Here is a 57225-nt window from a genome sequence, read left to right as displayed (position 1 = left end):
TCTGGGCATGTGCGCTTTGACAAGCTGCGGACACTGGAACGAGTTTTCACCAAATTGGAGTTTTACGACTATGCCGTTGATCGAAGTTCAGCGTGTGCCAGGGTTGCCGAAAGAACGTCATAACCTCCATGCTGGTAGCATGTTCTATCCCTGGCTTAAATCAGCCAACCTTCATTGTGATGTTGAAATTTTCCGTAACGGCGTGAAGCTGCAGCCAGATGATGAGTTGAATTTTCCTCTCAACGATGGCGACGTGATCAACGTGTTCGACCAGCCGAAAAGCGGCACGCTTGGAACAATCCTCAACCCTTTAGAGCACTTTAACCCGATAAAATTTACTCAAAAAATTCTTTCATCACTCATCGGACAACCAAGCACCAGCGTAGCAGCAGGAAGTAATGCGAAAACGTCACCAAACAACAGCCTGAAAGGACAAACCAACATCGCGCGCAACGGCGAGGCAAAGCCTGACAACTACGGCCAGGTACGCGCGCTCCCTGATCTGATTCAAGAGTCGTTATTCGAGTACGACAACAACATCAAGAAAGTCACAGAGTGGATGAACTTCGGGCTGGGCCGGTATGACGTCACGTCAGTAAGATACTCAGAATCGAACCTCGGCGCGCTGGCTGGCGCCTCATACCGCATCTACCAGCCAGGCGAGAACATCCCGCGGATCAATGAGGGGTTCGCTTTCGATGACATCGACGGCCAGGAGCTTCCTGGTCCGAACGAGAGCGGTGATTTTCCTGTAGAAACGGCGACGACAACCACCGATATGGTTTCTGGCGAGTTCATCGCCGGACAGGCAAAGGTGAAAATCAAGCAGAATAGCGACTTTGATTACTTCTATGACCTGCCTAAGCCTCATTCTGTATCGTTCGTAGTCAATGTCACCTACAACACGGTGTCGGGGCCAGTAACTCGTGATATCACGGTATTTGCCGATCTTGTCAGTGCGACAACAACCGACGATGGCGCCCCAGTGAATCCGCAGTATTTCTACGAGTTCACGTTTGCAAATCTGAGCGGCAACGATATCAGCCAGATCCCCGACGACGCGGTAATCAACACGTCGATATTCACGCTTAACGACAATGAACCGCTGGTAATTGGCCCATCATTCTCTCCGGTTGAAGGGACTCAGCTTTGGGTTCACCTGCAGGCGCAGTTAGGTCACGGTGACTATGCCCGAACCAATGTCACCTTCTACAAGGTCGATGATGATAACAACCAGATCCCGGGAACGTTAGAGAGTTACAACGTAGGGCTCAACAATGACGATGAAAACGCAGATACAAAATATCAGACGTTTAAATTCACACCTGCAGCCGGCAATGGTCGTTACGCGATTTCTTTCATCCGGTCGAATAACAGCAATGACCATTCAATCCTCAAGGTCGAAGCCGTTCACATCGTCAGGACGCGCACCAACGTTGTTTACCCGAATGATACGCTCGTAACCGTCACTGTCACTGCGACAGAACGCGCTACCAGTGCAAGGGAGCGAAAATATAACGCTCTAATCACCCGCCACGTCATCAGTTACAACCTGGCTACACAGACGGTCGATTACACAGAAAGGCCTTCACGTTCGTTTGCGGACGCTGTATTGCACACCTGGCTAAAGATGGGCGGTCAGCCAGAGTCGAGCATCGACATCTACGAGCTTTACTCTATCGCGGCATCGTTGCCGGATCAGCGCCTGGGGTATTTCGATTACACATTCGATGATGAAGATATCTCGCTGGGCTCTCGGATTCAGACGATCTGTGATGCGGCCACCGTGACGGCGTTCTGGGATGGCGGGGTGTTGTCTTTCACGCGTGATGAACGAAAACCGAATGCGACGACGGTATTCAACCGCGCCAACATGAAAGCGGAGGATTACAGCCTTTCCTACGACATGACTCTACCAGGTGGTTTTGATGGGGTAGAGGTCAAGTATCGAAACCCGGTCACGAATAAGCAGGCATTCATCCGCTACCGGATCGTCGGCAACTCGATTGAAGAGGGGGAACCGGTAAAGGCGAAGAAATTCGACATGCTGTTTATCCGCAATTCGTACCAGGCGCGGGATCGGGCATTGAAAGAAGTTCGCCGGCTGCTGTATTCGCGGCAAACGATGGCTATCCGCGCTCTTTCAGATGGTGAATGGGTGAACGTCGGGCAGATGGTGCAGGTAGCCGATATCTACGACGCGAACCAGCAGGATGGCTATATCGTTGCACGTAACGGCAACAACTTCGATACCAGCGAACGGCTCGAGTGGTCTGGGGATATGTTTGTGGTCGTTACTGATGCAATCGGTGCGCCTACAGCACGCGTCCAGGCATATCCTCGCACAGATACCATATTTGGCTTCACTGCAGCAGTACCAGCAATAACCCTCAACCTCTATGACGGCTACAACACACAGTCTCCGTCTCGTTACGTCATCGCCTCGCAAGTAGAGATGGATGCAACTAAATGGACGATCACTGAAAAGAAACCAAATGGCGACGGGACTACTTCGTTAACCATGTCTGAATACAACGATGAAATGTATAATTACGAGGTAACTGAATAAATGGCTACCACACCAACAAATAACCCCATTCCAAGCGAAGCTGTACAGGATTTAAAGTTTAACGCTGGGAAAATAGATCAAATCGTAAACTCAAATTCTAAAACTTATATCGATAGATTTGGAGTTGAACGATATACGTGGGCTGGTGCGCTGGCAAATATAGCGCCACTTGGTCATCCATGGACGGAAGAGGAGGCGAACGCTGCAATTGCTTCTGGTGAGATTCCAAATGGCGCATATTATTTTGTGTGGTCTTCTGATAAGAATAAAATTGCTGATGTCTGGCGCAACGTTAATGGGGTTGCGACTAAAACAGACAAAAGCTACCCATCAAGTGAATTTGTCAGAGAGCTTGAAGAAGAAATTGAGGCTACAAATAACAGGACAGTATCGATACAGGTAGGTTTTGCCAACGATTTAGACGGCAGAGCCATTATGAACGCCTTTACTGATGGAGAGGGGCGCATCAATATTTACGACAACGAAGATGGTGATGTAGGTATTGGTGATTTTAAATTCCAAAAACTCCCACCTAACCCAGATTATGATATTGCATATTTAGACGAGAATTATATACCGCTGTTTGGTGTGTCAACGCTGGGCGGATTCCGTTACGGTAATTTCGAAGTTTTGGAAATTCCGGGGCCGCCTGGCCTACTATTCTTGGATGAGGACTTTAAACCAGTAGCGTGTTTGCCTGGGTTTGAGAACGATCAAGACATCCCTGTTATAGGACAAGCAGTCAAGGAGGCGTTACCGGAGTTTCTGTGGCCAGACTATGTCGGAACAAAAGCCGGTGGACAGTCGCTTGGTTCAGGAGTGACGAAGGCAGTTGATGCAAAGGTGTATTCAACAACTCAGCCATTCGCGAATCGGACGTTTAGTGATGGGCTTTATTCTGACACAACGGGAACCGATACTATTTCTCCGCTGGTTGAGAAAATTATCGGTGTAGCCGGTGAGACCCTATGGCAGTCAGAAGGATGCCTCAGCACGCTGTCGAATGACATGATTACGCGTTTGTGTAATGAACGGGGAACCACTTACGATAAGTTGGGTATTACGTTTCTGACAAGTTCTTCGTCTGCACCAGGGTTTAATATTGCCAAGCTTCAAAAAGGGACAGATGCGTATCAGAAGGGCATAAACCATATTACAAACGGCATGCGCCTGGCTCTGAGCGAGAATAAAACTTACGCGTTTTTGTTCCGTCCGTGGTGGCAGGGGGAAACAGACATATTGCTTCAGACTCCGCGAGAGGAATTTACGAAATTAACTCGTCAATGCATCACTGACGAGAACGCAGATGCGCAGCAAATCACAGGGCAGCAGGTGGCGCCGATCACGCTGTGTCATCAGTTGGCATCTCATAATGCCTATGCACGAAAATATCCGTTCATGGCTCTTGCCCTGAGAGACTTGGCAAATGAAGGGCTAATGCACATTGCGTTTCCTGGGTATGTCTCTCGCTACTCTGATGGCGTCCATTATATGCCAACCAGCTATATGATGGGCGGTAAATATATGGAGCGACTGGCAAGCCGCATTGTTAAAGATTTGCAGGCTGGTCGGGAGGTGAAAAAACACTGGTTACGCCCTGTTTCAGAATTACGTCAGAAAAACGTATCCATAACTCGGTATGAGTGCCCGACATATCCAATCCGTTTCAAAACAGATTTTGTCATGCCGACCGATAATTTTGGTTTTGACGTGCGAAATAAATTCACCTTCGAACTCTACGACATTATTACGTCTGTTGAGATTGTCGGCATTGATCGCGTCAGAATCGTTTGCTCACGTGACCTGACTGATGCAGACATTATTACCTACGGTTGGGGACGTTTCGACCCCGCAGATCCTGAAAATCCGCAGCATCCACAGCGCAGCGGCCGCATCAATGGCCCACGTGGAAACCTGTGTGATAGCGATGGGGAACTGAATAATTCGGGCTACACCGACCAGGACGGATTTTTTATCCCAATGGATAACTATTGTGAAATTTTCTCAACGGAGTCTCTGTAATGACTACAGCTATTCGAGCTATCGGCTATAAAACGCCAAATACATCACTGCGGCCTATGTTTATTCCGGTTAACACTGCTCCGGGTGCGATGGCGCATCTGTGCCGTGATTTTGATAAAGATTACTCTGGCAACAATCACTCAGTGCAGCTTGTCGGTACACCGCAAAAAACCAAGTTCGGCTATCTCTGTGATAAATTTAACGGGTTGCTCACAACAGTGCCTGACGGAATTGATCGCACGCTGATTGTTGTATATCGCCAGCCCGTCAATGTTACGCCGCAGTCATATATCTACCCATTCGGAAATTTAAGCCAGCAGGGTACTGTAGACGGCGTTGGCATTGGTATCAGGTCTGCGCAGGTGCCAACTGGAAAGAATACTGTTTCCGCGATTGTTGGTGCGAGTGTAAAAACAGACCCATACCTGGGCTATGCGCAGGCTAATGCGCAGGAGCCGACATCAGCACTGAACTGGCAATTCCAGGCGTTGATCGTCAACGGCACGGGAAATTCGGCCGCGCTTTACATCCCGTGGCAACTGAATGAACTGGTTCCTGCCGCACTGGCGTCGGGTGCGAATCTGGCAAATCGGAGCATCAAAGAAAACGGGAACCCATCATTCTACCGCATCGGCGCATGGCGCGATAATTCCACTCCAGGCGTTACGGCTGCTCAGTCGAGGGTTGAAGTAGCTGAAGTTCTTGTATTCCCTGGTGTGCTTTCAATGACTCAGATAGACGTACAGTACGGCTATTCGAAGCAGCTCATGGCAGCGCAGGGCCAGACGCTGCTGTAATGGTATGCCGGGAGGGAACCCGGCCATTCATCAAAACTATCTTTCTTTACCGATCAATATCCTACCTATCTAACAAAAATCCGAACTTTCCCCCGTCAAAATCTTGCGCATATACTGTATAAAAACACAGTAACAAGGCAACATTATGACTTTCTTTTATCCAACACCAAACCCAACCAAGCTCAAAATCCCGCTGTTCGCCGACAAGGTGCCGGCGGGGTTTCCCAGTCCTGCAGCAGATTACGTCAGTTCGCGCATCGATCTGAACGAGTACTGCATCAGCCATCCCAATGCGACCTATTTTCTCTATGCGACAGGTGATTCCATGCTTGAGGCCGGGATCACTGAGGGCTCTATGCTTGTTGTTGACCGCAGCATCAGCCCCGCCCATGGCGATATCGTTATAGCCAGCATAGCCGGCGAGTTCACCGTTAAGCGCCTCTGTTTACATCCCCGTACGCAATTGGAACCCATGAATCCGAAATATGAGCCGATCCTGCTTCATGACGGCGGCGACGAACTGGAGGTGATGGGCGTTGTTGTGTCTTCGATAACGAGGCTCAAGTGATGTACGCGCTTGCTGATGTGAACAGCTTCTACGCGAGCTGCGAAACGTTGTGGCGACCAGATCTGCGAGGGCGTCCTGTTGTCGTTCTGTCGAATAACGACGGATGTGTCGTAGCCAGGAGCAAGGAAGCGAAGGCGTTAGGGCTAAAGATGGGAGAACCCTATTTCAAAATTAAGCGGGAATTTGAGCGCGCAGGGGGCATCGCGTTCAGCAGCAACTATGAGCTATACGCCGACATGTCTCAGCGTGTGATGGCTGTTTTAGAAGAGATGGCGCCACGCGTAGAAGTGTATTCAATTGACGAAAGTTTTCTTGATCTGACTGGAGTTCGTAACTGCATTGATCTGGATACTTTCGGCCGTCAGGTGCGGGCTAAGGTACTGCGCAACACTGGGCTAACTGTAGGCGTTGGAATTGCCCAAACCAAGACGTTAGCCAAGCTGGCAAACTTCGCGGCGAAGAAGTGGGACAAGACTGGCGGAGTAGTGGATCTGTCTAATGAAGGGCGCCAGCGCAAATTGATGGGCCTCGTGCCGGTCGATGAGGTCTGGGGTATCGGACGCCGAATATCGAAAAAGCTCAACATGATGGGAATAGAAACGGCACTACAACTGGCCGATGCAAGCACTACGATGATCCGCAAGCATTTCAGCGTTGTGATAGAGCGAACCGTCCGCGAGCTACGTGGTCAGCCTTGTCTCGAGCTGGAGGAGTTTGCACCGACAAAACAACAGATCATCTGCAGTCGCAGCTTCGGAGACCGGATAACTGAGTATGACCAGATGCACCAGGCTATTTGCATGTACGCGACGCGTGCGGCGGAGAAGCTGAGGGAGGAGCATCAGTATTGCCGGCATGTCAGCGCGTGGCTCAAAACCAGCCCATTTGCCATCAATGAGGAGTACTACGGCAACACCGCAAGCATAAAACTGAGCGTACCCACACAGGATACTCGCGACATTATCGCCGCGGCTATGCGTTGCCTTGATGCGATTTGGCAACCCGGTCATCGGTATCAGAAAGGCGGGGTGATGCTGCAGGATTTTTACAGTCAAGGCGTGGCTCAGTTAGGGCTGTTCGATGAGTACAAACCACGGCATAACAGCGAACAGCTCATGGGCGTGCTTGATCGGATAAACAATTCGGGTAGGTCGAAACTGTGGTTTGCTGGTCAAGGAGCGCATCAGGTGTGGTCAATGAAGCGTGAGCTACTGTCACCGGCATACACTACGCGGCTTAGTGATCTTCCGCGCGCTCGGGTTTATTAAACCAGTGGATTGGCGATAGGCTTAATCAGCTCAGCGCTGTCATTGCGGATATTGCCGACTGATTTTCCTACAGGATGCCAAGCGAAATCGTCGGGAGATGTGGCCGCTTCGTTCGCGAGTTCTTCTGCTCTCGCTGATGTGATGTCTGGCTTAATCCACTCGCGTGCAGCTGCTGGTGGCAGAACGACAGGCCGGCGGTCATGAATATCGAGCAAACCCGAATCGCTGGCGCAGGTCACGATGACAAAACCGTCATCATCAGGAGGATCTTTAGCATCGGGATGATGGCGGCTTATTGCGGCGAAAAATATAGGTGCTTTCGATTCGTGATAGATGAAATAGGGCTGCTTTACTTTGGCGTCGTGCTTGTCTTTCTTCCACTCGTACCAGCCATCTGCCATCACCAGCGCGCGACCGTGACTCCATAGCGGCTTGAACATTCTGCTGGTGGCGGCTGTTTCAACGCGAGCATTGATAACCGGCTGACGCTTCATTTCACGCCACCAATCAGGGCCATACCCCCAGTCAACAGGATCAAGGTGTAGCTTGTCGTCACGCTGATTCAATATCAGTACGCGAGTGCCTGGCGCCACGTTGTAACGTGCAATCGGCACGTTATCCAATGCGCCGGCAAATTCTAGCTCGGATGCGAGAACATCTAGATAATCTGCACGAGTTTGAATTTGAGCAAAACGGCCACACATACTGATATCCCTTTAGAGGACGATAGTGGAAGTATAGACGAGGGGAGGGTTTGTAAATCCTCTTGTAGATGATGGCCTTTCTCTAGTGATAGACTACTCATCCCGTTATGGCGTAACAACATAGTACATTTCAAATTGTGTACATATGAGTGTACATATCTGGCAGGGTAAAGCTGGATAGCGTCGATAACATCATGTAGTTAAACAATATTGTATTTCTTCATGTGATCTGTCGTGTGGGTCACCACTGTAGATAAGGAATTATTAATGCCTGTTATTACTCTTCCTGACGGTAGTCAGCGTCATTTCGACCACCCCGTTTCCCCGATGGATGTCGCGCGCGATATCGGCCCTGGCCTGGCGAAAGCCTGTATCGCCGGTCGCGTCAATGGCGAACTGGTTGATGCCAGCGATCTGATCGAATCGGATGCGCAGCTGGCCATCATCACCATCAAAGACGAAGACGGTCTGGAAATCATGCGCCACTCCTGCGCGCACCTGCTGGGTCATGCGATCAAGCAGCTGTGGCCGGATACCAAAATGGCGATCGGTCCTGTTATCGACAACGGTTTCTATTATGACGTGGATATCGACCGCACCCTGACGCAGGAAGACCTGGATCTGCTGGAAAAGCGGATGCACGAGTTGGCCGATAAGGATTACGACGTCATCAAGAAGAAGGTCAGCTGGCAAGAAGCCCGCGACACCTTCGCTGAGCGCGGCGAAATCTATAAAGTGGCGATCCTGGATGAGAACATCAGCCATGACGATCGTCCTGGCCTGTATCACCACGAAGAATACATCGACATGTGCCGCGGCCCGCACGTGCCGAACATGCGTTTCTGCCACCATTTCAAGCTGCAGAAAACCTCCGGCGCTTACTGGCGCGGTGACAGCAAAAACAAAATGCTGCAGCGTATCTACGGTACCGCCTGGGCAGACAAGAAGCAGCTGAACGCCTACCTGCAACGCCTGGAAGAGGCGGCCAAGCGCGATCACCGCAAGATCGGCAAACAGCTCGATCTGTATCACATGCAGGAAGAAGCGCCGGGCATGGTGTTCTGGCACAACGACGGTTGGACTATCTTCCGCGAGCTGGAAGCCTTCGTGCGCATGAAGCTCAAAGAGTACCAGTACCAGGAAGTGAAAGGTCCGTTTATGATGGACCGCGTGCTGTGGGAAAAAACCGGCCACTGGGAAAACTACAAAGACGCCATGTTCACCACCGCGTCGGAAAACCGCGAATACTGCATCAAGCCGATGAACTGCCCGGGTCACGTGCAGATCTTCAACCAGGGCCTGAAGTCGTACCGCGATTTGCCGCTGCGCATGGGCGAATTTGGCAGCTGCCACCGCAACGAGCCTTCGGGTTCCCTGCACGGCCTGATGCGCGTGCGCGGCTTCACGCAGGATGACGCCCACATCTTCTGTACCGAAGAGCAGGTGCGCGCCGAAGTGAACGAATGCATTCGCATGGTCTATGACGTGTACGGCACCTTCGGCTTCGACAAGATCGCCGTCAAGCTGTCGACTCGCCCGGAAAAACGCATCGGTACCGACGACATGTGGACTCGTGCGGAAGAAGACCTGGCCGCCGCGCTGACCGAGAACGGCATTCCGTTCGAGTACCAGCCGGGCGAGGGCGCCTTCTACGGACCGAAAATTGAATTTACCCTGCATGATTGTTTGGATCGCGCATGGCAATGTGGTACCGTGCAGCTCGATTTCTTCTTGCCGGGCCGTTTGGGCGCCTCGTATGTTGGCGAAAACAACGATCGCGTCGTGCCGGTAATGATTCACCGCGCCATTTTGGGCTCCATGGAACGCTTCATCGGTATCCTGACCGAAGAATACGCCGGGTTCTACCCGACCTGGATCGCTCCGGTGCAGGTGGTGGTGATGAATATCACCGACAGCCAGTCTGATTACGTCCAGCAATTGACCAAAAAACTGCAGGATGCAGGTATTCGCGTGAAAGCGGACTTGAGAAATGAGAAGATTGGCTTTAAAATTCGCGAACATACTTTACGTCGAGTCCCTTACATGTTGGTGTGCGGCGACAAAGAGGTCGAAGCCGGCAAAGTTGCCGTTCGTACCCGCCGTGGCAAAGACCTGGGAAGCCTGGACGTAAACGAAGTCGTAGACAAGCTGCTGAAAGAGATTCGCAGCCGTAGTCTTCATCAACTGGAGGAATAAAGTATTAAAGGCGGAAAACGAGTTCAACCGGCGCGTCCTAATCGCATTAACAGAGAAATTCGCGCGCAAGAAGTTCGCCTAACCGGCGTCGATGGCGAGCAGATTGGTATTGTCAGTCTGAATGAAGCTCTTGAAAAAGCTGAGGAAGCGGGCGTTGATTTAGTAGAAATCAGCCCAAATGCCGAACCGCCAGTTTGCCGAATCATGGATTACGGCAAATTCCTCTACGAGAAGAGCAAGTCGACGAAAGAACAGAAGAAGAAGCAAAAAGTTATTCAGGTCAAGGAAATCAAATTCCGTCCTGGCACCGATGATGGCGACTATCAGGTCAAACTACGCAACCTGATTCGCTTTCTGGAAGATGGCGATAAAGCCAAAATCACCCTGCGTTTCCGTGGGCGTGAGATGGCGCACCAGCAGATCGGTATGGAAGTGCTTAACCGCGTCCGTAAAGACCTGTGTGAAGATATGGATCTGGCAGTGGTCGAATCCTTCCCTACGAAGATCGAAGGCCGCCAGATGATTATGGTGCTCGCTCCTAAGAAGAAACAGTAAGGCTTACAAGTAATGGAACCCGCGCGGCGCTTGCGCTGTGTGGGTTTTATTCGCCCAACTGATTCGTTGTTTAACAATGCGAAGTGGATTTAATTAAAATGCCAAAGATTAAAACTGTACGTGGTGCAGCCAAGCGCTTCAAAAAAACCGGCAGCGGTGGTTTTAAGCGTAAACATGCCAACCTGCGTCATATTCTGACCAAAAAAGCAACCAAGCGTAAACGTCACCTGCGTCCGAAAGGCATGGTGTCTAAAAACGATCTGGTCCTGGTTACCGCGTGCCTGCCGTACGCATAAGCCATTTTTTTTGAATTTAGAATAAGACTTTAGGAGAGAGCATATGGCTCGCGTAAAACGTGGTGTAATTGCACGCGCACGTCACAAGAAAATCATGAAGCAGGCGAAAGGTTACTACGGTGCCCGTTCGCGCGTATATCGTGTTGCCTTCCAGGCAGTAATCAAAGCTGGTCAGTATGCTTACCGTGACCGTCGTCAACGTAAGCGTCAGTTCCGTCAGCTGTGGATTGCACGTATCAACGCAGCTGCTCGTCAGAACGGCCTGTCTTACAGCAAGTTCATCAACGGCTTGAAAAAAGCCTCGATCGAAATTGACCGTAAGATCCTGGCTGACATCGCAGTCTTCGACAAAGTGGCCTTCGGCGCACTGGTTGAGAAAGCGAAAGCAGCTCTGGCGTAAGTCAGTAGAAGAGGGAGCTTGCTCCCTCTTTTAATCTTTGTTTTCAGCGACAAATATTGACTTTCATTGGCCGCCGCTATATCACTGGTGGATAATCATCGACAAGGTACCGCAATCATGCACGCAGCTCTTTTTCGTTTCTTTTTTTACTTTAGCGCCTGATTTCAGGAGGCTTTGCGCGTAAGAAAAGAAACGAAAAGTAGCGCCTAAGCCTCCCTCGTGGAGGCTTTTTTGTTTTTGGCCATCGTCTCGCCTTGCCAGGCGTTGCGGTGAGGGCGGCAGACACTCAGTCGGCCCTGTGCCGCGCAGGTGAGTCGCTTGGCCGACAACGCATTGAAAAGTCTTTGAAGATTGCTCAAAGGCGTGTTCGAATAATAGATAACAATTACTTAGGGCCATCCCGGCCAGAGGAAGAGGAAAGCAATGCCACATCTCGCAGAGCTGGTTGCCAATGCCAAGGCAGCCGTAGAAGATGCCCAGGATGTTGCCGCGTTAGATTTGGTGCGCGTCGAATATTTTGGCAAGAAAGGTCATTTCACCTTGCAGATGCAGTCTCTGCGCGACGTACCGGCGGAAGACCGTCCGGCGGCCGGCGCGGTGATCAACCAGGCCAAGCAAGAAGTACAGGACGCCCTGAACGCGCGTAAGAACGCGCTGGAAAGCGCCGCGCTGAACGCGCGCCTGGCGGCTGAAACCATCGATGTTTCCCTGCCGGGCCGTCGCATGGAGAACGGCGGCCTGCATCCGGTGACCCGCACCATCGACCGTATCGAAACCTTCTTCGGCGAGTTGGGCTTTTCCGTTGCCACCGGCCCGGAGATTGAAGACGATTACCATAACTTCGACGCGCTGAACATTCCAGGGCACCACCCGGCGCGCGCCGATCACGATACCTTCTGGTTCGACGCCACACGCCTGCTGCGCACCCAGACTTCTGGCGTGCAGATCCGCACCATGAAGAACCAACAGCCGCCGATCCGTATCATTGCGCCGGGCCGCGTTTACCGTAACGACTACGATCAGACTCACACCCCGATGTTCCACCAGATGGAAGGGCTGATCGTCGATAAAGACATCAGCTTCACCAACCTGAAGGGCACGCTGCACGATTTCCTGAACAACTTCTTTGAAGAAGACCTGCAGGTTCGTTTCCGTCCGTCCTACTTCCCATTCACCGAGCCGTCCGCTGAAGTGGACGTGATGGGCAAGAATGGCAAGTGGCTGGAAGTGCTGGGCTGCGGCATGGTGCATCCGAACGTGCTGCGCAACGTCGGCATCGATCCGGAAGTTTACTCCGGCTTCGCCTTCGGCATGGGCATGGAGCGCCTGACGATGCTGCGTTACGGCGTCACCGACCTGCGCGCATTCTTCGAAAACGATCTGCGTTTCCTCAAACAGTTTAAGTAAGGCGGGAATATCACATGAAATTCAGTGAACTCTGGTTGCGCGAGTGGGTAAACCCGGCCATCAGCAGCGAAGCATTATCCGATCAAATCACCATGGCCGGCCTGGAAGTGGACGGCGTGGATCCGGTTGCCGGCGCGTTTAACGGCGTTGTGGTGGGTGAAGTGGTCGAGTGCGGTCAGCACCCGAACGCCGACAAACTGCGCGTCACTAAAGTTAACGTGGGCGGCGATCGCTTGCTCGACATCGTTTGCGGCGCGCCGAACTGCCGTACCGGCCTGAAAGTGGCGGTCGCCACCGTGGGCGCGGTGCTGCCGGGCGATTTCAAAATCAAAGCCGCCAAGCTGCGCGGCGAGCCTTCGGAAGGCATGCTGTGCTCGTTCTCCGAGCTGGGCATTTCCGACGATCATGACGGCATCATCGAGCTGCCGCTGGATGCGCCGATCGGCACCGACATCCGTGACTATCTGAAACTGAACGACAACACCATCGAGATCAGCGTTACCCCGAACCGCGCCGACTGCCTGGGTATCATCGGCGTCGCGCGCGACGTGGGCGTACTCAACCAGGTGGCGCTGACCGAGCCAGACATGAGCCCGGTGGCTGCTGCGATTGACGCCACGCTGCCGATCCGCGTTGACGCGCCGCAGGCGTGCCCGCGCTATCTGGGCCGTGTGGTGAAAGGCATCGACGTCAAGGCGCCAAGCCCGCTGTGGATGCGTGAAAAGCTGCGTCGCTGCGGCATCCGCTCCATCGATGCGGTGGTTGACGTCACCAACTATGTGCTGCTGGAGCTTGGCCAGCCGATGCACGCTTTCGATCTGAGCCGCATCGACGGCGGCATCGTGGTGCGCATGGCGGAAGAAGGCGAAACGCTGAGGCTGCTGGACGGCAGTGAAGCCAAACTGAACGCCGACACCTTAGTGATCGCCGATCATCAAAAAGCGTTGGCGATGGGCGGCATCTTCGGTGGTGAGCATTCCGGCGTCAACGGGGAAACTCAGGACGTGCTGCTGGAATGCGCCTTCTTCAGCCCGCTGTCGATCACCGGCCGCGCGCGTCGTCACGGCCTGCACACCGACGCTTCTCACCGCTATGAGCGCGGTGTCGATCCGGCGCTGCAGTACAAAGCGATGGAACGCGCCACGCGCCTGCTGCTCGATATTTGCGGCGGTCAGGCCGGCCCGATTATCGACGTGACCCACGAGAACGAACTGCCGAAGCGCGCCACCATCACGCTGCGCCGCGAGAAACTGGATCGCCTGATCGGCCACGTGGTGCCGAGCGAGCAGGTCAGCGACATTCTGCGCCGCCTGGGTTGCCAGGTGACCGAGCAGGGCGACAGCTGGCAAGCGGTCGCGCCAAGCTGGCGTTTCGATATGGAGATCGAAGAGGATCTGGTGGAAGAAGTGGCGCGCGTTTACGGCTACGACAACATCCCGGATGTGCCGGTGCGCGCCGATCTGGTGATGACCCAGCATCGCGAAGCCGATCTGACGCTGAAGCGCGTGAAGACCATGCTGGTCGATCACGGTTATCAGGAAGCGATCACCTACAGCTTCGTCGATCCGAAGGTGCAGGCGCTGCTGCACCCGAATGAAGAAGCGCTGATCCTGCCAAGCCCGATTTCGGTAGAAATGTCGGCGATGCGCCTGTCGCTGTGGACCGGCCTGCTGTCTTCGGTGGTGTACAACCAGAACCGCCAGCAGACGCGTCTGCGTCTGTTCGAAAGCGGCCTGCGCTTTGTGCCTGATAGTGCGGCAGATCTGGGTATCCGTCAGGATGTCATGCTGGCGGGCGTGATCGCCGGCCATACGCACGATGAACATTGGGATCTGGCGCGCAAGCCCGTCGACTTCTATGATTTAAAAGGGGATCTGGAGTCCGTCCTCGAGCTGACCGGTAAATTATCCGAAATTCAGTTCCGGGCGGAAGCCAATCCGGCCCTGCATCCAGGGCAAAGTGCGGCGATTTATTTGCACGGCGAACGCGTAGGTTTCATCGGTGTGGTTCACCCGGAACTTGAACGTAAACTGGATCTTAACGGCCGCACCGTGGTGTTTGAACTGGAGTGGAACAAGCTTGCGAGCCGCGCCGTGCCTCAGGCGCGGGAGATTTCGCGCTTCCCGGCAAACCGCCGTGATATCGCCATTGTGGTGGCTGAAAACGTCCCCGCAGAAGATATTTTGGCCGAGTGTAAGAAAGTTGGCGCAAATCAGGTAGTTGGCGTAAACTTGTTTGACGTGTACCGTGGCAAGGGCGTGGCAGAAGGTGACAAGAGCCTGGCTATCAGTCTGGTATTGCAGGATACCGCTCGTACACTGGAAGAAGAGGAGATAGCCGCTACCGTTGCAAAATGCGTAGAGGCTCTAAAACAGCGATTCCAAGCATCCTTGAGGGATTGAACCTATGGCGCTTACTAAAGCTGAAATGTCAGAACACCTGTTTGAGAAGCTTGGGCTTAGCAAACGGGACGCCAAAGACCTGGTGGAACTGTTCTTTGAAGAGGTCCGTCGGGCTCTTGAGAATGGCGAACAGGTAAAACTGTCGGGTTTTGGCAACTTTGATCTGCGTGACAAGAACCAACGTCCGGGGCGTAACCCGAAGACCGGCGAAGACATTCCGATTACGGCGCGCCGTGTGGTGACCTTCCGTCCGGGGCAGAAGCTGAAAAGCCGGGTAGAAAACGCCAGCCCGAAAGGGTGAGTGACGTGACATCAAAAAAGGCCGCTTGCGCGGCCTTTTTCTTTTCTGAGAAAAAATTCAGTTTATTCCTAATGGGCAATGCATGAATTAAAATTATTCATTAAATCGCCTCGGCGAAAATTTATTTAATCTCAATTACGGAGTATTCTTATATCTTATTTTGTGTGGTGAGCAGCCATATTTGTTGTTTCAATAACGGCCGTAATAATGGCCAGGGCCGTCGCCGCGGTGGCCACCGCCCCCGTGCGGGCCCCAGCAGCAGGCGCTCAGGGTTGAGGCCAGGGCTACAACGGTCAGCAGCATACCGATACGTTTAATCATCTTATAATCCTCCGGTGGAAATCCATTTAACTATAATTGCCGCGCCGCTTGAGAGACGTCAGTTATTCGTTAAATCTTGTCAGTGGTTATGATAATTAAAGGCGGCGGCAAACAGTGTAGGGATTGTGTAAGGCCGTCGAAAACAATCTGAAAATAGGCATCGGTGAGATAGTCGTTAAATAAGCACGCTGATATAACCACTGCAGCAAGAAAATAGAGTGAGAAGGTGAAATGAAAAAGATCCTGTTGCTGGTGTGTTTCCCGCTGTTGCTGCCGCTGGCGGCGAAGGCCGATGTCTCCGTCGATATCAACGTGCCGGGCGTTTCTCTGCATCTGGGGGATCAGGACCGTCGCGGCTATTACTGGGATGGCTACGACTGGCGTCCACCGCAGTGGTGGCATGCGCACCAGGGCCGCGGCCTGGGTGAGCGCAATGCGCGCGGTATGTACTGGGACGGCGGACGCTGGCAACCTTCGCCGCCGCGTGGCTATGAGCATCGTGAGCCGGAACGCAGCGGCAATCCATTCCACGGCGATCGCGATAGTGGCGACCACGACCGCCGTCATGACGATCGCGGTGACCATGACCGCCGCGATGATGGCCGCGGCCAACCTTATCCACCGGGCAACGCCGGCCCGCATCGTTAATCCCTGAGTTTATCGGCGGCTGGTTTTGCCATCATTGTTGCGATGACGGGCAAGGCCAGCCGCTGCTTTCCTGAGCCACTATCCACGCAAGACTTCCCCTTGCGGCGTTAACCCCCTAATATTCGACTCAAACGTCAATTATCCGGCCACGACAGCGGCCGGCAGGGAACCGCCGCGCCATGCCAACCAGCCGTACCTTCACCTTACTGTTGCAACATCAACGCTACCGCGATAAACGCCAGCTCAGTCTGTTGGCGCTGGGCGTGGCGGTGGCGTTGCTGGTCAGCCTTTGCGCCGGCGACCAATGGATATGGCCGTCAGCGTGGTTCAGCGATCGAGCGCAACTGTTTGTTTGGCAACTGCGTTTGCCGCGCGCGCTGGCGGTGATGCTGGTCGGCGCCGCCCTGGCGGTGGCGGGCGCGGTGATGCAGGCGCTGTTTGAAAATCCTCTGGCGGAGCCCGGTCTGCTGGGCGTCGCTAACGGCGCCGGCGTAGCGCTGGTGCTGACGGTGTTGTTGGGGCACGGTTTGTTGCCGGTGGCGCTGATGAGCGCCGCCGCGATAGCCGGTGCGTTGGCGATGACCTTCTTGCTGCTGGGCTTCGCTCGCCGGCGACGTCTGACCAATGCACGGCTGTTGCTGGTCGGCGTAGCGCTGGGCATCGTGTGCAGCGCGCTGATGACCTGGGCGGTCTATTTCAGCACCAGCCTCGATCTGCGGCAGCTGATGTACTGGATGATGGGCGGTTTCGGCGGCGTCGACTGGCGCCAAAAGTGGCTGGTGCTGGTGCTGCTGCCGGTGTTGCTGTGGCTGTGTGGCCAGGGCCGAGCGCTCAACCTGATGGCGCTGGGCGAGGTGCAGGCGCGCCAGCTCGGGCTGTCGCTGCATGTGTGGCGTAACCTGCTGGTGCTGGCGATCGGCTGGCTGGTTGGCGTCAGCGTGGCGCTCGCCGGGGTGATCGGCTTCGTTGGGCTGGTGATCCCGCATATTTTGCGGCTCACCGGCCTGACAGACCAGCGCTATCTGCTGTCGGCCTGCGCGCTGGCGGGGGCCGGGGTGTTGCTGGTGGCCGATGTGATCGCCCGCGTTGCGCTGCTGGCGGCCGAGCTGCCGATCGGCGTGGTGACAGCCACGCTGGGGGCGCCGCTATTTATCTGGTTACTGACCCGGACAAAAGGCGTAAGGTAGTTTTCTTCATTCACCTGCCATTAAAAAACCAAAGGATGACAACCGATGAGCAAGCCAATCGACAACCTGCCGTTACAAACCATCGAAAATCAGACGACCACGCTGGGTGCCTATCAGGGCAAGGTGCTGCTGGTGGTCAACGTGGCCTCGGAGTGCGGCCTGACCAAGCAGTACGAAGGGCTGGAAGCGCTGTACGAAACCTATCGCGAGCGGGGGCTGGAAGTGCTGGGGTTCCCGTCCAATGAATTCCTGGGCCAGGAGCCGGGCAGCAACGAAGAGATCCTGGCGTTTTGCCGCGGCACCTTCGGCGTGCAATTCCCAATGTTTGCCAAGATTGAGGTGAACGGCGAACACCGTCATCCGCTGTACCAAGCGTTGATTGCCGCACAGCCGGAGGCCGTCGCGCCGGAAGGCAGCGAGTTCCTGGCGCGGATGACCAGCAAAGGGCGTGCGCCGAAGCATCCCGGCGATATTCTGTGGAACTTTGAGAAATTCCTTATCGCGCGCGACGGCACGGTGATCCAGCGCTTCTCGCCTGACACCACACCTGAGGATCCGGCGCTGGTGGCGGCGGTGAAACAGGCGCTGGCAGGGTAATACGGATGCTGCAACTCGTTGAGGTTGGGGTGGCGGGGCGCCTGGCGCCTTTTTCGGCACAGATTGACGGCGGGTTGCAGGTTCACCTGATCGGCCCAAATGGCGCAGGGAAGAGTACCCTGCTGGCGCGGGTGGCGGGTATGCTGCCGGGGCGGGGCGAAGTCTGCCTGGACGGACGTGCGCTCTCCGATTATCCGGGGAGCGAGCTGGCGCGCCGACGCGGTTATCTCAGCCAGCAACAGCCGCCGGTGTCGCTGATGCCGGTGTTTCAGTATTTGGCGTTGCACCGGCCTGCCGGCGCGGCGCAAACCGAGGTGGAACACACCATCCTCTATCTGTGCCAGCGGTTGAAGCTGGTGGATAAACTGTCACGCATGCTGACACAGCTTTCCGGTGGAGAATGGCAACGGGTGCGGCTGGCGGCGGTATTGCTGCAGGTGTGGCCCAGCGTTAACCCGCACAGCCGATTGTTGTTGCTGGATGAACCAACCAATAGCCTGGATGTGGCGCAAAAGGTCGCGCTGGATCGCCTGCTGCGCGAATTCTGCCAAAGTGGGCGCAGCGCGCTGGTGTGCGCACACGATCTGAATCATACCCTGCAGCAGGCCGATCGGGTTTGGTTACTGCACGCTGGGCAGTTGGTCGCGCAGGGCATCACCCGTGAGGTGATGGCGCCCGCACTGTTGTCGCAGATCTATGAAGTGGATTTCCACCTGCAATGGGTGGGGAACCAGCGTTGGATCATGACCCGCACGGCTTAATTCGCCCTGGGGTATAAATATAAACGAAAACTAAACGTAGTGAATATAAATAGCCGGGTAATCATCGGCTATTATTGTGCTGCCTCTCATTTTCTCGTGAGTTTTCTTGAAAAACGCCAATGACGTGCTACGCTTGATTCGGCAAAAATAAAATACGTAAGTAATTATTAAAAAATATAAGAAATTGATTTACATAATAAAATTAAATTAATGATGACGGCGCCTTCCTATCAGTTCTCCCACTGATGACAAGTCTCGTCTTAAGGTTTAGTTAAGCTTGCGGCCTTACATTGGCAGTTAATCCACGGAAACGATTCTTCTCTGGCGTTTAATATTCGTTAAACGAAAGGGATTTACAGTGTCATCAAAAGCAGTTCGATACGTTTGGGGTTAACTATGGATCAATTTTTGCCTTTCTCTCGTCCGGCCATTGGCGACGAAGAAATCGCCGCGGTAGAGAAAGTGTTGCGTTCCGGCTGGATCACCACCGGGCCGCAAAACCAGCAACTGGAAAATGACTTCTGTTCCACTTTCGGCTGTAAGCACGCCATCGCCGTCAGTTCCGCCACCGCGGGCATGCACATCACGCTGATGGCGCTGGGCATCGGGCCCGGCGACGAAGTCATCACCCCTTCGCAAACCTGGGTTTCCACCCTCAACATGATCGAACTGCTGGGCGCTACGCCGGTAATGATCGACGTTGACCGTGAGACCTTGATGGTCAGCGCTGCCGATGTCGAGGCTGCCATCACCCCGAAAACCAAAGCGATTGTTCCAGTGCATTATGCCGGCGCCCCCCTGCAGATGGACGCTTTGCGCGCCGTGGCCGAACGCCATCGTCTGCCGTTAATCGAAGACGCCGCCCATGCGGTCGGCACGCGTTACAACGGCGAATGGGTCGGCGCGCGCGGCACGGCGATTTTCTCGTTCCACGCGATTAAAAACGTGACCTGCGCCGAAGGCGGCCTGATCGCCACCGACGACGATGCGCTGGCGGATCGCCTGCGTTGCCTGAAGTTCCACGGCCTGGCCGTCGATGCCTTCGATCGCCAGCAGCTGGGCCGCAAACCGCAGGCCGAAGTGGTGGAGCCGGGATACAAATACAACCTGTCCGACATTCACGCGGCGATCGCCGTGGTGCAACTGTCGCGCTTCGCCGAGCTGAACGCGCGCCGTAAGGCGCTGGCGCAGCGCTACCTGAGCGCGCTGGAAGGCTCGCCGTTCCAGCCGTTGGGCGTGCCGGATTATCCGCATGACCACGCCTGGCACCTGTTTATGGTGCGCGTCGATCCAGCGCGTTGCGGTATCGATCGCGACCAGCTGATGGAGCGCCTGAAAGAGGTTGGCATCGGCACCGGGCTGCATTTCCGCGCCGCGCACACCCAGAAATTCTACCGTGAGCGCTATCCGCAGCTGTCGTTGCCGAATACCGAATGGAACTCGGCGCGGCTGTGCACCTTACCGCTATTCCCTGATATGACCGACGCCGACGTGGATCGCGTGGTCAATGCCTTGTCTTCTGTTGTGGAGTCTTTACGTGTCTCGCGTTGAACCGATTAAAAAAGTGTCGGTAGTCATTCCGGTATACAACGAGCAGGAAAGCCTGCCGGCGTTGCTGGAGCGTACTACTGCCGCCTGTAAGCAGTTATCTCAACCTTATGAAATCATCCTCGTCGACGATGGCAGCAGCGACAACTCCGCTGACATGTTGACCGCGGCGGCGGAAAAGCCGGACAGCCACGTGATCGCCGTTTTGCTGAACCGCAACTACGGCCAGCACTCGGCGATCATGGCCGGTTTCAACCAGGTGACCGGCGATCTGGTGATTACGCTGGACGCCGATCTGCAGAACCCGCCGGAGGAGATCCCTCGTTTGGTTAGCGTGGCGGAAGAGGGCTATGACGTGGTGGGCACCGTGCGCGCCAACCGTCAGGACTCCTGGTTCCGCAAAAGTGCCTCGCGCGTGATCAACATGATGATTCAACGCGCCACCGGCAAGTCGATGGGGGACTACGGCTGCATGCTGCGCGCCTACCGTCGTCATATCGTTGAGGCGATGCTGCACTGTCATGAGCGCAGCACCTTTATCCCGATTCTGGCGAACACCTTCGCCCGCCGTACCACCGAGATCGACGTGCGCCACGCTGAGCGCGAGTTTGGCGACTCCAAGTACAGCCTGATGAAGCTGATCAACCTGATGTATGACCTGATCACCTGCCTCACCACTACGCCGCTGCGTTTGCTCAGCGTGGTCGGCAGCATCGTGGCGCTGTCCGGGTTTGTGCTGGCGCTGGTGCTGATTGCGCTGCGTCTGCTGCTCGGCCCTGAATGGGCCGCCGGCGGCGTGTTCACCCTTTTCGCCGTCCTGTTCACCTTTATCGGCGCCCAGTTTGTCGGCATGGGGCTGTTGGGTGAATACATCGGCCGTATCTATACCGACGTGCGTGCGCGTCCTCGCTATTTTGTTCAGAAAGTGGTCGGTGCACAGCATGACCACAATACTCAGGAAGAAGAATGATGAAAGCTATTGTATTTGCTTACCATGATATTGGCTGCGCAGGTCTGAAAGCGCTGACTGAGGCGGGTTATGACGTGCAGGCCGTGTTCACGCACACCGACGACCCTGGTGAGAACAACTTCTTCTCCTCTGTGGCCCGTTTGGGCGCCGAATTGGATCTGCCGGTCTATGCGCCGGAAGACGTAAATCACCCGCTGTGGGTTGACCGCATTCGCGCACTGCAGCCGGACGTGATCTTCTCGTTCTATTACCGCCACATGCTGAGCGACGAGATCTTGTCGCTGGCGCCGCAGGGCGGTTTCAATCTGCACGGCTCGTTGCTGCCGCGTTACCGCGGCCGCGCGCCGGTGAACTGGGCGCTGGTGAATGGCGAAACCGAAACCGGCGCCACGCTGCACAAAATGGTGAAACGCCCGGACGCCGGTGACATCGTCGGTCAGCAGAAAGTGACCATTGCCGACAGCGACACCGCGCTGACGCTGCACAAAAAAGTGCTGGAAGCCGCGCAGATCGTGTTGAAAGAGCAGCTGCCGAAACTGAAGAACGGCACCGCCACTTTCACCCGGCAGGATGAGTCTCAGGCCAGCTACTTCGGTCGCCGCACCCCGGCGGACGGTGAGATCCTGTGGCACAAATCCGCCAAAGAGATCAACAACCTGGTGCGCGCCGTCACCGAGCCGTACCCGGGTGCCTTCAGCCACCTCGGTCAGCGCAAGCTGATCGTCTGGCGCTCTCGCGTGCTGGACACCCAACACGATAAACAGCCGGGCACCGTGCTGAGCACCTCGCCGCTGGTCATCGCCTGTGGCGAAGGTGCGCTGGAAATCGTCGCCGGGCAGAACGAAAGTGGCCTGTACGTGCAGGGCAGCCGCCTGGCGCAGGAAATGGGCATCGTCACCGACGTGCGTCTGGCCGCCAAGCCCAACGCCGTGATGAAACGCCGCACCCGCGTGCTGATCCTCGGGGTTAACGGCTTCATCGGCAACCACCTGACCGAGCGCCTGCTGCGCGATGACCGTTACGACATCTACGGTCTGGATATCGGTTCCGACGCCATCAGCCGCTTCCTCGACAACCCGCGTTTCCACTTTGTGGAAGGCGACATCAGCATCCACTCCGAGTGGATCGAGTATCACATCAAGAAATGCGACGTGGTGCTGCCGCTGGTGGCGATCGCGACGCCGATCGAATACACCCGTAACCCGCTGCGCGTGTTCGAGCTGGACTTCGAAGAGAACCTGAAGATCGTTCGCGACTGCGTGAAATACAACAAGCGCATCATCTTCCCGTCCACATCTGAAGTGTACGGCATGTGCGACGATAAAGAGTTCGACGAAGACCATTCGCGTCTTATCGTCGGGCCAATCAACAAGCAGCGCTGGATCTATTCGGTCTCCAAACAGCTGCTGGATCGGGTGATCTGGGCTTACGGCGCCAAAGAAGGCCTGAAGTTCACGCTGTTCCGTCCGTTCAACTGGATGGGGCCGCGCCTGGATAACCTGGACGCTGCGCGCATCGGCTCTTCCCGCGCCATCACCCAGCTGATCCTCAACCTGGTGGAAGGTTCGCCGATCAAACTGATGGACGGCGGCGCGCAGAAACGTTGCTTCACCGACATCAACGACGGCATCGAAGCGCTGTTCCGCATCATTGAGAACCGCGACGGCCTGTGCGACGGCCAGATCGTCAACATCGGCAACCCGACCAACGAAGCGAGCATTCGCGAGCTGGCGGAAATGCTGCTGGAAAGCTTCAACAACCACCCGTTGCGCGATCGCTTCCCGCCGTTTGCCGGCTTCAAGGACGTAGAGAGCAGCAGCTACTACGGCAAAGGTTACCAGGACGTCGAGCACCGCACGCCGAGCATCAAAAACGCTCACCGCCTGCTGGGTTGGCAGCCGACCATCGAGATGAAGCAAACCGTCGCCGATACGCTGGACTACTTCCTGCGCACAACCGTTCAGGAAGGGAACGGTGCATGAAGAAAGTCGGTCTGCGGGTTGATGTAGATACCTTCAGCGGCACCCGTGAAGGGGTGCCGCAGTTGCTGGACCTGTTCGAAAAGTACGACATTCAGGCCAGCTTCTTCTTCAGCGTGGGACCGGACAACATGGGGCGCCATCTTTGGCGCCTTTTGCGTCCGAAATTTCTGTGGAAAATGCTGCGTTCGAACGCCGCCTCGCTGTACGGCCTGGATATTCTGCTGGCCGGCACCGCCTGGCCGGGGCGCAATATTTCGCGCGCGTTGGGGCCGCTGATGAAGCGCACCGCCGAAGCCGGCCATGAAGTCGGGCTGCACGCCTGGGATCACCAGGGCTGGCAGGCCAAGGTCGGCAAGTGGAGCGAGGTGCAATTGACCGAGCAGGTGCAATTGGGTGTCGACGCCCTGAGCGCCTGCACCGGCCAGCCGGTGAAATGCTCCGCCGTGGCGGGCTGGCGCGCCGATACGCGCGTGCTGGAGGTCAAGCAGCGCTTCGGCTTCCATTACAACAGCGATTGCCGCGGCACTCATCCGTTCCGTCCGGTGCTGAGCGACGGGCGTCACGGTACGGTGCAGATCCCGGTGACGTTGCCGACCTTCGATGAAGTGATTGGCAGCGAAGTCAGCATGGCCGACTTCAACGACTACATTCTGCGCGCCATCGAGAACGATCGCGGCGTACCGGTGTACACCATTCACACCGAAGTGGAAGGCATGTCGCAAGCGGCGATGTTCGAACAGTTATTGCAACGCGCACGGCAGCAGGGCATCGAATTCTGCCCGCTGAGCGCGCTGTTACCGCAAGATTTGGCGTCACTGCCGTTGGGCCGCATCAAGCGCGCTCCTTTCCCCGGCCGCGAAGGTTGGCTGGGCTGTCAAACCGATGTGAAGGACGTTACATGAAGGCGCTAAAAGGATCCTGGGCCATTCTGCTGGCCGTTTTTTTTGCTCTGGTCTATCTGATCCCGCTTAACGGTCGCCTGCTGTGGCAGCCGGATGAAACGCGTTATGCCGAGATCAGCCGTGAGATGCTGCAACGCGGCGATTGGGTGGTGCCGCACCTGCTGGGGCTGCGCTATTTCGAGAAGCCGGTAGCGGGTTACTGGTTCAATAACATCAGCCAATGGCTGTTCGGCGAAAACAACTTTGCGGTGCGCTTCGGCTCGGTGTTCAGCACCGGCATGACCGCGCTGCTGGTGTTCGCGCTGGCGATGCTGATGTGGCGCAATGCGCGGCGCGCCAGCCTGGCGGCGCTGATGTTCCTGTCGATGGTGCTGGTGTTCAGCATCGGCACTTACAGCGTGTTGGATCCGATGATTTCGCTGTGGCTGGCGGCAGCGATGGTCAGCTATTACCTGACGCTGAAGGCTTCCTCGGTCAAGGGCAAGCTGGGCGCTTACGCCTTGCTGGGCCTGGCCTGCGGCATGGGCTTTATGACCAAGGGCTTCCTGGCGCTGGCGGTGCCGGTGATCGCGGTGATCCCGATTGTCATTCAGCAACGTCGCATCAAGGATCTGCTGTGCTACGGCCCGGTGGCGATCGTTACCGCCACGTTGCTCAGCCTGCCGTGGGCGCTGGCGATCGCGCAACGTGAGCCCGATTTCTGGAATTACTTCTTCTGGGTCGAGCACATTCAGCGCTTCGCCGAAGATAACGCCCAGCACAAGGCGCCGTTCTGGTATTACCTGCCGGTTCTGCTGGCGGCGGTGCTGCCTTGGCTGGCGCTGCTGCCCGGCGCGCTGCTCAAAGGTTGGCGCGAGCGCGTACAGCGTCCGGAGCTGTTCTTCCTGCTGAGCTGGGCGCTGATGCCGCTGATCTTCTTCAGCATCGCCAAAGGCAAGCTGCCGACCTACATTCTGCCGTGCATGGCGCCGCTGGCGCTGCTGATGACCGCCTATGCGGAAGACTATGCCGCCACGCTGCGCGCCAGGCTGTTCAAGGCCAACGCCTGGTTGAACGGCCTGTTCGGGCTGATTGGCATCGTGGCGCTGGTGGTGTTGAGCTCCGGTCTGCTGCCGAAAGCGCATCTGTTTACTCCCCAGGAGTGGCCGAAAGTGGTGCTCGGCCTGATCGCCTTCGGCGGCTGGCTGCTGTTCGCACTGGTTTCTGCGCGCGATAACGGCCGCCAATGGCGCTGGGCGGCGGCTTGCCCGGTGCTGCTGTGCCTGGTGATCGGTTACGCCATTCCGCAACAGGTGACCGATTCCAAACTGCCGCAAAACTTCGCCCGCGCCACGATGGCCGAACTGAGCGACAGCCGCTATGTGTTGAGCGACAGCGTCGGATTGGCGGCCGGCCTGGCCTGGGAACTGAAGCGCAGCGACGTGCTGATGTACAGCCAGAAAGGCGAGGTGGCCTATGGTCTGGAGTATCCGGACGCCAAGGGGCACCTGATCAGCGATGCCGACTTCCCGCAGTGGCTGGCGCAGGCGCGCAAGCAGGGAAATGTGTCGCTGGTGTTGCAGCTGTCCCGTGATGAAGCGCTGCCGCAGGAGCTGCCGGCCGCAGACAAGGTGGATCGTATGAACCGCTTGGTGCTGATGTGGTATAAACAGCAACCATGATCGGTTTTTTGTTGGTGATAGTGGTCAGCCTGCTCACCTGTGGTGGGCAGCTGTGCCAGAAACAGGCGGCGCACTGCTGGGAACGGGCAGACGAGGCGCGGCTGAAACAGACGCTGCGCTGGTTGGCGTTGGCGGTGTTGCTGTTGGGGCTGGGCATGGCGGTGTGGCTCAATGTGTTGCAACGCCTGCCGCTCAGCCTGGCTTACCCGATGCTCAGCCTGAACTTCGTAATGGTGACGCTGGCGGCGCGCTGGCTGTTTCATGAGCCGACAACCGTTCGCCACTGGTGCGGCGTGGCGTCGATTATGCTGGGGATCCTGCTGATGAGCGTGCATTCATGAGGGGCTATGCCTGGGGCGCCGCCAGCGTGTTGCTGGTGACGCTGGCGCAGTTGCTGATGAAGTGGGGCATGGTGCAAATCCCGCTGATGTCGTTCGCCGACGTCTCGTTGGCGCTGATCGGCGACTACTGGCTGCCGCTGCTGGCGGTGGGCGGTGGCATCTTCGGTTATGCGCTGTCGATGCTGTGTTGGTTCTTTGCGCTGCGCCATCTGCCGTTAAACCGCGCTTATCCTCTGCTGAGCGTCAGCTATGCGTTGGTTTACCTGGCGGCGGTGATCCTGCCGTGGTTTAACGAATCCGCTACGCTGCTGAAAACGTTGGGCACGCTGTTTATTCTGTTCGGCGTCTGGCTGATTAACAGCAAATCCGAGACCAAATCGCCGCAATAGGGCCAAAACCGGCGATCCTGCTATTATCTCCCTCATGGCGCTTGCCTTTTTCCCCGTGCGGGAGATAAATTAACGCGAAATAGCGCTCTCCTTACGTGGTGCCGGCTTTGCCTCGCAGGCAGTGTAGTGGTGTACCGAATGGCATAATGCGGCAACGTGTTCAATGAAGGGATATTATGCGGATGCGTGTGTGGTTTTTATTAGCCAGTTTAATCCTCGCCGGTTGCAGCAGCCATGCGCCGCCACCCAGCGGCCGCCTGGCGGATTCTATCGTGGTGGTAGCCCAGCTCAATGAACAACTGCGCCAGTGGTACGGCACGCCATACCGTTACGGCGGCCTGGATCGCGGCGGCGTGGATTGCTCCGGGTTTGTTTACCGCACGTTCCGCGATCGCTTCGACATGCAACTGCCGCGTTCGACCGAAGAACAAACCTCACTGGGCACCAAGGTTTCACGCGATGAGCTGATGCCGGGCGATCTGGTGTTTTTCAAAACCGGCGGCGGTGAGAACGGCCTGCACGTCGGCATTTACGATACCAACGACCAATTTATCCATGCGTCGACCAGCCGCGGGGTGATCCGCTCCTCGCTCGATAACGTCTACTGGAAGCGGGTGTACTGGCAGGCGCGACGCATTTAGCCTTAACCCGTTGATTTGGTGTATCATGGCGGCATCTCGTGTTTTGAACGGTGCCTGCCATGAACAGCCTGCGTTTACTGATCTCCGACTCCTACGACCCCTGGTTCAACCTGGCGGTGGAAGAGTGCATCTTCCGCGAAATGACCACGCAAAAAATTCTCTTCCTGTGGCGCAATGCCGAAACGGTGGTGATTGGCCAGTCGCAGAACCCCTGGAAAGAGTGCAATACCCGGCGTATGGAGCAGGACGGCATTCGGTTGGCGCGGCGCAGCAGCGGCGGCGGGGCGGTATTTCACGATCTGGGCAATACCTGCTTCACCTTCATGGCCGGCAAACCGGGCTACGACAAGAGCGTCTCGACCGACATCATTCTGCAAGCGCTGCGGCAGTTGGGCGTCACAGCCGGCGCGTCGGGGCGCAACGATCTGGTGATGGAAACCGCCGACGGGCCACGCAAAATATCCGGCTCGGCCTATCGAGAAACTCAGGATCGCGGTTTCCACCATGGCACGCTGCTGCTGAATGCCGATCTGGAACGGCTGGCGGACTACCTGAACCCGGATCCCAAAAAGCTGCAGGCCAAGGGTATCACTTCGGTGCGTTCGCGCGTCGCCAACCTGGCGGAGTTTTTGCCGGGCATCAGCCATGAGCAGGTATGCGACGCTATCGTGCAGGCCTTCTTCGCCCACTATGGCGAAACGGCCGAGCCGGAGATCATTTCGCCAGATGTATTCCCCGATCTGCCCGATTTTGCCGCGCAGTTCGCCAAACAGAGCAGTTGGGAATGGAATTTTGGCAAGGCGCCGGCGTTCAGCCACTTGCTCAACGAGCGTTTTGTCTGGGGCGGCGTAGACCTGTTCTTCGATGTGGAGAAGGGGGCGATCGTTCGCGCGCAGGTATTCTCCGACAGCCTGAATCCCGCCCCGCTGCAGCGGTTGGCGGAGATGCTGGTAGGCTGTGCGTATCGAAGCGAGTCCGTTGCCGCTTGCTGTGACCGGCTGATGGCGGACTATCCTCAGCAGGCGGCCGAATTAGCCGAGCTGCGGCAATGGCTGAGCGAAACGATCCGCTAGCGCAGGCCTGGTGATGAAGGGATGAGCATGCTCATCCCTTTTTTTATCGCTGAAATCGACGTTTTGCATGGTGGTAGCGCAGATTTTCTGAAAATCAAGGTGGGCATTTTTTTACGTTTTCAATGCCACGAATAACGGGCGGAATTGATGCGTTATTAAATTTAATCAGTCGTCGTTAACGGCAGGGAAAATTGGCGTTAAGAATGAAAGATTATTTTACTTTATTTAGGATTTTTCTTAAATAAAACAAAGGAGATAAGTCAAATTTAGTCATAAATCCATTCAACTTAAGTCAAATACCTTTTCGCATAACGCGTTTGGCGGCTACCTTGGCATAAGTCCGGCTGCTTTTCTTTGCGCCTTTTACGATTGTCGTATAGCTTTAATCTATCAATTAAATGATATTTCATGGGTATTTACATTGATATTTCCGATTAATCCCAGAGGGATTGATCGATAAAATGTATTGATATACGATGATACGCTAGCCATTCATCCTGTGGCATTAAAATGAAAATCCAACTCGAAGCTGACTTTATTAGTAGCTATGTTTTTCAACCTGTTTACTCAATGGAGGGCGGGCTGTTGGCGGTGGAAATGTTGAGCCGTTTCAACAGTCTCGACGGTGATTTAGCCATGCCGGCCGAAATTGGGATTAATTTATTGGCGCCTGAACAAAGGATTGAGTTATTTAATGAACAACTGAAACTTGCGGAGCAGCATGCGGCTTGGTTTACCGATAACAACGTACAGTTGACCATCAATATCGAAGAAACCATCGTTGAGCTTATTCTTTCCGATTCGGCGTTGTGCCAAAGGATCGGGCAATATCCTTTTATTGCATTTGAAATGAGTGAGAGTTTTCCGAATCTTTCGGCCGGTAAGAACAACCCGAGCGTGCGGCGATTAAGCGAAATGTTTACGCTGTGGCTCGATGATTTCGGTTCCGGTAAGGCCACGTTGACCGCGTTGTACGATGGTTTGTTTGACTACGTAAAGATAGACAAACGTTTTTACTGGCAGCTGTTTACCCATCAGGGGTATGACGTGGTCATCGACTCGTTGTTAAAGAATATCAACCTGTTGTGTAAAGGCGTGATCGTCGGAGGAATAGAGAAAAAAGAGTACTTTAATAAACTCAGATACGCCGGTGTTTTAGGCCTGCAAGGTTTTTTATGGCCCAGCGTTGGTGTGGATAATCTGCAAGCTTTGCTGACGATGCCCAGCGAGTTCAATAATTAAGAAGTGATACAAAAAAACTACACACAATGAGGTAAATAAGCGACGGGGTCATGTTTAGCGTGATTCAGTCGCCGTTATTCCCCCACGTTTTTGCTGATAACCGCGTTTGTCAGCCGACGTTCAGCGCGTTTCCTCACGCGAAACCTCCCGCATCCGTTCTGGCGACAGGCGGATGCGTTCTCCCTGCATTCCTTCGGTGTTAATCCTCCCGTTCAGGCTCTACACTACGCTGAAACGGAGGGCCTATGCCGCAATTCGATAACGCTTACTACCAACAACTACCCGGTTTTTACACCGCCCTGAACCCGACGCCGCTCAAGGATATGCGCCTGCTGTACCATAGCGAGCCGCTGGCGCGCGAGCTGGGGCTGGATGAAAGTTGGTTTACTCAGGATAAAACCCCGATTTGGGCGGGAGAAACGCTGCTGCCGGGCATGCAGCCGCTGGCGCAGGTGTACAGTGGCCACCAGTTCGGCGTGTGGGCCGGGCAACTGGGCGATGGCCGCGGCATTTTGCTGGGCGAACAGGTCATGGCGGACGGCAGCCACCGCGACTGGCACCTGAAGGGCGCCGGGCTGACGCCGTATTCGCGCATGGGTGATGGCCGCGCGGTGCTGCGTTCGGTGATCCGCGAGTTTCTGGCCTCTGAGGCGCTGCACCATCTGGGGATCCCCACCACCCGAGCGTTGACCATCGTCACCAGCCAACAACCGGTATATCGCGAGCAGCCGGAACGCGGCGCCATGCTGATGCGGGTGGCGGAAAGCCATGTGCGCTTCGGCCACTTCGAACACTTTTATTACCGTAAACAGCCGGAGCAAGTGCGGCAGCTGGCGGATTTCGTCATCGCCCATCACTGGCCACAGCTGCAGGATCAGGCTGAGCGTTACCTGCTGTGGTTTACCGACGTGGTCGAACGCACGGCGCGTTTGATCGCCCATTGGCAAACCGTCGGATTCGCCCACGGCGTGATGAACACCGACAATATGTCGATTCTCGGCATCACCATCGATTACGGCCCTTATGGCTTCCTGGACGACTACCAGCCCGGCTATATCTGCAACCACTCCGATCACCAGGGACGTTACGCCTTCGACAATCAGCCGGCGGTGGCGCTGTGGAACCTGCATCGCCTGGCGCAGACCCTGTCGGGGCTGATGACCACCGAACAGCTGCAGCAGGCGCTGGCGGCGTATGAGCCGGCGCTGATGCGCGCCTACGGTGAACAGATGCGCGCCAAACTCGGCTTCTTCACGCCGACGGCGCAGGATAATGACGTGCTCACCGGTCTGTTGAGCCTGATGGCGCAGGAAGGGCGGGACTATACCCGCACGTTCCGCCTGTTGAGCGACACTGAACAGCAACAGGCGCAGTCGCCGCTGCGCGACGAGTTTATCGACCGCGCGGCGTTCGATTCCTGGTATCAGCAGTATCGCAGGCGTCTGCAGCAGGAACAGGTGAGTGATGCGGAACGGCAACGGGCGATGAAGGCGGTGAACCCGCGCCTGATCCTGCGCAACTATCTGGCGCAGCAGGCGATTGAGGACGCAGAGAAAGACGACGTGGGCCGTTTGCAGCGGTTGCATCAGGCCCTGCTGCGGCCGTTCGACGATGCGCCGGAGTATGACGATCTCGCCGCGCTGCCGCCGGACTGGGGCAAACATTTGGAGATTTCCTGCTCCAGCTGAGATGAAAAAGGGCGCCTCATGGCGCCCTTGATGTTATTGACGTAGATAGACCTGCGGCAGCGACGCTTCGGGATGATGCACCACGCCGAGATCGGCCTGATACCAGCGGGTGAGAATGTCGGCCTGCAGCACTTCCTGCGGCGTGCCGCTCGCCACCAAGCGGCCCTGATGCAACAGCAGGATCCGATCGGCGTACAGCGCGGCCAGATTGAGATCGTGCAGCACGCAGCAGACGCCCAGCGGCTGTTGGCGCGTCAGCGAGCGCAGCAGGCGCAGGGTGTGCTGCTGGTGATACAGGTCCAGCGCCGAGGTCGGCTCGTCGAGGAACAGCCAGGCGGGGGACGGTTGCGGCTGCCACAGCTGCGCCAACACCCGCGCCAGCTGCACCCGTTGTTGTTCGCCGCCGGAAAGCTGACGGTAGTCGCGCTGCGCCAGCGCCAGGCAGTCGGTTTGTTCCATCACCTGTTGGAGCGCCTGATGCTCGTCGCGTTTGCCGTGCGGCGCCCGCCCCATGCTGACCACTTCTTCCACGCTGAAGGGAAACGCCAGATCGCTGTACTGGCGCATCACGGCCCGGACTTTGGCCAACTGCTGCGGCGCCCAGTGTTCCAGCGGGCGGTCGAGCAGCCGGCATTCGCCACAGTCCGGCGTCAGATAGCCGGTCAGCAAGCGCAACAGCGTCGATTTTCCGGCGCCGTTAGGGCCGATAATCGCCACCATCTCACCGCCGACGAGGCTGAGTGAAACGTCGTTGATCAGGCGGCGCGTACCGAGGCTGTAGCGCAGCTCTCGGGCCGTCAGGCAGGCGGCGTTATCCACCGGTTCGCTCCCGCTGGCGCATCACCAGCCACAAGAAGTAAGGACCGCCGATCAGGCTGGTCATCAACCCCACCGGCATTTCGGCCGGCGCCACCAGCGTGCGCGCCAGCGTATCGCTGACTAGCAACAGGCAGGCGCCGCCCAGCGCGGAGCAGGGCAGCAGCCAGCGGTGATCGCCGCCGAGGCGCATGCGAACCAGATGGGGCACCACCAGACCGACGAAGCCGATCACGCCGCTCATCGCCACCGCCGCGCCGATCAGCAGGGCGCTCAGCAACAGCAGCTGCAGCTTGGCGCGCTGTACGTTCACCCCGAGGTAGTGGGCCTCTTCATCCCCCAGCTGCAACAGGTTCAGCCGGCGCGCCTGCAGCAGCGTCAGCAGCGCCGTAGGCAAAATCAGCGAGGCGGAAACCGCCAGCGTCGGCCACTGCGACTGGCTGAGGCTGCCCATCATCCACAGCGAGAACTGGCGCAGCTGTTGATCGCTGCTGACGTAGGAGAGCACGCCGATGGCCGCCATGCACAGGGCGTTGATGGCGATGCCCGCCAGCAGCAGTCGCGACAGATTGCCGTGCCCGCTGCGGCTGATGCCGTAGATCAATAACGATACCAGCAGGCTGCCGAGGAACGCCGCCAGCATATGGCCGTACAGCGCGATCGTCACCGGCAACGCCAGCGGCATCACGATGAACAGCGCGACAAACAGCGCGCCGCCGCTGCTGATGCCCAGCAGGCTAGGATCCGCCAGCGGATTGCGGAACAGCCCCTGCATCACGGCGCCGGACACCGCCAGCGCGCAGCCGATCACCACCGCCAGCAGCACGCGCGGCAGGCGGATATTCAGCCAGATGTGCCAGGCGGCATCGCTGAACGGTTCGCGCCACAGGGTCCGAAACGACAGCGTCAGCGCGCCGAGATTAGCGGCGACCAGCGCCAGCAGCGTCAGCAGCACCAGCAGACCGATGATGGCCCACTGAGGCGAGGTGCGGCAGCGCATTACTTTTGCTCCGCCGCGTGGCGCAGCTTGGCCAGCGCCGCCGGCGTTTCCAGACCGAAGCCCAGCAGCGCCATGTCATCGACGATCAGCACGCGCCGCTGTTTGCCCGCTGGCGTCAGCGCCAGGCCCGGCAGCGTCCACAGCTGCTGTTCGCCGCCGAGGGTGCGCACGCCGTCGGTGGTGACCAGCAACAGATCCGGCGCGCTGGCGATGACGCCTTCCTGCGACAGCGGACGATAGCGGTCAAAGCCCTGCATGGCGTTTTTCAGGCCGGCGGCGGCGATCACCGCGTCGGCGGCGGTGTGTTGCCCGGCGGCCATCGGTGTAATGCCGCCGTGGCTCATCACGAACAGCACCTTCACCGGCAGCGGAGAGGTGTCGACCGCCGCCAGCTGCTGTTGATAGCGCTCGCTCAGCTGTTTGCCTTGCTCAACGCGTTGCAACGCGGCGGCGATCGCGGCGATCTTCTGCGGCACCGCCTGCAGGGTGGTGTCACCCGGCACGCTGACCACTTTGACGCCGCTGTCCGCCAGCTGTTTGAGCACCAGCGCCGGCTGTGCCAGCTCGGTCGTCAGCACCAGCGTCGGCTTCAGCGCCAGAATGCCTTCGGCGTTCAGCTGGCGCATATAGCCGACGTCCGGCAGCTTTTTCACCGCTTCCGGGTGCAGGCTGGTGCTATCGCGGGCGATCACGTCGTCGCCGGCGCCGAGCGCAAAGGCGATTTCCGTCACGTCGCCGCCGATCGAGACGATGCGCTGTGCCGCCGCGGCGGTGAGCGGCAGCGCCAGCGTCATCATCAGCGCCAGGCGGCGGATTAAGGAAGATTTCATGCGGCGATGTCCTTGGCGGCGAGCGCGGCAACCTGCTCGCGCCACTGGGTTTGTTCCGGCTGACCTTCGGTACGCTGGCCATACAGCTGCGCAATCTGCGTGCCGTCGGCGGCGAACAGCTCCAGGCTGGTGACGATGCCGTCCTTGGTCGGTTTGCGGGTGATCCAGCTTTCGGCGATGGCGCCTTCAATCAGATGCAGCGTGAAGCGGCGATTGAACACGTTGATCCAACCTTCCTGCGGCATCAAACGTTCGATCTGGCCGGTGAAAATCTGCACGCAGCCGCGGTTGCCGACGAATATCATGATCTCGTTTTGCTGCTGCTGCGCCGCTTCCAGCAGCTGCGACAGCGCGCTGTTGTCCACCTGATAGGCCAGATCGTCGCCGACGGCGCGGAAGGCCTGCTGGCGCGTGAGTTTATTGCGGCTCAGCAGCTGGAAGAACTGGTGAACGTCGGTCATCGCGCGCCATTCAGCGTCGATTTTGGCATGATCCTGCGTCGTTTCATCCGAGGTGCTCGCCTCGGCGGGCTGCAGGGCCAGCGCCGGGTTTTCTTCGCTCAGATGGCGCTCCACCAGTGCCATCCAGGCCGGCAGATCGGTTTCCTCGGTGGTGTAGACCTTGTGCAGCGCATCGCCCTGTTGGTCGAAGAACTGGATGCTGTGGCGCACGCCGCGTTTATTGGTTTCGCTCATGGCGAAAACGCTGGTCCAGTGGTTGAGGAACAGACGCAGATCCAGCTCGCGCGGGTTGAGGATCAGCCCGGCGTGGCCGTTAAGGTGCTGGTTGCGGTAGCGGCCCATCTGCTCATGCACCGCATAGCTGTTGCGGGTGATGGATTTGGTGACGCCCACTTGCTCAAGCTCGGTCAGCAGGGTGTGCGCGTCGGCCTGCAGGCGGCGGGCGTCGTGACCGACGCGGGCGTGCGTCAGCTCCGCTTCGCTGACGCCAAGGATCGCCGCCAGATCGCGGGCGTATTTGCCGGGGTGATCGATTTTAGCCTGTTGGTAGCGTTCGTATAGGGTGTTGCTCATGCCGGATTCTCCTGCGCTGTAATGCGAACGGCGGACAATCGGGTTGTCCGCCAGATAGTCAAATGATTACCACTGGTAGCTGACCAGCAGTTTGGCGTTGCGGCCATCCTGCGGGATGCCCTGCGGCGAGTAATATTCTTTGTCGAAGGCGTTGCCCAACACCACGGTGGTGGTCATGCCCTGCAGACGATCGCGGCCCTTGTAGCTCAGATAGAAGTCGTTGACGCCATAGCCGCCTTGCTCCGGCGTCCCCGTTTGTACGCGAGTGGCGCGTTCCGCGAAGGTGGCGACCCAGCCGGCGGACAGACCGGTGTCGCCCAGCGGCACGTCCAGCGAACTGGTGACGGTATCCGGGCTGATGTCGGCCAGCCAATCGCCGCTTTTCGCGTTCAGCTCGCCATTGCGAGACTTGTCCTTGCCGCGTGTGCGGTTGTAGGCCAGATCCCAGTTAAACCACTTGGTCTGGTAGTTCAGCGAGGTGTCCCAACCCCAAATCTTGGCGCGAGAGATATTCGCTGAGGCGGTCTGCGTTCGAGTGACATACATGAAGATGTAGTCTTTGGCGTCGGTATCGAAGTAACTGGCCTTGAATTGCAGGCTGTCATCCGCCAGCAGCAAATCATCGAAGCGCAAGCCGAAACCGGCTTCGGTGGTGCTGGTGGTTTCCGGCCGCAGATTCGGGTTAGGCACCCAATAGTTGCCGGGGAAGTGGCGCGAATCGTTGTACATCTCGCCCATGGTTGGGGCGCGGAAGGCCTGGGAATAGGAGCCGAACAGCATCAGCCAGTCGGTCGGCGAGTAGCTCAGGGCGCCACGGGACGACCATTTGTCAGCCTTGACGTCTTCGTGGCCCTGGCTGCTGCCTTTATAATCGTCGTAGCGCGTGCCCGCCAGCACGGTGATCGGAATGTCGCGCAGCGTAATTTCATCCTGCAGCCAGCCGGAGGCGAAGTTGATCTTGGCTTGCGGGAAGCTGGTGGTGGCGCCTCCCGGCTGCTGTTTCTGTTCATAGACCTCGGAGCCGTAGGTAAGCAAGTGTGACGCAAAGCTGTCGGCGAACAGGCGCGTGCGATTTTCCAGCTTGCCGCCGTTGGTGGTCTGCTTGCGGAATTCGTCGGTCGCGCCGGCGTTGTGCGCATTGATTTTGACTTCCGAGGTGTACAGCTTGACGGTGGCGTCCAGCCAATCCTGGCCGACCGGCTTGAGCTTATAGCTCAGAGCGGCGTCGCGCTGAATGGTGGAACGGTTGGTCATCGGGTTGCCGCTCGAGCTGTCCGGCGTCTGCGGGTTTTTCGGCTCTTGGGCGTCGTTGTTGTAATAACGCAGATCGCCGCTCAGCGACTGATTGTCGTCGATCTTCCAGGTGCCTTTGGCCAGCACGTTGCTGATGGTTTCGTCGTTAGGCGCATCGAAACCGTTGCCCTGACGCAGGTTGCCGACATCGCGGGTGCCGAACGACAGCAGGCCGTCGAGGTTATCGGTCTTGCCGTAGGCGCTGGCGCCCATGCCCAAACTGTGATCGCCGGTGCCGGCAGTGCCGTAGACGCGGAACCCGCTATCGCGGCCCGGCAGCAGCAGATCGGCGGCATCGACGGTCTCGTAAGCGATAACGCCGCCCAGCGCGCCGCTGCCATACAGCAGCGCAGAAGGGCCGCGCACGATTTCAATGCGTTTGACCAGCGCCGGATCGAGGAAGGTGCCGCCGATGTGGCCGGTATCGGTCCCCTGGCGAATGCCGTCGACCAGCGTCAGCACGCCGTTCTTGCCATAGCCGCGCATCGTCACATCCTGGCCGTTGCTGCGCCCGGTGCCGTTGACGGTGATGCCCGGCACGCGCCGCAGCATATCGGCGGCGGAGGTGGCGGTCTGGCTTTCCGGCGAATTGCCTTCGATGACCGTGACCATCATCGGCGCTTCAAAGCTGCTGCGTTGGTTGCCGGTGGCGACCACGGTCATGGTCTCGTCGGCGGCTTTGGTTTTTTTAGCCGCTGCCGCGTTGGAAGAAGTTGTTGTGCTGGTGTTTTGTGCCAAGGCCACCGTAGGCAGAGCGCAGGCAATCGCCAGACTCAACGCGGAAAAACGCAGCCGGGTGGAAAATGTCAGAGGCATGGTGCAACTCTCCGTATGTAATAAAACATATCAATAGATTTGCTGGCTGCCTGGATCAAACGATCGGGGTGGCTGGCGTTTGAGGATTCTGTGGTTATTTGGTCAGGATCAATTTCCCGGCTTTGGTCTGCCGCAGTTGATAGCGCTGGCCCTGATGGGTAATGAACGCGATGCCGTCGGCGCCGAGCAGCTGTGCACTGTCGTAGCTGGGCGGCGCGTTTGCGCTGTGCTCGTTCGGGGCCGCGGCGGCGGGGGTTGGCGTGTTGGCAGTATCCATCATCATTGTGCTTAAAAAAACAGACCATTAAATGGTAATTAATATCAAACTGAGAATCATTATCATGTGAAGGAAAGGTTACATCAAGGAAAATTTTCTTACCGATGGAACCTTTTTGTCGAACGGGCATCCGGCGGCGGGCCGAGCGCACTCGGCCCGTAAAAAAGGGGCGTTATTTCAGCAGGGTTTCGATGCGGTCAAACAGGCGTTCGGGCTTGGTGATCGGCGCAAAGCGCGTCACGCGCTGGCCGTCGGCGGTGAGCAGGAATTTGGTGAAGTTCCATTTGATGCGGCGGCTGCCGAGAATGCCGGGCGCCAGGCGTTTCAGCTCATTGAACAGCGGGTGGGCGCCGGGGCCGTTAACGTCGATCTTGCTGAACAGCGGGAAACTGACGCCGTAGTTGAGGCTGCAAAAATTGGCGATCTCCAGCGGACTGCCCGGCTCCTGAGAACCAAACTGGTTGCAGGGGAAGCCGAGCACCATCAGGCCGCGCTCGCGATAGTATCGCCACAAATTTTCCAGCCCGCGGTATTGCGGGGTGAAGCCGCACTTGCTGGCGGTGTTGACCACCAGGTAAGCGCGCGCCGGGAAATCGCCCAGCGTTTTTTGCTCGCCCTGCAGCGTGACGCAGGGAATGGATAACAGAGAGTGAATCATGCCGGGGCTCCCAGTGCGTTTCGGCGGGTGCTAAAGCGTTGCAATCAGTATAGATGAGCGGGACAGAAGGGAGAAAGCCGGGGCGAGGCCCCGGTCTATGTTGCGTCAGAAACGGCTATCGACCGCATCCGCCAGCATCGCCAGCAACTGTTCGCTGTCGGACCAGCTCAGGCAAGGATCGGTGATCGACTGACCATAGGTCAACGGTTGGCCGGCGACGATCTTCTGCGTGCCTTCCACCAGGAAGCTTTCCGCCATCACGCCGGTGATGGCGGCAGAGCCGGCGCGGATCTGCTGGCAGACGTTGTCGGCCACTTCCAACTGGCGGCGGTGCATTTTCTGGCAGTTGCCGTGGCTGAAGTCGATCACCAGGTGCTCCGGCAGATCGAACTCGCGCAGGCTGTCACAGGCGGCGGCGATATCGCTGGCGTGGTAGTTCGGCGTTTTGCCGCCGCGCATGATGATGTGGCCGTACGGGTTGCCGCTGGTCTGATAGATGGTCATCTGGCCATGTTTGTCCGGCGACAGGAACATGTGCCCGGCGCGCGCCGCGCGAATGGCGTCGATGGCGATGCGGGTGTTGCCGTCGGTGCCGTTTTTGAAGCCGACCGGGCAGGAGAGCGCCGAGGCCATTTCACGGTGGATCTGGCTTTCGGTGGTGCGTGCGCCGATGGCGCCCCAGCTGATCAGATCGGCGATGTATTGGCCGACGACCATGTCCAGGAATTCGGTGGCGGTCGGCAGGCCGAGCTGGTTCACTTCCAGCAGCAGGCGGCGTGCCATTTCGATGCCGCGGTTGACCTGGAAGGTGCCGTCCAGCGCCGGATCGGAGATCAGGCCTTTCCAGCCGACGACGGTGCGCGGTTTTTCGAAATAGGTGCGCATTACGATCTCCAGGCGATCCTGGTAGCGCTCGCGCAGGGCGTTCAGCCGGCCGGCGTAATCGACGGCGGCGTCGAGATCGTGAATGGAGCAGGGGCCGATCACCACCAGCAGGCGGCGGTCTTCACCGGTGAGGATTTTTTCAATGCGTTTGCGTGACGCTGTCACGTTATCGGCGACGGCCGCCGAGATCGGCAGCTTGTCCGCCAACGCTTGCGGCGTGACGAGGCTGTCGATGCGCGCGGTCCGCAGTTCATCTGTTTTGTACATGTTGTTCCCTGGAAACTGTTCTTCTCTGCGGCAGGAGTGCCGGGAAGTGATGGCGATCACAATAACGCAAAAAGCGCTGAATTCAACCGTAGAGATTGCGTTCTGTTGATCAAAGCCGCGAAAAAAAGCACAAAAAAATCAGCTGCTGCTGAAATAAACGGCAGACGGCGGGGCACAGCGGCCCCGCGAGGAAAAGATCAGAACATGCGGCGGCTCATGCCAAGGATGTCGAGGATTTTGGTGGAGATCTCTTCGACCGAATAGTTGGTGGTATTGAGGTAGCGGATCTGATTTTTGCGGAACAGCGCCTCGACCTCGGCGATCTCCATGCGGCACTGGCGCAATGAAGCGTAGCGGCTGTTTTCACGCCGTTCTTCACGGATCGCCGCCAGGCGCTCCGGATCGATGGTCAGGCCGAATAATTTATGCTGAAACGGTTTCAGCGAGGCCGGCAGGTGCAAATTGTCCATATCGTCGGCGATAAACGGGTAGTTGGCGGCGCGGATGCCGAACTGCATCGCCAGATAGAGGCTGGTGGGGGTTTTGCCGCAGCGCGACACGCCGAGCAGGATCACCTGCGCCTGATCGAGGTTGCGCAGCGAAATGCCGTCGTCATGCGCCAGGGTATAGTCTATGGCGGCAATGCGCGCGTCGTACTTGCCGAGGTTGCTGGCGGTCAGGCCGTGGGTGCGGTTCGGCACTGGCGTCGGCTCCACCTCCAGCTCACCCTGCAGCGGGCCGACCAGCGCCTGCACGATATCCTGACAGAAGCCTTGGCTCTGAACGATCACGTCGCGCACTTCCGGCGAGATGATGGAGTAAAACACCAGCGGCCGTACACCGGTTTCATTATAGATATCATCGATTTGTTGGCGAACTGCGCGTGCGCGTGCCTCGGTTTCGACAAACGGCAAGGTGTACGTGGTCGCCGTGACCGGGAACTGCGACAGTACCGCGTGTCCCAGCACTTCGGCGGTGATCGCCGTACCATCCGAAATATAAAAAACGCTTCTTTCCACCCGAGGCTCCTTACCTGAAAACGGTGTTCCTGCTGTCATCACTGCCAATATCATGAGCCGCAGACGATCCGCGGGTAAAGGGGAGAGGGAAAAAATTGTGACGGCGGAGCGGTAAAGCGTCTTGCGGCGGCGCACGAAGAAAAGCGCGCTTTGGCGGCGGTAGAAATCGCGGCGCAGCGACGCTGTTCGAGCCGAAACGTAAATTTGTCGTTATTTTCACCAAAAACGATAGCGTTTGCGTGGTCATTAAAACAGAATTTTAAAAAGAGCGTAATTTGTTGAGAACTAAGCTTTTCGTGCGATTGGGAACGGTTCCCAGGCAAATCAGCCGGTTAGGACATTCTCTTAAAAACCACTTTCTTCAGTGGGTTGATCGATTCACCTTTCCATTTTCCCCGGATCAGTGTGCTAGTCTGATTCGGCTCCGTGTTAGCGGTGCCGTAAAGCAAGCGAATTAAATCCGTCTTTACCCTACTGATAGCAATAAGGATTGTCTCGATGTCCAACAATGGCCCAGACTTGCGTAATGTGCTTTGGTACAACCAGCTTGGCATGCACGACGTTGACCGTGTCGGCGGCAAAAATGCCTCCCTCGGTGAAATGATCACCAATCTTTCCGATTTGGGCGTGGCCGTGCCTAACGGTTTTGCCACCACCGCACAGGCGTTTAACGATTTTCTCGAACAAAGCGGTGTTAACCAGCGCATCTATCAGTTACTGGATCAGACTGACGTTGACGACGTTGCCCAACTGGCCAAGGCCGGCGCCCAGATCCGCCAATGGGTGATCGACACGCCGTTCCACGCCGAGTTCGAGCGTGAAATTCATCAGGCTTACCAACAGCTCGCCGACGGCGAACCGGAAGCTTCCTTTGCGGTGCGCTCCTCCGCCACGGCGGAAGACATGCCGGACGCCTCCTTTGCCGGTCAGCAGGAAACCTTCCTCAACGTGCAGGGCATCGACGCCGTAATGGTGGCGATCAAGCACGTGTTCGCGTCGCTGTTCAACGATCGCGCCATCTCTTATCGCGTGCACCAGGGCTACGATCACCGCGGTGTGGCGTTGTCGGCCGGCGTACAGCGCATGGTGCGCTCGGATCTGGCCTCCTCGGGCGTGATGTTCACCATCGACACCGAGTCCGGCTTTGATCAGGTGGTATTCATCACCTCCGCTTTCGGCTTGGGTGAAATGGTGGTGCAGGGCGCGGTGAACCCGGATGAGTTCTACGTGCACAAACCGACGCTGCAAAACGGCAAGCCGGCGATCGTGCGCCGTAACCTGGGTTCGAAAAAGATCCGCATGGTATACGCGCCGTCGCAGGATCACGGCAAGCAGGTGCGCATCGAAGACGTGCCGGAAGCGCAGCGCAGCCGTTTCTCGCTGACGGATGAAGAAGTGCAGGCGCTGGCGCAGCAGGCGATCCTGATCGAAAAACATTACGGCCGCCCGATGGATATCGAGTGGGCGAAAGACGGCCATACCGGCAAGCTGCTGATCGTGCAGGCGCGCCCGGAGACCGTACGCTCCAACGAGCAGACCATGGAACGCTACCAGTTGAACGGCACCAGCCCGGTGCTGGTGGAAGGCCGCGCCATCGGCCACCGCATCGGCGCCGGTCCGGTGAAAGTGATCCACGACATCAGCGAAATGGATCGCATCCAGCCGGGCGACGTGCTGGTGACCGACATGACCGACCCGGACTGGGAGCCGATCATGAAGAAGGCTGCCGCGATCGTCACCAACCGCGGCGGGCGCACCTGTCACGCGGCGATCATCGCCCGTGAGCTGGGTATTCCGGCAGTGGTAGGCTGTGGCCACGCCACCGACGTGTTGAAAGACGGCCAGAAAGTCACCGTCTCCTGCGCGGAAGGCGACACCGGCTTCGTTTACAGCGACATGCTGGACTTCAGCGTGCAGAGCTCCGAAGTGACCGAGCTGCCGGATCTGCCGCTGAAGATCATGATGAACGTCGGCAACCCGGATCGCGCTTTCGACTTCGCGCGTTTGCCGAACGAAGGCGTGGGCCTGGCTCGGCTGGAATTTATCATCAACCGCATGATCGGCGTGCACCCGCGCGCGCTGCTGGAGTTCGACCAGCAGACGCCGGCGCTGCAAAATGAAATTCGCGCGCTGATGCAGGGTTACGATCACCCGGTCGAGTTCTACGTCGGTCGCCTGACCGAAGGCATCGCGACGTTGGGCGCCGCCTTCTGGCCGAAGCGCGTGATCGTGCGTCTGTCCGACTTCAAATCCAACGAGTACGCCAATCTGGTGGGCGGCGACAAGTATGAACCGCACGAAGAGAACCCGATGTTGGGCTTCCGCGGCGCCGGCCGTTACGTGGCCGACAGTTTCCGCGATTGCTTCGCGCTGGAGTGCGAGGCGGTGAAACGCGTGCGTAACGATATGGGGCTGACCAACGTCGAAATCATGGTGCCGTTTGTGCGCACCGTGGCGCAGGCGGAAGCGGTGGTGGCCGAGTTGGCGCGTCAGGGGCTGAAACGCGGCGAAAACGGGTTGAAAGTGATCATGATGTGCGAAATCCCGTCCAATGCGCTGTTGGCGGATCAGTTCCTCGAGCACTTCGACGGTTTCTCCATCGGCTCCAACGACATGACTCAGCTGGCGCTGGGGCTGGATCGCGATTCCGGCGTAGTGTCGGAACTGTTCGACGAGCGCAACGAGGCGGTGAAAGCGCTGCTGTCGATGGCGATTCAGGCGGCCAAGCGCCACGGCAAATACGTCGGCATTTGCGGCCAGGGCCCGTCTGACCATGAAGACTTCGCCGAGTGGCTGATGGAGCAGGGCATCGACAGCCTGTCGCTTAACCCGGACACTGTGGTGCAGACCTGGATCAATTTGTCGAAAAAGAAATAATGTCTCGGCCTCACTGAGGCATTAACGTCGGGCCGCAGTTAACGCTGCGGCCTTTTTATTTCCGAATGTAAATAACGGCGCGTAAAATAATCAATTCGACGAAAAAAGAATAAAAAAAAGCCCACCGTAGGAGATGGGCAAAGACTACACACAGCAATTCACATGTATGGCATTACATTGTTCAGAAAGGTTGCTTTAAAATCAGTGATTTGAAGCAATAGATGGCCATAATACTAGATTTTTGAACGCGACTAGTCATTAAGAATCATCCTAATCGATAGCGGCATCACATTTTATTTGCGGGAGTTATCTCTTTTTTCCGTTTGCAACAAACAGGGATTTACATTGCACCTTTCATTCGCCGTACCGTAATCAATATAGGGCGGCATTATATTGGGCGGAGATATTACTCGAATGAGGTAGGAATAATGACGGGCGCGAAAAGTTCCGCCCGACGGTGCGGGCGGAAGGGGGAATTAGCGTTTTTCCAGCTCGTCGATGACTTGCTCCGGCGCGGAGGTCGGCTCCGGCGCTTCATCCATCCAGGCGGTCAGCAGGCGATAAGACACCGCCAACACCACCGGGCCGATGAACAGGCCAATCATGCCGAAGGCCAGCAAACCGCCGATAACGCCGGATAGGATCAGCAGCAGCGGCAGATCGGCGCCCATGCGGATCAGCACCGGGCGCAGCACGTTATCCAGCGTGGCCACCACGCAGCTCCAGACCAGCAGCACGGTGCCCCAGGTGGTGTCGCCGTGCCAGTATAGCCAGATGATGGCCGGCACCAGCACCAACAGCGGCCCCAATTGCGCCACACAGCAGATGAAGATCAGCATCGTCAGCAGAGTGGCGGCAGGAATGCCGCTTACCGCCAGACCGATGCCGCCCAGCACCGACTGCACCAGCGCCGTCACTACCACGCCCAGCGCGACGGCGCGAATTGCCTGGCCGCCCAGCAGCACCGCCGCATCGCCGCGCGCGGAACCGAGGCGCACCGCAAAGTGGCGGATACCCAGCGCCACCTGCTCGCCGCGTGCATACAACAAAGCGCTGAACAGCAGCATCAGCGCGCAGTGCAGCAGCAGGCGGCCGATATGCGCCGCCTGCGCCACGAACCAGGTGGCGGTTTGGCCAAAGTACGGCTGCACCTTCGCCAGCAGCGCGGCGCCGCCAGCGTTAACCAGCGTGTGGTAGCTGGTATAGAGTTTGTCGCCGATCATCGGCACGGACTGCAGCCAGGCGAGATCGGGAATATGCAGTTTGCCCGGCGAACTGGCCCAGGCGATCAGCGGCGCGCTGTTATCCACCACGCTGCTGATCAGCAGTGAGATAGGCAGAATGAACAGCAGGATCAGCAGCAGGGTCATGACCAACACCGCCAGCGAACGGCGGCCCCACAGCAGCTTTTGCAGTTTGAGCAGCAGCGGCCAGGTGGCGATCACCACCATGCCCGCCCAGGCGAAGCCGAGAATAAACGGTTGGATCACCCAAAAACAGGCGACGATCATGATGGCGATAAACAGCACGCCGAAAATAATTCGCGGTAAGTCGTAACGCGATTGCGGGAGTGGCATCAGTGGGTTCTCATCCTGGTCAATTAAATCCCTGGCACCGGCGAATCGGGGTGCCTGTCGGTCGGTTTCTCACCGCCGGGCGGCCGCCTGTGGCGGCGCTCGCAGGGCGGTAATAATGTGAATGCCTTCACTAAACGAGTATGTTAGTTTTTAGTGTCACTAAAAAATAGGGTGGGTCTGAATTAAAGGCCCGATTCAGCGTACATCAGCGCATAAAAAATAGACGGACAGGGTCAAAAAAGCGAATGATCCCACAGATTTCTCAGGCGCCCGGCCTGGTTCAACGGGTGCTCGACTTTTTGGAAGCACTGAAGCAAAACGGATTCAACGGCGATACCGCCACCAGCTATGCCGACCGGCTGACGATGGCCACCGACAACAGTATCTATCAGCTGCTGCCCGATGCGGTGGTGTTCCCCCGTTCCACCGCCGACGTGGCGCTGATCGCCCGTCTGGCCGGAGAAGAGCGCTTCAACACGCTGACCTTCAGCCCGCGCGGCGGCGGCACCGGCACCAACGGCCAGTCGCTCAATACCGGCATCGTGGTCGATATGTCGCGCCATATGAACCGCATTCTGGAGATCAACGTCGAACAAGGCTGGGTGAAAGTCGAAGCCGGGGTGATCAAGGACCAGTTGAATCAATACCTGCGGCCGTTCGGCTACTTCTTCTCGCCGGAACTGTCCACCAGCAACCGCGCCACGCTGGGGGGAATGATCAACACCGATGCCTCCGGCCAGGGCTCGCTGGTGTACGGCAAAACCTCCGATCACGTGTTGGGCCTGCGGGCGGTGCTGCTGGGCGGTGAGATGATCGATACCCGCGCCATGCCGACGGCGCTGGCGGAAACGATTGCTCTGGAAGAGACCGCCGAAGGGCGCATCTACCGCACGGTGCTCAACCGCTGCCGCGAGCAGCGCGCGCTGATCCTGGAGAAATTCCCCAAGCTCAACCGCTTCCTCACCGGTTACGATCTGCGCCACGTGCTGAGCGACGATCTGCAAACCTTCGATTTGACGCGTATTCTGACCGGCGCCGAGGGCACGCTGGCGTTTATCACCGAGGCGCGGCTGGACATCACGCCGCTGCCGAAGGTGCGTCGTCTGGTTAACGTGAAGTACGACTCCTTCGACTCGGCGCTGCGCAATGCGCCCTTTATGGTCGAGGCCAAGGCGCTGTCGGTGGAAACCATCGATTCCAAGGTGCTGAACCTGGCGCGTGAAGACATCGTTTGGCACTCGGTGAACGAACTGATCGCCGACGTGCCGGATAAAGAGATGCTCGGGCTGAACATCGTCGAGTTCGCCGGCGACGATCGGGCGCTGATCGACGGCCAGATGGAGGCCCTGTGCCAACGGCTGGACGAATTGATCGCGCAGCGGCAGGGCGGCGTGATCGGGTACCAGATCTGCGGCGATCTGGCTGGCATCGAGCGCATTTACAACATGCGCAAGAAGGCGGTCGGGCTGCTGGGCAACGCCAAAGGGCGCGCCAAGCCGATTCCGTTCGCCGAGGACACCTGTGTGCCGCCGCAACATCTGGCGGACTATATCGTCGAATTTCGGCAACTGCTCGATGACCACAATCTGAGCTATGGCATGTTTGGCCACGTCGACGCCGGGGTGCTGCACGTGCGCCCGGCGCTCGACATGTGCGACCCGCAGCAGGAAGTGCTGATGAAGCAGATCTCCGATCGGGTGGTGGCGCTGACCGCCAAATACGGCGGCCTGCTGTGGGGGGAACACGGCAAGGGGTTCCGCGCGGAATACAGCCCTGAATTCTTCGGAGAAACGCTGTATGAAGAGCTGCGCCGCATCAAGGCGGCGTTCGATCCGGATAACCGCCTGAACCCAGGCAAGATCTGTTCGCCGCTGGCGGTGGATGCGCCGATGATGCAGGTGGATGCGGTCAAACGCGGCACCTTCGATCGCCAGATCCCGGTCGAGGTGCGCACCTCGTTCCGCGGCGCGCTGGAGTGTAACGGCAACGGCCTGTGCTTCAACTTCGACGTACGCAGCCCGATGTGCCCGTCGATGAAGATCAGCGGCAACCGCATTCATTCGCCGAAAGGGCGGGCGACGCTGGTGCGCGAGTGGCTGCGTCTGTTGGCCGAGCAGGGGGTCGATCCGCTGGCGCTGGAGAAACAGCTGCCGCAGCAGCGCCTCAGCTTGCGCGGCCTGATCGAGAAAACCCGCAACAGCTGGCACGCCGGCAAGGGTGAGTATGACTTCTCGCACGAAGTGAAAGAGGCGATGTCCGGCTGCCTGGCCTGTAAGGCCTGCTCCACCCAGTGCCCGATCAAGATTGACGTGCCGGGATTCCGTTCGCGCTTCCTGCAGCTTTACCACACTCGCTATCTGCGCCCGGTAAGCGACTACATGGTCGCCGGCGTGGAGAGCTATACCCCGTTGATGGCCCGCGCGCCGAAGGTGTTCAACTTCTTTTTCCGCCAGCCGTGGCTGCGGGAGATGAGCCGCAACGCCATCGGCATGGTCGATCTGCCGCTGTTGTCCAGCCCGACGCTGCGCCAGCAGCTGTCCGGCCACCGCGCGACCACGCTGACGCTGGAGCAGTTGGAAGGGCTGAGCGCCGAGCAGCGCGCAGAACACGTGTTGATCGTCCAGGATCCGTTCACCAGCTATTACGACGCCAAAGTGGTGGCGGACTTTGTTCGGCTGGTGGAGAAGCTTGGCTATAAACCGGTGCTGCTGCCGTTCTCGCCGAACGGCAAGGCGCAGCATGTGAAGGGCTTCCTGACGCGGTTCGCCCGCACCGCGCGCAAAACCGCCGATTTCCTCAACCGCGTGGCGCAGCTAGGCATGCCGCTGGTGGGCGTCGATCCGGCGCTGGTGCTGTGCTACCGCGACGAATACCGCGAGATCCTCGGCGCCGAGCGCGGCGATTTCCAGGTGCAGCTGGTGCATGAATGGCTGCAGCAGCGGATCGCGGATCGCGCCGAACAGCCGGCGACCGGCGAACCCTGGTATCTGTTCGGCCACTGCACCGAAACCACCGCGTTGCCGGCCAGCGGCCAACAGTGGGCGGCGATCTTCGCCCGCTTCGGCGCCAAACTGGAGAGCGTCAGCGTCGGTTGCTGCGGCATGGCGGGCACTTACGGCCATGAAGCCAGGAACCTGCAAAACTCGCTCGGCATTTATGAGCTATCATGGCATCCGACGCTACAGCGTTTGCCACGGCAGCGCTGCCTGGCGACCGGCTATTCCTGCCGCAGCCAGGTGAAACGCATCGAGGGCAATGGCGTGCGCCACCCATTACAGGCACTTCTGGAGATGATTGAGTGAAATTTTGGAAACGTGAAACATCGCTGGAGCAGCTGAACCGCGCCGGTGACGGCTGCATGGTCAGCCATGTGGGCATCGAGTTTACCCAACTGGGCGAGGATTTCCTCGAGGCCACCATGCCGGTCGATGGCCGTACCCGGCAGCCGTTCGGGCTGTTGCACGGCGGGGCGTCGGTGGTGCTGGCGGAGTCGATGGGATCGATGGCCGGCTACCTGTGCAGTGAGGGCGAGCAGAAAGTGGTGGGGCTGGAGATCAACGCCAACCACCTGCGCGCGGTGTTCGATGGCCAGGTGCGCGGGGTGTGCCGCGCACTGCACGTCGGCCGTCGTCATCAGGTGTGGCAAATCGAGATCTTCGACGCGCGCGATCGGTTGTGCTGCACCTCGCGTCTGACCACGGCGGTCATCGACTGATCCCCGCCGCTTTCCGCAGGCGCTCGGCCTGCGGAGCCTTTCGCTTTACAGCTGAAACGGCACGCGTTTGACGAAGTCCTTCTGAAACGCGTTCGCCTTCTCCCAGGTGCCTTCCATTGCATATTTTTGGCAGATCAGCGTCAGCGTATGGCGGGCGAAGTGGTAGCTTTGCACCCGAAACAGCTGGCAACGCTGTGGGTTGTTGATCTCGACGATCAGCCGGTTGTGCAGCTTGCTGAGCGCGTGCAGGTAGCTGTCGTCGTCGCCGTTCTCCAGACACAAATTGGCCATGGTAAGGCTGACGCTGTTATACCGCTTCAGGTGGTCGATATTGCATTCCGGGCGCCGTAGCGCCGCTTCGGCCATGTAAAAGTCCACCGTGGCGTCGCGCACGCTGAATTTGTAGTCATCAATCTTGCCCAGCAACCATGCGTTGATCGAAAGAGTCATTGGCTTCGCGCTCAAATTCAAATTGAATGATAATCATTATCATATAAACTGCCGCGTTGCCGATCAATCCCCGGCGTGGCGTTTTTTCATTGCGCGGGGTGTAAAAGGTCGCCGACGACCCAACTTGATGCTGAGCGACTAAACTTTAACCTGAGGGCGCGCGCTTGCGCTGCGCCACGAAATGCCGATAAACGCACATTTACGACAGACAGAATGCAGAAATAGGTATTTTCTATGAATGTTTAGATCGGCAACGTACCGCGGCGCTGTAACGCTGACGGGCCACCGGGGAGTGCGGTACGGTGATGCAGGATAAATAACAAATTCATAGGGATAGCATGCACACCTTGCCGCCAGACGCCGCAAGCCGCCACGGATGTCCCGCTGGCTTGCCGCACGCCGCAGCGAAAAACCGCGCTTGCGGCGGATACCCCCGCAAAACAAACGGTTGAAGTGATAATCGTTATCACTAACATATAAGCAACCCAGATTGGCTGTGGCCAAACACGAGTGTGAGGTAGACCCTATGCAAACGGAAAATGTCGGCACTTTTTCTCTGGATGAAAATGTCTGGCAAGGCATTTCGCTCAGCGACAGCGCCGTACGACAAATAACCAAACTGATGCAGCAGGATCCGCAGGTGAAAGGGCTGCAGCTAGGGGTGAAACAATCCGGCTGCGCCGGCTTTGCCTATGTGCTGGATCTGACCCGCGAACCCGCCGATGACGATCTGCTGTTTGAGCGCGACGGCGCCAAACTCTATGTGCCGCTGAAGGCCATGCCGTTCATCGATGGCACCACGGTAGATTACGTCCGCGAAGGGCTGAATCAGATATTCAAATTCAACAACCCTAAAGCTCAGCATGCCTGCGGGTGCGGCGAGAGCTTTGGCGTTTGAGCGATGCAATCAACATGACACGAAGCAATGTAGAAATGCCTAATGAAGTGCAGGCTTGGGTCAGCGAAGGTCGCTACAAAGAAGGTTTCTTCACCCAGCTGGCAACCGATGAGTTGGCCAAGGGCATCAACGAAGAGGTGGTGCGCGCCATCTCGGCCAAGCGCAACGAACCCGAGTGGATGCTGGAATTCCGCCTTGAGGCTTATCGCGCCTGGCTGCAGATGGAAGAGCCGCACTGGCTGAAGGCCAATTACGAACGCCTGAACTACCAGGACTACAGTTACTATTCGGCGCCGTCCTGCGGCAGCTGCGACGATGCATGCGGTTCGCAACCCGGCGCCGAGCAGCAACCGGGCGCGGCGACGGAAAAAGATTACCTGACCAGCGAAGTGGAGCTGGCGTTCAACCAGCTCGGCGTGCCGGTGCGCGAGGGCAGCGAGGTGGCGGTGGACGCCATCTTCGACTCGGTCTCGGTCGCCACCACCTACCGTGAAAAACTGGCGGAGAGCGGGGTGATCTTCTGTTCGTTCGGCGAAGCGATCCAGGAATACCCGGATCTGGTGCGTCAATACCTGGGGCGCGTGGTGCCGTCCAACGATAACTTCTTCGCTGCGCTGAACGCCGCGGTGGCCTCCGACGGCACCTTCGTCTATGTGCCGAAAGGGGTGCGCTGCCCGATGGAGCTGTCGACCTACTTCCGCATCAACGCCGCCAAAACCGGCCAGTTCGAGCGCACCATCCTGATCGCCGACGAAGGCAGCTACGTCAGCTATATCGAAGGCTGTTCCGCCCCGGTGCGCGACAGCTACCAGCTGCACGCGGCGGTGGTGGAAGTGATCCTGCATAAAGACGCCGAAGTGAAATACTCGACGGTGCAGAACTGGTTCTCCGGCGGCGAGAGCAAGGGCGGTATCCTCAACTTCGTCACCAAGCGCGCGCTGTGCGAAGGCGCCGGTTCGAAAATGTCCTGGACCCAGTCGGAAACCGGCTCGGCCATCACCTGGAAATACCCGAGCGTGATTTTGCAGGGCGACAACTCGATCGGCGAATTCTTCTCGGTGGCGCTGACCAGCGGCCATCAGCAGGCAGATACCGGCACCAAGATGATCCACATCGGCAAAAACACCAGGTCGACCATCATCGCCAAAGGCATCTCCGCCGGCCACAGCGAGAACACCTATCGCGGCCTGGTGAAAATCCTGCCGGGGGCGGAAAACGCCCGTAATTTTACCCAGTGCGACTCGATGCTGATCGGGCCGGACAGCGGTGCCCACACGTTCCCTTACGTTGAAGCGCGCAACAACAGCGCTCAGCTGGAGCACGAAGCCACTACCTCGAAGATCGGCGATGACCAGCTGTTCTACTGCCTGCAGCGCGGCATCAGCGAGGATGACGCCATTTCGATGATCGTCAACGGTTTCTGCAAGGACGTTTTCTCCGAGCTGCCGCTGGAGTTCGCCGTCGAGGCGCAAAAACTCCTGGCCATCAGCCTGGAACACAGCGTGGGTTAATCGCCGCATTTTTAGCGCCGTCGGCGCTATCTGAGGACACAGCATGTTAAGCATCAAGAATTTGAAAGTCAGCGTGGAAGGTAACGAGATCCTCAAGGGATTGGATCTGGAGATCAAACCGGGCGAAGTGCACGCCATCATGGGGCCGAACGGCTCGGGCAAGAGCACGCTGTCCGCCACGCTGGCCGGGCGTGAAGAGTACGAAGTGACCGAAGGGGAAGTCACCTTCAAGGGCAAGGATCTGCTGGAGCTGGATCCGGAAGATCGCGCGGGCGAGGGCGTGTTCCTGGCCTTCCAGTACCCGGTGGAGATCCCCGGCGTCAGCAACCACTTCTTCCTGCAGACGTCGGTCAACGCGGTGCGCAAATACCGCGGGCAGGAGCCGCTGGATCGCTTTGACTTCGCCGATTTCATCGAAGAGAAAATCGCGCTGCTGGACATGCCGGCCGATCTGCTGACCCGTTCGGTCAACGTCGGCTTCTCCGGCGGCGAGAAAAAACGCAACGACATTCTGCAGATGGCGGCGCTGGAGCCGGATCTGTGCATTCTCGATGAAACCGATTCGGGCCTGGACATCGATGCGCTCAAAATCGTCGCCAACGGCGTCAACTCGCTGCGGGACGGCAAGCGCGCCTTTATCATCGTCACCCACTATCAGCGCATTCTGGACTACATCCAGCCGGATTACGTACACGTGCTGTCCCAGGGGCGCATCGTCAAATCCGGCGATTTCTCGCTGGTGAAACAGTTGGAGGAGCAGGGCTATGGCTGGCTTACCGACCAACAGTAATTCAAACGCGCTGCAGCAACTGTATCGCCTGTTCGAAGGCCGCGGCGGCGAGCGTTCGCCGCATGCGCTGGCGCACTGGCAGCAGGCGCTGCGCCTCGGCTGGCCGACGCGCAAGCATGAAAACTGGAAATACACGCCGCTGGAGAGCCTGCTGGAGCAGCAATTCCTCGAGCCGCAGCCCGCCCCGGTGAGCGCAGAGCAGCTCGATGCGCTGGCGCTCGGCATCGATGCCTGTCGGCTGGTGTTTATCGACGGCCGCTACAGCGCCGCGCTGAGCGATGGCGACCTGGGCGACTACCAGTTCGAGTTGACCGCCTATGGCACGCCTCAGGCGTTGCCGGAGCCGATCCAGCCGGAGATTTTTCTGCACCTGACCGAAAGCCTGGCGCAGGAAACCAGCCTGATCCGCCTGCCGGCCGGCAAGATCCCTGCACGCCCGCTGTATCTGCTGCACATCAGCAGCGGACGCGGCGCCGCCGGGGAAGTGAACACCGTGCATCACCGCCATCATCTGGAGATCGGGCGCGGGGCTGAGGCGGAAGTGATCGAGCACTACGTCAGCCTGGGCGAGGCCGCACATTTCACCGGCGCGCGCCTGACCGCCAATGTGGCGGACAACGCCGGGCTGTTGCACTGCAAGCTGGCGTTTGAGAGCCAGCCAAGCTACCACTTTGCCCACAACGATCTGGTTATCGGCCGCGACGCGCGGGTGAAAAGCGACAGCTTCCTGCTGGGCGCCGGCCTGACGCGGCACAACACCAGCGCGCAGTTGAACGGCGAAGGCGCGAATCTGGTGATCAACAGCCTGGTGCTGCCGGTGGGCAAAGAGATTTGCGACACCCGCACCTATCTGGAGCACAACAAGGGCTATTGCGAAAGCCGCCAGCTGCATAAAACCGTGGTCAGCGATCGCGGCAAGGCGGTGTTCAACGGCATGATCAAAGTGGCCAAGCACGCGATCAAAACCGACGGCCAGATGACCAACCATAACCTGCTGTTGGGCAAGGTGGCGGAAGTGGATACCAAGCCGCAGCTGGAGATCTACGCCGATGACGTCAAGTGCAGCCACGGTGCTACCGTGGGGCGCATCGATGAAGAGCAGCTGTTCTATCTGCAGTCGCGCGGCATCGACAAGCACGCGGCGCAGCAGATGATCATCTTCGCCTTCGCCGCCGAGCTGACCGAAGGCATCGCCAACGACACCATCCGGGAACGGGTGCTGGCGCGCATCGCCCAGCGCCTGCCGGGGGAGGCTGCATGAGTTATCCGATTGAACGCGTACGCGGCGATTTCCCGCTGTTGGCGCGTGAGGTGAACGGCCAACCGCTGGCCTATCTCGACAGCGCCGCCAGCGCGCAGAAACCGCAGGCGGTGATCGACCGCGAGCTGGAGTTCTACCGCCACGGGTATGCGGCGGTGCATCGCGGTATCCACACCCTGAGCGCCGAGGCGACTCAGCAGATGGAAGCGGTGCGGGAACAGGCGGCGCGCTTTATCAATGCTGCCTCGGCGGAAGAGATGGTGTTCGTCAAGGGCACCACCGAAGGCATCAATCTGGTGGCCAACAGCTTTGGCCGCCACCTGCTGCAGCCGGGCGATGCGATTCTCATCACCGAGATGGAGCACCACGCCAACATCGTGCCGTGGCAGATGCTGGCGCAGGAGCGCGGGTTGCAGCTGCGGGTGTGGCCGCTGCAGCCGGACGGCACGCTGGATCTGGCTCGGTTGCCGGAACTGGTCGACGCGTCCTGTAAACTGCTGGCGCTGACCGAGGTCTCCAACGTGCTGGGCACCGTCAACCCGGTGCGCGAGATCATCGCCCGTGCCAGAACCCTGTCACCGGATCTGACGGTGCTGGTGGACGGCGCGCAGGCGGTGATGCACCAGCGCGTCGATGTCCAGGCGCTGGACTGCGATTTCTACGTGTTTTCCGGCCATAAGCTGTATGGCCCTTCCGGCATCGGCATGCTGTATGGCCGCCAGGCGTTGTTGCAGCAGATGCCGCCGTGGGAAGGGGGCGGCTCGATGATCCGGCAGGTCAGCCTGACGGCGGGCACCACCTTCGCCGATCCGCCGTGGCGCTTCGAGGCCGGTTCGCCGAACACCGCCGGCATCATGGGGCTGGGCGCGGCGTTTGATTACGTCGAAGCCTTGAGCCTGAATGCGATCCACGATTATGAACAGTCGCTGATGCATTACGCGCTCGAGGCGCTCAAGCAGGTGCCGACGCTGAAAATCTATGGTCCGGCGCATCGCGCCGGGGTGATCGCCTTCAATCTGGGAGAGCACCACGCCTATGACGTCGGCAGCTTCCTCGATCAGTACGGTATCGCCATTCGCACCGGCCATCACTGCGCGATGCCGCTGATGGCGTTTTATCAGGTGCCGAGCATGTGCCGTGCTTCGCTGGCGTTATATAATACCCGCGAAGAGGTGGACCGGCTGGTGGCCGGGCTGCAACGCATTCATCAGTTATTAGGTTAGGCTGGGGCGTGTCCCCGGCGGTACAAAAGGATCCCCATGGCGAATTTGCCGGACAAAGATAAATTGGTGCGTAATTTCTCCCGCTGTCTGAACTGGGAGGAGAAATACCTGTACGTGATTGAACTCGGCGCTAAATTGCCGCCGCTGGACGAGGCGGAGCGGCAGGCCGGCAACCTGATCTCCGGCTGTCAGAGCCAGGTGTGGATCGTGATGCGCCGCGATGAGCAGGGGCAGGTCGAGTTTCACGGCGACAGCGACGCGGCGATCGTCAAAGGGTTGCTGGCGGTGGTGTTCATTCTTTATCGCCAATTGACGCCGCAGCAGATCGTCGATCTCGATGTGCGGCCGTTTTTCACCGAGCTGGCGCTCAGCCAACATCTGACGCCTTCGCGCTCGCAGGGGCTGGAGGCGATGATCCGCGCCATTCGCAGTAAAGCGGCGCAGCTGGCCTGATCCATAACGCCTTCATCCTCAAGACTCATTGATACCTTTGCTTTGTCAATGAGTCTTTACAATTCACAATTTTCCTCCGGGTAACGCGCCCAATTCAGTGATATTTCAGCAGCTTAACTGTTGACGTTTCGTTGACAATCAATGACGGCGATTACGTTATAACGTGTTGATTTTTAGAGGACTTATTGCCTTTGATACCAGCGTTGCTAGTATTAATCAGGTATTGTCTGATTTACCCACCACCTGGCGCTCGTTAGCCTTGTGGGCGAACCGTCATAAAAAATATAGGGATGATAATGAAACGTGCGTTGAGTTTAATGGGCATGGTCTTCGCCACCGTATTGGCCGGCACGCAGGCCGCCAGTGCGACCGAGTACCCGCTGCCGCCGCCGGACAGCCGTCTGATCGGCGAAAACACCACTTATACCGTGCCAAACGACGGCCGCCCGCTGGAAGCCATCGCCGCTGACTACAAGATCGGCCTGCTGGGCATGCTGGAAGCCAACCCCGGCACGGATCCGTTCCTGCCCAAGCCGGGTACGGTGCTGACCATTCCGACCCAAATGCTGCTGCCTGACACCAAGCGTGAAGGGATCATCGTCAACCTGGCCGAGCTGCGCCTTTATTACTACCCGAAAGGCGAGAACAAAGTGATCGTCTATCCGATCGGCATCGGCCAGACCGGGATGCACACGCCGCTGGAGGTGACCTCCATCAGCCAGAAGATCCCTAACCCGACCTGGACGCCCACCGCCAACATCCGCAAGCGCTATCAATCCCAGGGCGTGACGCTGCCTGCGGTGGTGCCGGCCGGCCCTGAGAACCCGATGGGGCTGTTCGCCCTGCGTCTGGCGATGGGGCGCGGTGAATACCTGATCCACGGCACCAACGCCAACTTCGGTATCGGCATGCGCGTCAGCTCCGGCTGCATTCGCCTGCGTCCGACGGATATCGAGGCGCTGTTCAACATGGTGCCGCGCGGTACGCGGGTGCAAGTGATCAACGATCCGGTGAAGATTTCCGTTGAGCCGGACGGCAAACGCTATGTGGAAGTGCACCAACCGCTGTCGCGGGTGGAAAGCGACGATCCGCAGACCATGCCGATCGCGTTGTCTAAAGCGGAGAAAGCCTTTGCGGCCGATGGTCAGACCGATCGCGCCGTATTCGATAGCGCGGTTGTACGCCGTTCTGGCATGCCGGTGCTGGTCAACGTAGGGGAGAGTCCGTCTGCGGTGAGTTTGACGCCTGCAGCGGCTCCTGCGGCGAATAAGAGCCCATTCAAGGCAGCGCCAATCAGTTCGGTGAACTAAGTTTGCAGGATTGAGCGGTCGAAGAGGGGTTCAGCGTGCTGAACCTCTTTTTTTTTGCCTGCCGTGCAGGAACCCCCCTGGCTGGCGAACAGACAAAAAAAAACGGCGCACAATGTGCGCCGTTTTCAATAACCAAAGCTATCTTACTTTTTGTAAGCGTGAGCTTGGTTGTCCAGACGCTGGTTAGCGCGTGCTGCGTCGTCTTTAGCAGCTTGAACGTCAGAACGCATTGCGTTCACGTCGTTGCTCAGCTGATCAACTTTAGCGTTCAGAGTCTGAACGTCAGAAGACAGTTGATCGATTTTAGCGTTGCTAGAGCAGCCAGCCAGCAGAGTGGAACCCAGGATTACCGCGCCCAGTACCAGTTTAGTACGATTCATTATAACACCCTCTAGATTGAGTTAATCTCCATGTAGCGTTACAAGTATTACACAAACTTTTTTCGAAAGAGAATAATTTTTTAGTGTTGAGGTGCTTTATTTTGATCGTTCGCTCAAACTTGCATCTGGTTTTACAAATTAGTTAAAAAAACGAGGGAAAACAGCCGGCTTCCATGGGACTACTCCGATTCTTTATTAGCTAAATAATGAGCGGATCGCGGTTGCGTTTTGAGAAAAATAGTTTACTGCTGATAAAAAAAACGCCGCAAAGCGGCGTTTTGATCAAGACAATTATGTCACGTTTTATATTACAGCACGTGTACCGAGGCCGTGTTGGTGGTGCCGCTCGGCACTAGCGCGCCAGAGACCATCACCACGACGTCGCCTTTCTGCGCCAGGCCGCTGGCCAGGGCGGCTTCTTTACCGATGCGGTAGAAGTCGTCGGTGGA

General features: G+C 57.8%; 54 protein-coding genes, 1 other RNA gene and 1 other annotated feature (2 of these 56 running past the window's edge). Of the genes, 39 read left to right on the top strand and 16 right to left on the bottom strand.

The genetic code is table 11. The features are described 5' to 3' along the window. The 6 genes from AC2CGQ_RS08710 to umuC form a co-directional block, all read left to right on the top strand. On the top strand, nucleotides 1-123 hold the final stretch of the coding sequence (locus AC2CGQ_RS08710; RefSeq protein ID WP_484593585.1) for an NlpC/P60 family protein. It extends 309 nt beyond the left edge of the window; only the last 123 of its 432 coding nucleotides appear in the window; its start codon lies off the left edge, out of view; it ends in the stop codon at nucleotides 121-123. Further along, nucleotides 71-2569 (top strand): host specificity factor TipJ family phage tail protein, encoded by a 2499-nt coding sequence (locus AC2CGQ_RS08705; protein WP_484593584.1) that lies wholly within the window; start codon nucleotides 71-73, stop codon nucleotides 2567-2569. The genes AC2CGQ_RS08710 and AC2CGQ_RS08705 overlap by 53 nt, the downstream gene beginning before the upstream one ends. Next, a complete protein-coding gene (locus tag AC2CGQ_RS08700) occupies nucleotides 2570-4591 on the top strand; it encodes a hypothetical protein (RefSeq protein ID WP_484593583.1) in 2022 nt (673 codons plus the stop codon). Beyond that, the gene (locus tag AC2CGQ_RS08695; protein WP_484593582.1) at nucleotides 4591-5388 is read left to right on the top strand and encodes a hypothetical protein; all 798 of its coding nucleotides are present in this window, start codon (nucleotides 4591-4593) and stop codon (nucleotides 5386-5388) included. The genes AC2CGQ_RS08700 and AC2CGQ_RS08695 overlap by 1 nt, the downstream gene beginning before the upstream one ends. 145 nt (nucleotides 5389-5533) lie before the next feature. Next, nucleotides 5534-5956, top strand: a complete 423-nt coding sequence (gene umuD, locus AC2CGQ_RS08690) for a translesion error-prone DNA polymerase V autoproteolytic subunit (protein WP_484593581.1) — start codon at nucleotides 5534-5536, stop codon at nucleotides 5954-5956. After that, the gene (gene umuC, locus AC2CGQ_RS08685) at nucleotides 5956-7224 is read left to right on the top strand and encodes a translesion error-prone DNA polymerase V subunit UmuC (protein WP_484593580.1); all 1269 of its coding nucleotides are present in this window, start codon (nucleotides 5956-5958) and stop codon (nucleotides 7222-7224) included. Before umuD ends, umuC begins: the two co-directional genes overlap by 1 nt. Here the strand turns inward: umuC and AC2CGQ_RS08680 are convergent. Further along, nucleotides 7221-7928 carry an SOS response-associated peptidase family protein gene (locus AC2CGQ_RS08680; protein ID WP_484593579.1) on the bottom strand — a complete coding sequence of 236 codons (708 nt, stop codon included), beginning with the start codon at nucleotides 7926-7928 and terminating at the stop codon, nucleotides 7221-7223. The genes umuC and AC2CGQ_RS08680 overlap by 4 nt on opposite strands. Before the next feature lie 267 nt (nucleotides 7929-8195). Here AC2CGQ_RS08680 and thrS point away from each other — a divergent pair, with 267 nt between their 5' ends. The 8 genes from thrS (at nucleotide 8196) to ihfA (ending at nucleotide 15485) form a co-directional block, all read left to right on the top strand. Further along, complete coding sequence (gene thrS, locus AC2CGQ_RS08675; protein WP_015377696.1) at nucleotides 8196-10124, top strand: threonine--tRNA ligase; 1929 nt, start codon at nucleotides 8196-8198, stop codon at nucleotides 10122-10124. Between the two features lie 3 nt (nucleotides 10125-10127). Beyond that, on the top strand, nucleotides 10128-10679 hold the full coding sequence (gene infC, locus AC2CGQ_RS08670; protein ID WP_048233542.1) for a translation initiation factor IF-3: 552 nt from the start codon (nucleotides 10128-10130) through the stop codon (nucleotides 10677-10679). Nucleotides 10680-10777: 98 nt separating this feature from the next. Next, a complete protein-coding gene (rpmI, locus tag AC2CGQ_RS08665; protein WP_004931418.1) occupies nucleotides 10778-10975 on the top strand; it encodes a 50S ribosomal protein L35 in 198 nt (65 codons plus the stop codon). Nucleotides 10976-11018: 43 nt separating this feature from the next. Then, on the top strand, nucleotides 11019-11375 hold the full coding sequence (gene rplT, locus AC2CGQ_RS08660) for a 50S ribosomal protein L20 (RefSeq protein WP_004931417.1): 357 nt from the start codon (nucleotides 11019-11021) through the stop codon (nucleotides 11373-11375). Between the two features lie 113 nt (nucleotides 11376-11488). Further along, nucleotides 11489-11611: a sequence feature (Phe leader region), on the top strand. After that, nucleotides 11493-11537: a pheST operon leader peptide PheM gene (pheM, locus tag AC2CGQ_RS08655; protein ID WP_139074214.1), complete on the top strand. Its 45-nt coding sequence runs from the start codon at nucleotides 11493-11495 to the stop codon at nucleotides 11535-11537. (Overlaps the previous feature by 45 nt.) A 187-nt stretch (nucleotides 11612-11798) precedes the next feature. After that, nucleotides 11799-12782, top strand: coding sequence for a phenylalanine--tRNA ligase subunit alpha (pheS, locus tag AC2CGQ_RS08650; RefSeq protein WP_004931416.1), 984 nt, complete (start codon nucleotides 11799-11801; stop codon nucleotides 12780-12782). Between the two features lie 14 nt (nucleotides 12783-12796). After that, nucleotides 12797-15184: a phenylalanine--tRNA ligase subunit beta gene (pheT, locus tag AC2CGQ_RS08645; protein ID WP_484593578.1), complete on the top strand. Its 2388-nt coding sequence runs from the start codon at nucleotides 12797-12799 to the stop codon at nucleotides 15182-15184. Between the two features lie 4 nt (nucleotides 15185-15188). Beyond that, nucleotides 15189-15485 carry an integration host factor subunit alpha gene (gene ihfA / locus AC2CGQ_RS08640; RefSeq protein ID WP_004931414.1) on the top strand — a complete coding sequence of 99 codons (297 nt, stop codon included), beginning with the start codon at nucleotides 15189-15191 and terminating at the stop codon, nucleotides 15483-15485. Between the two features lie 189 nt (nucleotides 15486-15674). Here ihfA and AC2CGQ_RS08635 read toward each other — a convergent pair whose 3' ends face one another. Next, nucleotides 15675-15806: a hypothetical protein gene (locus tag AC2CGQ_RS08635; RefSeq protein ID WP_015377698.1), complete on the bottom strand. Its 132-nt coding sequence runs from the start codon at nucleotides 15804-15806 to the stop codon at nucleotides 15675-15677. 231 nt (nucleotides 15807-16037) lie between these two features. On the opposite strand from AC2CGQ_RS08635, the gene AC2CGQ_RS08630 reads away from it, so the two are divergent. The 15 genes from AC2CGQ_RS08630 to AC2CGQ_RS08560 all read left to right on the top strand — a co-directional run bounded on the left by AC2CGQ_RS08630 (nucleotide 16038) and on the right by AC2CGQ_RS08560 (nucleotide 31436). After that, a complete protein-coding gene (locus AC2CGQ_RS08630; protein WP_088381522.1) occupies nucleotides 16038-16454 on the top strand; it encodes a DUF2502 domain-containing protein in 417 nt (138 codons plus the stop codon). Between the two features lie 179 nt (nucleotides 16455-16633). Continuing rightward, nucleotides 16634-17641, top strand: coding sequence for a vitamin B12 ABC transporter permease BtuC (btuC, locus tag AC2CGQ_RS08625; RefSeq protein ID WP_484593577.1), 1008 nt, complete (start codon nucleotides 16634-16636; stop codon nucleotides 17639-17641). Nucleotides 17642-17686: 45 nt separating this feature from the next. Further along, nucleotides 17687-18238, top strand: a complete 552-nt coding sequence (locus AC2CGQ_RS08620) for a glutathione peroxidase (protein WP_004931411.1) — start codon at nucleotides 17687-17689, stop codon at nucleotides 18236-18238. Between the two features lie 5 nt (nucleotides 18239-18243). Then, complete coding sequence (gene btuD / locus AC2CGQ_RS08615; RefSeq protein ID WP_021505482.1) at nucleotides 18244-18999, top strand: vitamin B12 ABC transporter ATP-binding protein BtuD; 756 nt, start codon at nucleotides 18244-18246, stop codon at nucleotides 18997-18999. Between the two features lie 396 nt (nucleotides 19000-19395). After that, nucleotides 19396-20550 (top strand): UDP-4-amino-4-deoxy-L-arabinose aminotransferase, encoded by a 1155-nt coding sequence (arnB, locus tag AC2CGQ_RS08610; RefSeq protein WP_021505481.1) that lies wholly within the window; start codon nucleotides 19396-19398, stop codon nucleotides 20548-20550. Next, on the top strand, nucleotides 20537-21517 hold the full coding sequence (gene arnC, locus AC2CGQ_RS08605; RefSeq protein WP_015377702.1) for an undecaprenyl-phosphate 4-deoxy-4-formamido-L-arabinose transferase: 981 nt from the start codon (nucleotides 20537-20539) through the stop codon (nucleotides 21515-21517). Before arnB ends, arnC begins: the two co-directional genes overlap by 14 nt. Beyond that, nucleotides 21517-23499 carry a bifunctional UDP-4-amino-4-deoxy-L-arabinose formyltransferase/UDP-glucuronic acid oxidase ArnA gene (arnA, locus tag AC2CGQ_RS08600; protein ID WP_049186335.1) on the top strand — a complete coding sequence of 661 codons (1983 nt, stop codon included), beginning with the start codon at nucleotides 21517-21519 and terminating at the stop codon, nucleotides 23497-23499. The genes arnC and arnA overlap by 1 nt, the downstream gene beginning before the upstream one ends. Beyond that, entirely contained in the window at nucleotides 23496-24401 is a 906-nt protein-coding gene (gene arnD, locus AC2CGQ_RS08595; protein WP_160125417.1) for a 4-deoxy-4-formamido-L-arabinose-phosphoundecaprenol deformylase, read from the top strand. The genes arnA and arnD overlap by 4 nt, the downstream gene beginning before the upstream one ends. Next, entirely contained in the window at nucleotides 24398-26062 is a 1665-nt protein-coding gene (gene arnT / locus AC2CGQ_RS08590) for a lipid IV(A) 4-amino-4-deoxy-L-arabinosyltransferase (RefSeq protein WP_021505478.1), read from the top strand. The genes arnD and arnT overlap by 4 nt, the downstream gene beginning before the upstream one ends. Continuing rightward, nucleotides 26059-26403: a 4-amino-4-deoxy-L-arabinose-phosphoundecaprenol flippase subunit ArnE gene (gene arnE, locus AC2CGQ_RS08585; protein ID WP_004931404.1), complete on the top strand. Its 345-nt coding sequence runs from the start codon at nucleotides 26059-26061 to the stop codon at nucleotides 26401-26403. Before arnT ends, arnE begins: the two co-directional genes overlap by 4 nt. Then, nucleotides 26400-26792, top strand: a complete 393-nt coding sequence (arnF, locus tag AC2CGQ_RS08580) for a 4-amino-4-deoxy-L-arabinose-phosphoundecaprenol flippase subunit ArnF (RefSeq protein ID WP_044031356.1) — start codon at nucleotides 26400-26402, stop codon at nucleotides 26790-26792. Before arnE ends, arnF begins: the two co-directional genes overlap by 4 nt. 176 nt (nucleotides 26793-26968) lie before the next feature. Then, nucleotides 26969-27433 carry an NlpC/P60 family protein gene (locus AC2CGQ_RS08575; RefSeq protein ID WP_016927954.1) on the top strand — a complete coding sequence of 155 codons (465 nt, stop codon included), beginning with the start codon at nucleotides 26969-26971 and terminating at the stop codon, nucleotides 27431-27433. A 59-nt stretch (nucleotides 27434-27492) separates the two neighbouring features. After that, nucleotides 27493-28506 (top strand): lipoate--protein ligase, encoded by a 1014-nt coding sequence (gene lplA / locus AC2CGQ_RS08570; protein WP_085336984.1) that lies wholly within the window; start codon nucleotides 27493-27495, stop codon nucleotides 28504-28506. 510 nt (nucleotides 28507-29016) lie between these two features. Further along, nucleotides 29017-29748, top strand: a complete 732-nt coding sequence (locus AC2CGQ_RS08565; RefSeq protein ID WP_484593576.1) for an EAL domain-containing protein — start codon at nucleotides 29017-29019, stop codon at nucleotides 29746-29748. A gap of 245 nt (nucleotides 29749-29993) precedes the next feature. Beyond that, complete coding sequence (locus tag AC2CGQ_RS08560) at nucleotides 29994-31436, top strand: protein adenylyltransferase SelO (RefSeq protein WP_484593575.1); 1443 nt, start codon at nucleotides 29994-29996, stop codon at nucleotides 31434-31436. A gap of 33 nt (nucleotides 31437-31469) precedes the next feature. On the opposite strand, the gene AC2CGQ_RS08555 is transcribed toward AC2CGQ_RS08560, so the two are convergent. From AC2CGQ_RS08555 to ppsR, 9 genes are all read right to left on the bottom strand, one after another. Then, complete coding sequence (locus AC2CGQ_RS08555; protein WP_484593574.1) at nucleotides 31470-32255, bottom strand: heme ABC transporter ATP-binding protein; 786 nt, start codon at nucleotides 32253-32255, stop codon at nucleotides 31470-31472. Then, nucleotides 32248-33252 carry a FecCD family ABC transporter permease gene (locus tag AC2CGQ_RS08550; RefSeq protein WP_004931394.1) on the bottom strand — a complete coding sequence of 335 codons (1005 nt, stop codon included), beginning with the start codon at nucleotides 33250-33252 and terminating at the stop codon, nucleotides 32248-32250. The genes AC2CGQ_RS08555 and AC2CGQ_RS08550 overlap by 8 nt, the downstream gene beginning before the upstream one ends. After that, complete coding sequence (locus AC2CGQ_RS08545) at nucleotides 33252-34082, bottom strand: heme/hemin ABC transporter substrate-binding protein (protein WP_015377710.1); 831 nt, start codon at nucleotides 34080-34082, stop codon at nucleotides 33252-33254. Before AC2CGQ_RS08545 ends, AC2CGQ_RS08550 begins: the two co-directional genes overlap by 1 nt. Beyond that, nucleotides 34079-35116 (bottom strand): hemin-degrading factor, encoded by a 1038-nt coding sequence (locus tag AC2CGQ_RS08540; RefSeq protein ID WP_484593573.1) that lies wholly within the window; start codon nucleotides 35114-35116, stop codon nucleotides 34079-34081. Before AC2CGQ_RS08540 ends, AC2CGQ_RS08545 begins: the two co-directional genes overlap by 4 nt. Before the next feature lie 66 nt (nucleotides 35117-35182). Then, a complete protein-coding gene (locus AC2CGQ_RS08535) occupies nucleotides 35183-37225 on the bottom strand; it encodes a TonB-dependent hemoglobin/transferrin/lactoferrin family receptor (protein ID WP_484593572.1) in 2043 nt (680 codons plus the stop codon). 94 nt (nucleotides 37226-37319) lie between these two features. Beyond that, nucleotides 37320-37502 (bottom strand): hemin uptake protein HemP, encoded by a 183-nt coding sequence (gene hemP / locus AC2CGQ_RS08530; RefSeq protein WP_004931384.1) that lies wholly within the window; start codon nucleotides 37500-37502, stop codon nucleotides 37320-37322. 172 nt (nucleotides 37503-37674) lie between these two features. Beyond that, the gene (locus tag AC2CGQ_RS08525) at nucleotides 37675-38160 is read right to left on the bottom strand and encodes a glutathione peroxidase (protein WP_015377714.1); all 486 of its coding nucleotides are present in this window, start codon (nucleotides 38158-38160) and stop codon (nucleotides 37675-37677) included. 105 nt (nucleotides 38161-38265) lie between these two features. Continuing rightward, nucleotides 38266-39312: a 3-deoxy-7-phosphoheptulonate synthase gene (locus AC2CGQ_RS08520; protein WP_049186319.1), complete on the bottom strand. Its 1047-nt coding sequence runs from the start codon at nucleotides 39310-39312 to the stop codon at nucleotides 38266-38268. A 197-nt stretch (nucleotides 39313-39509) separates the two neighbouring features. Next, nucleotides 39510-40370, bottom strand: coding sequence for a posphoenolpyruvate synthetase regulatory kinase/phosphorylase PpsR (gene ppsR / locus AC2CGQ_RS08515; protein ID WP_049239973.1), 861 nt, complete (start codon nucleotides 40368-40370; stop codon nucleotides 39510-39512). Between the two features lie 459 nt (nucleotides 40371-40829). Between ppsR and ppsA the strand changes: the two genes are divergently transcribed. Beyond that, nucleotides 40830-43208: a phosphoenolpyruvate synthase gene (gene ppsA / locus AC2CGQ_RS08510; RefSeq protein ID WP_004931376.1), complete on the top strand. Its 2379-nt coding sequence runs from the start codon at nucleotides 40830-40832 to the stop codon at nucleotides 43206-43208. 109 nt (nucleotides 43209-43317) lie between these two features. Here the strand turns inward: ppsA and rprA are convergent. Then, nucleotides 43318-43427: antisense sRNA RprA (rprA, locus tag AC2CGQ_RS08505), an RNA gene on the bottom strand. A 257-nt stretch (nucleotides 43428-43684) separates the two neighbouring features. Further along, entirely contained in the window at nucleotides 43685-44785 is a 1101-nt protein-coding gene (gene ydiK / locus AC2CGQ_RS08500; RefSeq protein WP_004931374.1) for an AI-2E family transporter YdiK, read from the bottom strand. Nucleotides 44786-45030: 245 nt separating this feature from the next. Between ydiK and ydiJ the strand changes: the two genes are divergently transcribed. Continuing rightward, nucleotides 45031-48087, top strand: a complete 3057-nt coding sequence (gene ydiJ, locus AC2CGQ_RS08495) for a D-2-hydroxyglutarate dehydrogenase YdiJ (RefSeq protein WP_015377716.1) — start codon at nucleotides 45031-45033, stop codon at nucleotides 48085-48087. Then, nucleotides 48084-48500 carry a 1,4-dihydroxy-2-naphthoyl-CoA hydrolase gene (menI, locus tag AC2CGQ_RS08490; RefSeq protein WP_099982170.1) on the top strand — a complete coding sequence of 139 codons (417 nt, stop codon included), beginning with the start codon at nucleotides 48084-48086 and terminating at the stop codon, nucleotides 48498-48500. Before ydiJ ends, menI begins: the two co-directional genes overlap by 4 nt. Before the next feature lie 45 nt (nucleotides 48501-48545). Here menI and AC2CGQ_RS08485 read toward each other — a convergent pair whose 3' ends face one another. Continuing rightward, nucleotides 48546-48950: a hypothetical protein gene (locus tag AC2CGQ_RS08485; protein WP_004931369.1), complete on the bottom strand. Its 405-nt coding sequence runs from the start codon at nucleotides 48948-48950 to the stop codon at nucleotides 48546-48548. 526 nt (nucleotides 48951-49476) lie between these two features. Between AC2CGQ_RS08485 and sufA the strand changes: the two genes are divergently transcribed. The 7 genes from sufA to AC2CGQ_RS08450 all read left to right on the top strand — a co-directional run bounded on the left by sufA (nucleotide 49477) and on the right by AC2CGQ_RS08450 (nucleotide 56396). Next, entirely contained in the window at nucleotides 49477-49848 is a 372-nt protein-coding gene (gene sufA / locus AC2CGQ_RS08480) for a Fe-S cluster assembly scaffold SufA (protein WP_004931368.1), read from the top strand. Nucleotides 49849-49862: 14 nt separating this feature from the next. After that, nucleotides 49863-51359: a Fe-S cluster assembly protein SufB gene (sufB, locus tag AC2CGQ_RS08475; protein ID WP_004931367.1), complete on the top strand. Its 1497-nt coding sequence runs from the start codon at nucleotides 49863-49865 to the stop codon at nucleotides 51357-51359. A 43-nt stretch (nucleotides 51360-51402) separates the two neighbouring features. Continuing rightward, nucleotides 51403-52149 (top strand): Fe-S cluster assembly ATPase SufC, encoded by a 747-nt coding sequence (gene sufC / locus AC2CGQ_RS08470; RefSeq protein WP_484593571.1) that lies wholly within the window; start codon nucleotides 51403-51405, stop codon nucleotides 52147-52149. Then, complete coding sequence (gene sufD, locus AC2CGQ_RS08465) at nucleotides 52124-53410, top strand: Fe-S cluster assembly protein SufD (protein ID WP_004931361.1); 1287 nt, start codon at nucleotides 52124-52126, stop codon at nucleotides 53408-53410. Before sufC ends, sufD begins: the two co-directional genes overlap by 26 nt. Next, nucleotides 53407-54633: a cysteine desulfurase SufS gene (gene sufS / locus AC2CGQ_RS08460; protein ID WP_015377719.1), complete on the top strand. Its 1227-nt coding sequence runs from the start codon at nucleotides 53407-53409 to the stop codon at nucleotides 54631-54633. Before sufD ends, sufS begins: the two co-directional genes overlap by 4 nt. Nucleotides 54634-54669: 36 nt before the next feature. Beyond that, entirely contained in the window at nucleotides 54670-55086 is a 417-nt protein-coding gene (gene sufE, locus AC2CGQ_RS08455) for a cysteine desulfuration protein SufE (RefSeq protein WP_004931358.1), read from the top strand. Nucleotides 55087-55382: 296 nt separating this feature from the next. After that, on the top strand, nucleotides 55383-56396 hold the full coding sequence (locus tag AC2CGQ_RS08450) for a L,D-transpeptidase family protein (RefSeq protein WP_004931356.1): 1014 nt from the start codon (nucleotides 55383-55385) through the stop codon (nucleotides 56394-56396). 143 nt (nucleotides 56397-56539) lie between these two features. On the opposite strand, the gene AC2CGQ_RS08445 is transcribed toward AC2CGQ_RS08450, so the two are convergent. Both AC2CGQ_RS08445 and pykF read right to left on the bottom strand, forming a co-directional pair. Then, nucleotides 56540-56776, bottom strand: coding sequence for a major outer membrane lipoprotein (locus tag AC2CGQ_RS08445; RefSeq protein ID WP_004931354.1), 237 nt, complete (start codon nucleotides 56774-56776; stop codon nucleotides 56540-56542). A gap of 308 nt (nucleotides 56777-57084) precedes the next feature. Next, nucleotides 57085-57225, bottom strand: partial view of a pyruvate kinase PykF gene (pykF, locus tag AC2CGQ_RS08440; protein ID WP_004931353.1) — the end only. Its footprint extends 1272 nt past the window's final position; the window shows 141 of its 1413 coding nt (coding positions 1273-1413); the start codon falls outside the window, past its right edge; its stop codon occupies nucleotides 57085-57087.

The organism is Serratia sp. DFXYC6 (assembly GCF_057196085.1).
The sequence above is the reverse complement of the archived record's forward strand: the minus strand, read 5'-3'. Positions and strand labels throughout refer to the sequence as shown.

Coding starts and splice junctions, on each gene's coding strand:
- AC2CGQ_RS08705 (WP_484593584.1), top strand. CDS start 71: ATGCCGTTGATCGAAGTTCAGCGTGTGCCAGGGTTGCCGAAAGAACGT.
- AC2CGQ_RS08700 (WP_484593583.1), top strand. CDS start 2,570: ATGGCTACCACACCAACAAATAACCCCATTCCAAGCGAAGCTGTACAG.
- AC2CGQ_RS08695 (WP_484593582.1), top strand. CDS start 4,591: ATGACTACAGCTATTCGAGCTATCGGCTATAAAACGCCAAATACATCA.
- umuD (WP_484593581.1), top strand. CDS start 5,534: ATGACTTTCTTTTATCCAACACCAAACCCAACCAAGCTCAAAATCCCG.
- umuC (WP_484593580.1), top strand. CDS start 5,956: ATGTACGCGCTTGCTGATGTGAACAGCTTCTACGCGAGCTGCGAAACG.
- AC2CGQ_RS08680 (WP_484593579.1), bottom strand. CDS start 7,928: ATGTGTGGCCGTTTTGCTCAAATTCAAACTCGTGCAGATTATCTAGAT.
- thrS (WP_015377696.1), top strand. CDS start 8,196: ATGCCTGTTATTACTCTTCCTGACGGTAGTCAGCGTCATTTCGACCAC.
- rpmI (WP_004931418.1), top strand. CDS start 10,778: ATGCCAAAGATTAAAACTGTACGTGGTGCAGCCAAGCGCTTCAAAAAA.
- rplT (WP_004931417.1), top strand. CDS start 11,019: ATGGCTCGCGTAAAACGTGGTGTAATTGCACGCGCACGTCACAAGAAA.
- pheS (WP_004931416.1), top strand. CDS start 11,799: ATGCCACATCTCGCAGAGCTGGTTGCCAATGCCAAGGCAGCCGTAGAA.
- pheT (WP_484593578.1), top strand. CDS start 12,797: ATGAAATTCAGTGAACTCTGGTTGCGCGAGTGGGTAAACCCGGCCATC.
- ihfA (WP_004931414.1), top strand. CDS start 15,189: ATGGCGCTTACTAAAGCTGAAATGTCAGAACACCTGTTTGAGAAGCTT.
- AC2CGQ_RS08635 (WP_015377698.1), bottom strand. CDS start 15,806: ATGATTAAACGTATCGGTATGCTGCTGACCGTTGTAGCCCTGGCCTCA.
- AC2CGQ_RS08630 (WP_088381522.1), top strand. CDS start 16,038: ATGAAAAAGATCCTGTTGCTGGTGTGTTTCCCGCTGTTGCTGCCGCTG.
- btuC (WP_484593577.1), top strand. CDS start 16,634: ATGCCAACCAGCCGTACCTTCACCTTACTGTTGCAACATCAACGCTAC.
- AC2CGQ_RS08620 (WP_004931411.1), top strand. CDS start 17,687: ATGAGCAAGCCAATCGACAACCTGCCGTTACAAACCATCGAAAATCAG.
- btuD (WP_021505482.1), top strand. CDS start 18,244: ATGCTGCAACTCGTTGAGGTTGGGGTGGCGGGGCGCCTGGCGCCTTTT.
- arnB (WP_021505481.1), top strand. CDS start 19,396: ATGGATCAATTTTTGCCTTTCTCTCGTCCGGCCATTGGCGACGAAGAA.
- arnA (WP_049186335.1), top strand. CDS start 21,517: ATGAAAGCTATTGTATTTGCTTACCATGATATTGGCTGCGCAGGTCTG.
- arnD (WP_160125417.1), top strand. CDS start 23,496: ATGAAGAAAGTCGGTCTGCGGGTTGATGTAGATACCTTCAGCGGCACC.
- arnT (WP_021505478.1), top strand. CDS start 24,398: ATGAAGGCGCTAAAAGGATCCTGGGCCATTCTGCTGGCCGTTTTTTTT.
- arnE (WP_004931404.1), top strand. CDS start 26,059: ATGATCGGTTTTTTGTTGGTGATAGTGGTCAGCCTGCTCACCTGTGGT.
- arnF (WP_044031356.1), top strand. CDS start 26,400: ATGAGGGGCTATGCCTGGGGCGCCGCCAGCGTGTTGCTGGTGACGCTG.
- AC2CGQ_RS08575 (WP_016927954.1), top strand. CDS start 26,969: ATGCGGATGCGTGTGTGGTTTTTATTAGCCAGTTTAATCCTCGCCGGT.
- lplA (WP_085336984.1), top strand. CDS start 27,493: ATGAACAGCCTGCGTTTACTGATCTCCGACTCCTACGACCCCTGGTTC.
- AC2CGQ_RS08565 (WP_484593576.1), top strand. CDS start 29,017: ATGAAAATCCAACTCGAAGCTGACTTTATTAGTAGCTATGTTTTTCAA.
- AC2CGQ_RS08560 (WP_484593575.1), top strand. CDS start 29,994: ATGCCGCAATTCGATAACGCTTACTACCAACAACTACCCGGTTTTTAC.
- AC2CGQ_RS08550 (WP_004931394.1), bottom strand. CDS start 33,252: ATGCGCTGCCGCACCTCGCCTCAGTGGGCCATCATCGGTCTGCTGGTG.
- AC2CGQ_RS08545 (WP_015377710.1), bottom strand. CDS start 34,082: ATGAAATCTTCCTTAATCCGCCGCCTGGCGCTGATGATGACGCTGGCG.
- AC2CGQ_RS08540 (WP_484593573.1), bottom strand. CDS start 35,116: ATGAGCAACACCCTATACGAACGCTACCAACAGGCTAAAATCGATCAC.
- AC2CGQ_RS08535 (WP_484593572.1), bottom strand. CDS start 37,225: ATGCCTCTGACATTTTCCACCCGGCTGCGTTTTTCCGCGTTGAGTCTG.
- hemP (WP_004931384.1), bottom strand. CDS start 37,502: ATGGATACTGCCAACACGCCAACCCCCGCCGCCGCGGCCCCGAACGAG.
- AC2CGQ_RS08525 (WP_015377714.1), bottom strand. CDS start 38,160: ATGATTCACTCTCTGTTATCCATTCCCTGCGTCACGCTGCAGGGCGAG.
- AC2CGQ_RS08520 (WP_049186319.1), bottom strand. CDS start 39,312: ATGTACAAAACAGATGAACTGCGGACCGCGCGCATCGACAGCCTCGTC.
- ppsR (WP_049239973.1), bottom strand. CDS start 40,370: ATGACAGCAGGAACACCGTTTTCAGGTAAGGAGCCTCGGGTGGAAAGA.
- ppsA (WP_004931376.1), top strand. CDS start 40,830: ATGTCCAACAATGGCCCAGACTTGCGTAATGTGCTTTGGTACAACCAG.
- ydiK (WP_004931374.1), bottom strand. CDS start 44,785: ATGCCACTCCCGCAATCGCGTTACGACTTACCGCGAATTATTTTCGGC.
- ydiJ (WP_015377716.1), top strand. CDS start 45,031: ATGATCCCACAGATTTCTCAGGCGCCCGGCCTGGTTCAACGGGTGCTC.
- AC2CGQ_RS08485 (WP_004931369.1), bottom strand. CDS start 48,950: ATGACTCTTTCGATCAACGCATGGTTGCTGGGCAAGATTGATGACTAC.
- sufA (WP_004931368.1), top strand. CDS start 49,477: ATGCAAACGGAAAATGTCGGCACTTTTTCTCTGGATGAAAATGTCTGG.
- sufB (WP_004931367.1), top strand. CDS start 49,863: ATGACACGAAGCAATGTAGAAATGCCTAATGAAGTGCAGGCTTGGGTC.
- sufC (WP_484593571.1), top strand. CDS start 51,403: ATGTTAAGCATCAAGAATTTGAAAGTCAGCGTGGAAGGTAACGAGATC.
- sufD (WP_004931361.1), top strand. CDS start 52,124: ATGGCTGGCTTACCGACCAACAGTAATTCAAACGCGCTGCAGCAACTG.
- sufS (WP_015377719.1), top strand. CDS start 53,407: ATGAGTTATCCGATTGAACGCGTACGCGGCGATTTCCCGCTGTTGGCG.
- sufE (WP_004931358.1), top strand. CDS start 54,670: ATGGCGAATTTGCCGGACAAAGATAAATTGGTGCGTAATTTCTCCCGC.
- AC2CGQ_RS08450 (WP_004931356.1), top strand. CDS start 55,383: ATGAAACGTGCGTTGAGTTTAATGGGCATGGTCTTCGCCACCGTATTG.
- AC2CGQ_RS08445 (WP_004931354.1), bottom strand. CDS start 56,776: ATGAATCGTACTAAACTGGTACTGGGCGCGGTAATCCTGGGTTCCACT.